57 protein-coding genes and 1 pseudogene (1 of these 58 cut by a window edge) are annotated in these 54,991 nt (G+C 71.4%); 37 read left to right on the forward strand and 21 right to left on the reverse strand.

Annotation, left to right across the window (positions count from 1 at the left end):
- The 5 genes and pseudogenes from BGO15_RS02040 to BGO15_RS02060 form a co-directional block, all read left to right on the forward strand.
- Positions 1-303: pseudogene (locus BGO15_RS02040) on the forward strand (heavy metal translocating P-type ATPase); the annotation flags it as partial.
- A gap of 25 nt (positions 304-328) precedes the next feature.
- Positions 329-451, forward strand: a complete 123-nt coding sequence (locus BGO15_RS02045) for a hypothetical protein (RefSeq protein ID WP_268768652.1) — start codon at positions 329-331, stop codon at positions 449-451.
- Positions 448-606, forward strand: coding sequence for a YHS domain-containing protein (locus BGO15_RS02050; protein WP_327037316.1), 159 nt, complete (start codon positions 448-450; stop codon positions 604-606). Before BGO15_RS02045 ends, BGO15_RS02050 begins: the two co-directional genes overlap by 4 nt.
- A 30-nt stretch (positions 607-636) precedes the next feature.
- Complete coding sequence (locus BGO15_RS02055) at positions 637-1,254, forward strand: hypothetical protein (RefSeq protein WP_036286071.1); 618 nt, start codon at positions 637-639, stop codon at positions 1,252-1,254.
- A gap of 405 nt (positions 1,255-1,659) precedes the next feature.
- Entirely contained in the window at positions 1,660-2,148 is a 489-nt protein-coding gene (locus BGO15_RS02060; protein ID WP_198553659.1) for an alpha/beta hydrolase, read from the forward strand.
- 27 nt (positions 2,149-2,175) lie between these two features.
- On the opposite strand, the gene lnt is transcribed toward BGO15_RS02060, so the two are convergent.
- The 3 genes from lnt to BGO15_RS02075 all read right to left on the reverse strand — a co-directional run bounded on the left by lnt (position 2,176) and on the right by BGO15_RS02075 (position 5,511).
- A complete protein-coding gene (lnt, locus tag BGO15_RS02065; RefSeq protein WP_156454718.1) occupies positions 2,176-3,783 on the reverse strand; it encodes an apolipoprotein N-acyltransferase in 1,608 nt (535 codons plus the stop codon).
- Entirely contained in the window at positions 3,780-4,799 is a 1,020-nt protein-coding gene (locus BGO15_RS02070; protein ID WP_045245675.1) for a flavin-containing monooxygenase, read from the reverse strand. Before BGO15_RS02070 ends, lnt begins: the two co-directional genes overlap by 4 nt.
- A gap of 265 nt (positions 4,800-5,064) precedes the next feature.
- The gene (locus BGO15_RS02075) at positions 5,065-5,511 is read right to left on the reverse strand and encodes a hypothetical protein (protein WP_056518817.1); all 447 of its coding nucleotides are present in this window, start codon (positions 5,509-5,511) and stop codon (positions 5,065-5,067) included.
- A 424-nt stretch (positions 5,512-5,935) separates the two neighbouring features.
- Between BGO15_RS02075 and BGO15_RS02080 the strand changes: the two genes are divergently transcribed.
- Positions 5,936-7,852: a multicopper oxidase domain-containing protein gene (locus BGO15_RS02080; RefSeq protein WP_056518814.1), complete on the forward strand. Its 1,917-nt coding sequence runs from the start codon at positions 5,936-5,938 to the stop codon at positions 7,850-7,852.
- A 183-nt stretch (positions 7,853-8,035) separates the two neighbouring features.
- Here the strand turns inward: BGO15_RS02080 and BGO15_RS02085 are convergent, their stop codons facing one another.
- From BGO15_RS02085 to BGO15_RS02125, 9 genes are all read right to left on the reverse strand, one after another.
- Positions 8,036-9,547, reverse strand: coding sequence for a hypothetical protein (locus tag BGO15_RS02085; RefSeq protein ID WP_056518812.1), 1,512 nt, complete (start codon positions 9,545-9,547; stop codon positions 8,036-8,038).
- 100 nt (positions 9,548-9,647) lie between these two features.
- Complete coding sequence (locus BGO15_RS02090) at positions 9,648-10,376, reverse strand: cytochrome c biogenesis CcdA family protein (RefSeq protein WP_005049586.1); 729 nt, start codon at positions 10,374-10,376, stop codon at positions 9,648-9,650.
- On the reverse strand, positions 10,376-11,005 hold the full coding sequence (locus BGO15_RS02095) for a TlpA family protein disulfide reductase (RefSeq protein WP_005049587.1): 630 nt from the start codon (positions 11,003-11,005) through the stop codon (positions 10,376-10,378). Before BGO15_RS02095 ends, BGO15_RS02090 begins: the two co-directional genes overlap by 1 nt.
- A 19-nt stretch (positions 11,006-11,024) precedes the next feature.
- On the reverse strand, positions 11,025-11,300 hold the full coding sequence (locus BGO15_RS02100) for a hypothetical protein (protein WP_005049588.1): 276 nt from the start codon (positions 11,298-11,300) through the stop codon (positions 11,025-11,027).
- Between the two features lie 25 nt (positions 11,301-11,325).
- Complete coding sequence (gene ccsB, locus BGO15_RS02105) at positions 11,326-12,324, reverse strand: c-type cytochrome biogenesis protein CcsB (RefSeq protein WP_056207393.1); 999 nt, start codon at positions 12,322-12,324, stop codon at positions 11,326-11,328.
- Entirely contained in the window at positions 12,308-13,954 is a 1,647-nt protein-coding gene (gene resB, locus BGO15_RS02110; protein ID WP_056518810.1) for a cytochrome c biogenesis protein ResB, read from the reverse strand. Before resB ends, ccsB begins: the two co-directional genes overlap by 17 nt.
- Positions 13,932-14,822, reverse strand: coding sequence for a prolipoprotein diacylglyceryl transferase (lgt, locus tag BGO15_RS02115; RefSeq protein ID WP_005049593.1), 891 nt, complete (start codon positions 14,820-14,822; stop codon positions 13,932-13,934). The genes resB and lgt overlap by 23 nt, the downstream gene beginning before the upstream one ends.
- Positions 14,822-15,493 carry a M23 family metallopeptidase gene (locus BGO15_RS02120; protein ID WP_286746917.1) on the reverse strand — a complete coding sequence of 224 codons (672 nt, stop codon included), beginning with the start codon at positions 15,491-15,493 and terminating at the stop codon, positions 14,822-14,824. Before BGO15_RS02120 ends, lgt begins: the two co-directional genes overlap by 1 nt.
- Before the next feature lie 394 nt (positions 15,494-15,887).
- Entirely contained in the window at positions 15,888-16,343 is a 456-nt protein-coding gene (locus tag BGO15_RS02125) for a DUF6153 family protein (protein ID WP_056207388.1), read from the reverse strand.
- Between the two features lie 164 nt (positions 16,344-16,507).
- On the opposite strand from BGO15_RS02125, the gene BGO15_RS02130 reads away from it, so the two are divergent.
- From BGO15_RS02130 to BGO15_RS02155, 6 genes are all read left to right on the forward strand, one after another.
- A complete protein-coding gene (locus tag BGO15_RS02130) occupies positions 16,508-16,978 on the forward strand; it encodes a DUF6153 family protein (RefSeq protein WP_056207386.1) in 471 nt (156 codons plus the stop codon).
- Positions 16,979-17,078: 100 nt separating this feature from the next.
- Positions 17,079-17,693, forward strand: coding sequence for a DUF305 domain-containing protein (locus BGO15_RS02135; protein WP_056207384.1), 615 nt, complete (start codon positions 17,079-17,081; stop codon positions 17,691-17,693).
- Between the two features lie 117 nt (positions 17,694-17,810).
- Entirely contained in the window at positions 17,811-18,671 is an 861-nt protein-coding gene (locus BGO15_RS02140; RefSeq protein WP_056207382.1) for a F510_1955 family glycosylhydrolase, read from the forward strand.
- A 58-nt stretch (positions 18,672-18,729) separates the two neighbouring features.
- The gene (locus BGO15_RS02145; RefSeq protein WP_056207380.1) at positions 18,730-21,183 is read left to right on the forward strand and encodes a phosphoketolase family protein; all 2,454 of its coding nucleotides are present in this window, start codon (positions 18,730-18,732) and stop codon (positions 21,181-21,183) included.
- On the forward strand, positions 21,180-23,801 hold the full coding sequence (locus tag BGO15_RS02150; protein ID WP_056518808.1) for a heavy metal translocating P-type ATPase: 2,622 nt from the start codon (positions 21,180-21,182) through the stop codon (positions 23,799-23,801). Before BGO15_RS02145 ends, BGO15_RS02150 begins: the two co-directional genes overlap by 4 nt.
- Positions 23,794-25,323, forward strand: a complete 1,530-nt coding sequence (locus tag BGO15_RS02155; protein WP_082486269.1) for a multicopper oxidase family protein — start codon at positions 23,794-23,796, stop codon at positions 25,321-25,323. Before BGO15_RS02150 ends, BGO15_RS02155 begins: the two co-directional genes overlap by 8 nt.
- A 194-nt stretch (positions 25,324-25,517) precedes the next feature.
- On the opposite strand, the gene BGO15_RS02160 is transcribed toward BGO15_RS02155, so the two are convergent.
- Positions 25,518-26,420 carry a patatin-like phospholipase family protein gene (locus BGO15_RS02160; protein WP_056207378.1) on the reverse strand — a complete coding sequence of 301 codons (903 nt, stop codon included), beginning with the start codon at positions 26,418-26,420 and terminating at the stop codon, positions 25,518-25,520.
- 52 nt (positions 26,421-26,472) lie between these two features.
- A complete protein-coding gene (locus BGO15_RS02165; protein ID WP_056207376.1) occupies positions 26,473-26,811 on the reverse strand; it encodes an ArsR/SmtB family transcription factor in 339 nt (112 codons plus the stop codon).
- A gap of 81 nt (positions 26,812-26,892) precedes the next feature.
- On the opposite strand from BGO15_RS02165, the gene BGO15_RS02170 reads away from it, so the two are divergent.
- Genes BGO15_RS02170 through BGO15_RS02180 form a run of 3 tightly spaced genes read left to right on the forward strand, consistent with a single transcriptional unit; the run spans position 26,893 to position 29,481 of the window.
- Positions 26,893-28,134 (forward strand): MFS transporter, encoded by a 1,242-nt coding sequence (locus tag BGO15_RS02170; RefSeq protein WP_056207374.1) that lies wholly within the window; start codon positions 26,893-26,895, stop codon positions 28,132-28,134.
- A 37-nt stretch (positions 28,135-28,171) separates the two neighbouring features.
- Positions 28,172-28,765 carry a sulfite oxidase-like oxidoreductase gene (locus BGO15_RS02175; RefSeq protein ID WP_056207372.1) on the forward strand — a complete coding sequence of 198 codons (594 nt, stop codon included), beginning with the start codon at positions 28,172-28,174 and terminating at the stop codon, positions 28,763-28,765.
- On the forward strand, positions 28,762-29,481 hold the full coding sequence (locus BGO15_RS02180; RefSeq protein ID WP_056207371.1) for an FAD-binding oxidoreductase: 720 nt from the start codon (positions 28,762-28,764) through the stop codon (positions 29,479-29,481). The genes BGO15_RS02175 and BGO15_RS02180 overlap by 4 nt, the downstream gene beginning before the upstream one ends.
- Before the next feature lie 5 nt (positions 29,482-29,486).
- On the opposite strand, the gene BGO15_RS02185 is transcribed toward BGO15_RS02180, so the two are convergent.
- The gene (locus tag BGO15_RS02185) at positions 29,487-30,047 is read right to left on the reverse strand and encodes a helix-turn-helix domain-containing protein (protein WP_056207369.1); all 561 of its coding nucleotides are present in this window, start codon (positions 30,045-30,047) and stop codon (positions 29,487-29,489) included.
- A gap of 67 nt (positions 30,048-30,114) precedes the next feature.
- Here BGO15_RS02185 and BGO15_RS02190 point away from each other — a divergent pair, with 67 nt between their 5' ends.
- Genes BGO15_RS02190 through BGO15_RS02200 form a run of 3 tightly spaced genes read left to right on the forward strand, consistent with a single transcriptional unit; the run spans position 30,115 to position 33,347 of the window.
- Positions 30,115-31,788 (forward strand): FAD-dependent oxidoreductase, encoded by a 1,674-nt coding sequence (locus tag BGO15_RS02190; RefSeq protein WP_056518807.1) that lies wholly within the window; start codon positions 30,115-30,117, stop codon positions 31,786-31,788.
- A gap of 39 nt (positions 31,789-31,827) precedes the next feature.
- Complete coding sequence (locus BGO15_RS02195) at positions 31,828-32,172, forward strand: nuclear transport factor 2 family protein (protein ID WP_056207367.1); 345 nt, start codon at positions 31,828-31,830, stop codon at positions 32,170-32,172.
- A gap of 29 nt (positions 32,173-32,201) precedes the next feature.
- Positions 32,202-33,347: a glycerate kinase gene (locus BGO15_RS02200; RefSeq protein ID WP_056207365.1), complete on the forward strand. Its 1,146-nt coding sequence runs from the start codon at positions 32,202-32,204 to the stop codon at positions 33,345-33,347.
- 13 nt (positions 33,348-33,360) lie between these two features.
- On the opposite strand, the gene BGO15_RS02205 is transcribed toward BGO15_RS02200, so the two are convergent.
- Positions 33,361-33,783 (reverse strand): VOC family protein, encoded by a 423-nt coding sequence (locus tag BGO15_RS02205; protein WP_056207363.1) that lies wholly within the window; start codon positions 33,781-33,783, stop codon positions 33,361-33,363.
- 42 nt (positions 33,784-33,825) lie between these two features.
- Entirely contained in the window at positions 33,826-34,815 is a 990-nt protein-coding gene (locus BGO15_RS02210) for a hypothetical protein (RefSeq protein ID WP_056207361.1), read from the reverse strand.
- Positions 34,816-34,868: 53 nt separating this feature from the next.
- Between BGO15_RS02210 and BGO15_RS02215 the strand changes: the two genes are divergently transcribed.
- The gene (locus tag BGO15_RS02215; protein ID WP_162237840.1) at positions 34,869-36,029 is read left to right on the forward strand and encodes an AI-2E family transporter; all 1,161 of its coding nucleotides are present in this window, start codon (positions 34,869-34,871) and stop codon (positions 36,027-36,029) included.
- 1 nt (position 36,030) lies between these two features.
- On the forward strand, positions 36,031-36,822 hold the full coding sequence (locus BGO15_RS02220) for a dienelactone hydrolase family protein (protein ID WP_056518839.1): 792 nt from the start codon (positions 36,031-36,033) through the stop codon (positions 36,820-36,822).
- A 2-nt stretch (positions 36,823-36,824) separates the two neighbouring features.
- Here the strand turns inward: BGO15_RS02220 and BGO15_RS02225 are convergent, their stop codons facing one another.
- Positions 36,825-37,190: a VOC family protein gene (locus BGO15_RS02225; protein ID WP_056207356.1), complete on the reverse strand. Its 366-nt coding sequence runs from the start codon at positions 37,188-37,190 to the stop codon at positions 36,825-36,827.
- Between the two features lie 120 nt (positions 37,191-37,310).
- Here BGO15_RS02225 and BGO15_RS02230 point away from each other — a divergent pair, with 120 nt between their 5' ends.
- From BGO15_RS02230 to BGO15_RS02240, 3 genes are all read left to right on the forward strand, one after another.
- The gene (locus BGO15_RS02230; RefSeq protein ID WP_056518801.1) at positions 37,311-38,396 is read left to right on the forward strand and encodes an alkene reductase; all 1,086 of its coding nucleotides are present in this window, start codon (positions 37,311-37,313) and stop codon (positions 38,394-38,396) included.
- A gap of 69 nt (positions 38,397-38,465) precedes the next feature.
- The gene (locus BGO15_RS02235; RefSeq protein ID WP_056518799.1) at positions 38,466-39,128 is read left to right on the forward strand and encodes a hypothetical protein; all 663 of its coding nucleotides are present in this window, start codon (positions 38,466-38,468) and stop codon (positions 39,126-39,128) included.
- Positions 39,125-39,454: a hypothetical protein gene (locus tag BGO15_RS02240; protein ID WP_056207353.1), complete on the forward strand. Its 330-nt coding sequence runs from the start codon at positions 39,125-39,127 to the stop codon at positions 39,452-39,454. Before BGO15_RS02235 ends, BGO15_RS02240 begins: the two co-directional genes overlap by 4 nt.
- A gap of 23 nt (positions 39,455-39,477) precedes the next feature.
- On the opposite strand, the gene purB is transcribed toward BGO15_RS02240, so the two are convergent.
- On the reverse strand, positions 39,478-40,887 hold the full coding sequence (purB, locus tag BGO15_RS02245) for an adenylosuccinate lyase (RefSeq protein WP_056518797.1): 1,410 nt from the start codon (positions 40,885-40,887) through the stop codon (positions 39,478-39,480).
- Positions 40,884-41,387, reverse strand: a complete 504-nt coding sequence (locus BGO15_RS02250) for a low molecular weight protein-tyrosine-phosphatase (RefSeq protein ID WP_045247045.1) — start codon at positions 41,385-41,387, stop codon at positions 40,884-40,886. Before BGO15_RS02250 ends, purB begins: the two co-directional genes overlap by 4 nt.
- Positions 41,388-41,501: 114 nt before the next feature.
- On the opposite strand from BGO15_RS02250, the gene BGO15_RS02255 reads away from it, so the two are divergent.
- Positions 41,502-41,765 (forward strand): hypothetical protein, encoded by a 264-nt coding sequence (locus tag BGO15_RS02255; RefSeq protein WP_056207351.1) that lies wholly within the window; start codon positions 41,502-41,504, stop codon positions 41,763-41,765.
- The gene (locus tag BGO15_RS02260) at positions 41,762-43,153 is read left to right on the forward strand and encodes a hypothetical protein (RefSeq protein ID WP_056518795.1); all 1,392 of its coding nucleotides are present in this window, start codon (positions 41,762-41,764) and stop codon (positions 43,151-43,153) included. The genes BGO15_RS02255 and BGO15_RS02260 overlap by 4 nt, the downstream gene beginning before the upstream one ends.
- On the opposite strand, the gene BGO15_RS02265 is transcribed toward BGO15_RS02260, so the two are convergent.
- Positions 43,131-43,520, reverse strand: a complete 390-nt coding sequence (locus BGO15_RS02265; protein WP_045247042.1) for a phage holin family protein — start codon at positions 43,518-43,520, stop codon at positions 43,131-43,133. The genes BGO15_RS02260 and BGO15_RS02265 overlap by 23 nt on opposite strands.
- Positions 43,521-43,604: 84 nt before the next feature.
- On the opposite strand from BGO15_RS02265, the gene BGO15_RS02270 reads away from it, so the two are divergent.
- From BGO15_RS02270 to BGO15_RS02325, 12 genes are all read left to right on the forward strand, one after another.
- Positions 43,605-44,708 carry a histidinol-phosphate transaminase gene (locus BGO15_RS02270; RefSeq protein ID WP_056518793.1) on the forward strand — a complete coding sequence of 368 codons (1,104 nt, stop codon included), beginning with the start codon at positions 43,605-43,607 and terminating at the stop codon, positions 44,706-44,708.
- A 5-nt stretch (positions 44,709-44,713) separates the two neighbouring features.
- Positions 44,714-45,862 (forward strand): thiamine pyrophosphate-dependent enzyme, encoded by a 1,149-nt coding sequence (locus tag BGO15_RS02275; RefSeq protein ID WP_045247040.1) that lies wholly within the window; start codon positions 44,714-44,716, stop codon positions 45,860-45,862.
- Entirely contained in the window at positions 45,859-46,842 is a 984-nt protein-coding gene (locus tag BGO15_RS02280; protein ID WP_056518790.1) for an alpha-ketoacid dehydrogenase subunit beta, read from the forward strand. Before BGO15_RS02275 ends, BGO15_RS02280 begins: the two co-directional genes overlap by 4 nt.
- Positions 46,843-46,866: 24 nt before the next feature.
- Complete coding sequence (locus BGO15_RS02285; protein WP_056207347.1) at positions 46,867-48,174, forward strand: dihydrolipoamide acetyltransferase family protein; 1,308 nt, start codon at positions 46,867-46,869, stop codon at positions 48,172-48,174.
- An 87-nt stretch (positions 48,175-48,261) separates the two neighbouring features.
- Complete coding sequence (locus tag BGO15_RS02290) at positions 48,262-49,227, forward strand: metal ABC transporter solute-binding protein, Zn/Mn family (protein WP_056207344.1); 966 nt, start codon at positions 48,262-48,264, stop codon at positions 49,225-49,227.
- Complete coding sequence (locus BGO15_RS02295) at positions 49,224-50,039, forward strand: metal ABC transporter ATP-binding protein (RefSeq protein WP_056207342.1); 816 nt, start codon at positions 49,224-49,226, stop codon at positions 50,037-50,039. The genes BGO15_RS02290 and BGO15_RS02295 overlap by 4 nt, the downstream gene beginning before the upstream one ends.
- Entirely contained in the window at positions 50,036-50,896 is an 861-nt protein-coding gene (locus tag BGO15_RS02300; RefSeq protein WP_045247031.1) for a metal ABC transporter permease, read from the forward strand. The genes BGO15_RS02295 and BGO15_RS02300 overlap by 4 nt, the downstream gene beginning before the upstream one ends.
- Before the next feature lie 62 nt (positions 50,897-50,958).
- Positions 50,959-51,372 (forward strand): Fur family transcriptional regulator, encoded by a 414-nt coding sequence (locus BGO15_RS02305; RefSeq protein WP_045247030.1) that lies wholly within the window; start codon positions 50,959-50,961, stop codon positions 51,370-51,372.
- Complete coding sequence (locus BGO15_RS02310) at positions 51,359-52,402, forward strand: permease (RefSeq protein ID WP_048809197.1); 1,044 nt, start codon at positions 51,359-51,361, stop codon at positions 52,400-52,402. Before BGO15_RS02305 ends, BGO15_RS02310 begins: the two co-directional genes overlap by 14 nt.
- A 25-nt stretch (positions 52,403-52,427) precedes the next feature.
- Positions 52,428-53,222 (forward strand): TIGR03943 family putative permease subunit, encoded by a 795-nt coding sequence (locus tag BGO15_RS02315; RefSeq protein WP_056207341.1) that lies wholly within the window; start codon positions 52,428-52,430, stop codon positions 53,220-53,222.
- On the forward strand, positions 53,212-54,630 hold the full coding sequence (locus BGO15_RS02320; RefSeq protein WP_056207339.1) for a hypothetical protein: 1,419 nt from the start codon (positions 53,212-53,214) through the stop codon (positions 54,628-54,630). Before BGO15_RS02315 ends, BGO15_RS02320 begins: the two co-directional genes overlap by 11 nt.
- Positions 54,627-54,991, forward strand: partial view of a DNA-3-methyladenine glycosylase gene (locus BGO15_RS02325; RefSeq protein ID WP_056207336.1) — the 5' portion only. 358 nt of this gene lie beyond the right edge of the window; the window shows 365 of its 723 coding nt (coding positions 1-365); the start codon lies at positions 54,627-54,629; the stop codon falls past the right edge of the window. The genes BGO15_RS02320 and BGO15_RS02325 overlap by 4 nt, the downstream gene beginning before the upstream one ends.

A 54,991-nucleotide genomic window follows, 5' to 3' on the forward strand; every position in this document is an offset into this window, starting at 1 on the left:
ACCGCCGCGGACCTGACCATCGTCTCCGGCGACCTGATGCTGGTCCCGGACGCGATCCGGCTGGCCCGCCGCACCCTGGGCACGATCAAGGGGAACCTTTTCTGGGCGTTCGCGTACAACGTCGCCGCGATCCCGGTCGCGATGCTCGCCCTGCTCAACCCCATCCTCGCCGCCGCGGCAATGGCGTTCAGCAGCGTGTTCGTCGTCACCAACAGCCTCCGCCTGCGCCGCTTCCGCCCCCTGCCCACCCCGACCCGTGCCGGCGCCCCCGCCACCCGAGAGCCCGCGCCCGTCCAGGCCTAACCATCGCTCGAGAAGGAGACACACCATGTCCCACGACCACGACCACTCCGGGCACGACCCACGCACGGGCACGACCGTGGAGGACACGAGCATGGTGCGCACGAGCATCACCATCACGAGCCGCCGGCGGGGGCGACGAACCTGGTGACCTGTCCGGTGATGCCCGGCAACCAGGTCGACCCGGCCTGGGCCGAGCAGCGCGGCCTGTTCCGCGACTACCAGGGCAGCCGGTACTGGTTCTGCTGCGCCGAGTGCGGGCCGCTGTTCGACGCCGACCCGGCCCGCTACGCGCACGCCGCCTGACCGGCCAGATAACCCGGTCGGAGATAGAGGGTGGACACGGCGGTCGGGCTGGTGCAGGCGTACCTGCGGGTCAACGGCTACTTCACCGTCGCCGAATACCCCGTGCTGGACGCCACCGGTCCCGGCGGTCCCCGCACCATCACCGACCTGGACATCCTCGCCGTACGGCTGCACCGCGCACCGGGAGCGTCCGGGACCGTCGACGCACCGCTGGACCCGGCCCTGGGCGCCGGGGGCGGAGCGGACATGATCCTCGGCGAGGTCAAGGAAGGCCGCCCGCACCCCAACCCGGCGATGCGGGACCCGGCCGTGCTGGAAGCCGCGTTCACCCGGTTCGGGTGCTGCGCCCCGACCGATGCCGCCCGGCTGGTCGCCGAACTGCTGGAAACGGGACGGACGGTGGCGCCGGAAGGGCACACGATCCGCACGGTCGTGTTCGGCAACCCCACCTCCCCGCCCGGGGCGGGGGCGCCGTGGCACACCGTCCCGTTCGCCCGGGTGCTGCGCTACCTCGAAGACCACCTGAGCGCGCACTGGGGCATCCTCGGCCGCACCCAGATCAAGGACGACACCCTCGCCCTGCTGGCCTTGCGGGAGAAGGCCCACCGCGCCGCGACCGGCGCCTCCCGCCAGGGCACGGACCGGTAGGGCGGGTCATGGCGGGGGAGCGTGTGCACACGCAGGGGGAGCCGGTGTGGGTGCGCACCCGTGACGAGCGCGCCCTGTATACGATGGTGCTGCCCGCCCCGGCCGGGACCCCCGGGGCGCCGACGGTGGTGTTCGAGGCGGGATGGGCGGCGACCCGCTCCACCTGGGCGTTGCTGCAGACCCGGGTCGCCGCGTTCACGCGGGCCGTGGTGTATGACCGGGCAGGGCTGGGCCGGTCCGCCCCGGATAGTGCAGGGCGCACCCTGGACCGGATGGCCGACGACCTGAACGATTTGCTGGACGGCCTCGAGCCGAGCAGCGGGTTCGTGCAGGTGGGGCATTCCGCGGGCGGCCCGATCGTGCGGCAGGCAGCAGACCGGCCGCCCGGACCGGGAGGCCGGTCTGGTGCTGGTGGATCCGACCGACGAGGCAGCGACCCAGCAGTTCGGTGTGCCGTTCCGGGTCGGGGAGAAGATCGTGATCGCCGTGGAGTGGGTGCTGGCACGGGTGGGGTTGCTGGAGCGGTTCTTCCGGTTCCTCGGGGAGGGGATGCCCGAGGATGTGCGGGCGGATCTTCACCGGGAGGCGTTCCGGCCCGCGGTGGTGGTCACCCAGGGTCGGCAGGCGCGCACGTTCCTCACCGAGCTGCACGCCTGGCGCGGCGACCCGCCGGTGCTGCCCGATGTCCCGGTCACCGTCATCTCCGGCAGTCTCGCGGACGGGATGCCGCGACGGGTCCGGGATGCCGCGACCGCCGCCGGGCGGTATCGGGCCGCACAGTCCCGGCAGGGCCGGCACGTGGTCGCTGCCCGCTCCGGCCACTACATCCCCGCCACAGAATCGGACCTGATCGCTGCGGAGATCCGCCGCCTCGTCCTCCCGCCCGTCGGATAGCCCGGGTTGTCTGGCGGGCATGCCTGGTCAGGCCACGGCAGGGGGGCGTCGCCGCCGGGCGATCGCACCGGTGAGGGCGAGACCACCCAGCCCACCCCATAGGGTGACAGTGGAAACGCCTTGCCCGATGAGGACGGCGGGGGTGAGCCCGGCGCGCAGGTCGGTGTCGGCGATCATCGCCCCGGCCTGTCCGGCGGGCAGACCGGTGAGGGTGCTGCCGTCGGGGCGGATGATCTGGCTGGCGCCGACGGTGGAGACGTTCACCACGGTGCGGCCGGTCTCCACCGCGCGGATTCTGGCGACCGCGAGCTGCTGCAGGTTCTCGTCCGTGCCGCGGAAGTCGGCATTGTTGGTCTGGAACACCAGCAGCTCCGCGCCGGCGGTGACGCTCTCGGCGATGACTTCGTCGTAGATCACGTCGAAGCAGATCGCCAACCCCACCGGCACGTCGCCGACGGTGACCATGGGCAGGTCGGTGCCGTGCGCGTAGTCGCGTTGCAGCAGCCCGACCAGGTCGGGAGCGAGCAGGGTGTAGAACGCCCGATCGGGCACGTACTCGCCGAACGGCACCGGGTGGCGTTTCGCGTGCGTCTGCACCTGCTCCCGCTGCGGCGTGGCACCGGTGGTGGCCGGGTCCCACAGGAACGACGTGTTGTAGATGTTGCCGCCCGCCGTGGTGGCCGCGTTCGCCAGCAGCGGGGCACCTGCCCGGGTGCTGATGCCGGTGAGATGCTCGGCCAGCCACGGGGTCTGGAACGGGTCAGCATCCAGCCCTTCCGGCCACACCACCAGATCCACATCCGCGTCGAGCACCGGGCCGGTCGCGTCCCCCTGCGCCCGGGCGATCGCCCCCACGGTGCGCTGGTCGAAGTACCCGGACGGGCCGTTGCCTTGCACCGCCCCGACCCGCATCGTCCCGGCCGGTGTGGTGGGAAACGCCGGGACCAGGACCAGCATCAGGGTGGTGACGGCGGGTACGGCGGCGGGGAACGGGCGACGCCACCGGCCGGTCCGGATGGTTTCGATCGCGGCGGCGACGGTGAAGACCATCAGGAAGGTGAGCCCGCTCACCCCGACCCAGGACACCGTCTGAACGAGGGGGCTGTCGGCTTGGGTGATCCCGAGCCGCGCCCACGGCAGCCCCCCGTACGGCCAGGCGCCCAGCAGCACCTCCCGGCCCGTCCACAACGCGGCCACCAGGCCCGGCAGCAGGAGCAGGCGTCCGACCGGGCCGGGGGCGGCGCGCGGCACCCACCGGTAGGCGAGTGCCAGCGGGATGATCCCGACCGCGGTCAGGGTCCCTTCCACCACGGTCAGTGCCGCCCACGGCACCGGCCCGAGATACCGGGTCGTCCAGGACACCAGCAGCCCGAAGAACAGCAACCCGAACACCGCCCCGACCGCCACCGCCCCCCACACGCTCCGGCCGATCAGGGCGAGAAGCAGCAGCCCGGTCGCGGCGAACGCGGCCGGCCAGAATCCCACCTCCGGGTAGGCGAGATCCATCAGCACCGCCGCGGCTGCCGCGACCGGCAACGCCATCGCCAACGGCATCACCGCCCGGGCGCGGCGGTTCGGCGGGGTGGGTTGGGGGCGTCCGTGCGGGTCCTGGAGGGTCGTCGGGGTGGCGGTCATGGCCGGTCCGCGATGGTGCGGGCGATTACGGCGGCGTCCCGGGACACCCCGGCGAGGGTGTCCGCTCCGGGGCGGCTGTGGGCGGGGATCCCGGCGACGAACAAGCCCGGCAGCCCGGTCATCGCCGGGCGGGACCGGGCTGCGGTCGCCTCGGCGGGGAGCCAGTCGTCGCCGGGGTCGTACCCGGTGGCGAGGATTACCGAGTCCGGGGCGAGGGTGCTGCCATCGGCGAACGTGACCTGCCCGCCGTCCGCGCCGGTCACCGCCGGGGCGACCGCCACACCCGCGTGACGCAGCGCATGGTAGCTGTCGCCGAACACCGGCTGCACGGCGGGTGGGCGACCCAGCCAGGACGAGCCTGCCCGGGCGTGGACGGGGAAGGTACGGGCGGGTCGGTGCGGCCGTCGGGTGCGGACCGCGAGGGTGACCTCGTGGGAGGCGGACAGCTCTCGCGCCAGCTGCACCCCGCTGTTCCCTCCGCCGACGATCAGCACCCGCCCGGTGGGCACCTGCCGGGGGAACTGGTAGTGGGCACTGTGCAGCACCACCCCGGGCACCCGCAGCTGCTGCGCCCACGCAGGGATGCGGGGGTGGGTGGCGGCGCCGGTCGCGCACACCACGTTGCGGGTCTGCACGTCGCCCTCCGCGGTCTGCAGCTGCAGCACCGACCCGTGACCGCGGCGTTCCACCCCGACCACACGCAACCCCCAGAACGGGTCCACCCCCAGGGTGTGCTGCACCTGGTCCAGGTAGTTCGCGATCTCATCGGCCCGGGGATGCTCGTGCGGGTCCAGCGGCAGCGGCCGGAGCGGAAGCGTGCTGTGGCGGGCGTCGGACAGCAGCCGCATCGAATGCCACCGGGACGCCCAACTGCGTTGCCGGTCCGTGGCGGCGTCGACGACCACGAACTCCTGCTGCGGCCGGAACCCCAACCCGATCAGCGCGGCGGCCACCGCGAGCCCGGCCTGCCCGGCCCCGACGATGATCGCCCGCCGATGCGTCAACCCCGACCGCATCACCACCCCCTCCCCGCACAAGAGGGCCGGGGCGGGAACGGACGGAGGATGATCGCGCCGGCGCCGCGGCGGGACGGGGCCGGACGGGGCCGAGCGGGGCCGGGTGGGCGGTGACCGGCCGCAGCCGTCGGCACTGGACCGGCGACGGGGGCCGCCGTGATACGGGTCGTCAAGACATTCTCCAAACCTAGAAATCGGCATCACACAGCGCCCGCACACGGGCGGGCGGGAAGACGCCGCCCATGGGTGGGCGGCATGCCGGATCTCAGGTTCGGGAAATCGACAACAGCAGCAGTGAGGGCGCGGCCGGACGCCGCGACACGGGCACCGGCACCAGCAGCGGCGCGCGCACCGGACGGGATACCCGCAGTATCCGCAGCCGGCTCTGTAACCGCAACCCCGTCACGGCCGCCAGTACCAGCAGCGTGCACACCACCCCGATCAGGCACCCCCACGCCCCGGACGCATCGACGGACACCCCCGCAGAGGACGACGCCGTCCGGCCCTCCACCGGTGCCCCCGAGTCTGGGGTAGAGCCGGTCGCGACGGGGGAGCCCGCACTGGTGTCGGCGTGCGCGTCAGCCGTGGTGTGGGAGGTGGTCCAGCCGCCGATGATGAGCACAAGTGCCAGGCCCAGGATGGTCAGCAGCCGCCCCGACCACCACCCCGCCGCGATGACCCGGTCGGGCCGGGATCGGGGGTCGCGGGGCATAGTCCCTCACTGTACCAATCCGACCTTTGCGTCTCCCGGATCCCGCCCGGCCGCAGGCCCTCCACGCCTTCGCCGACAGAGCAGCCACATCGCGTCCACCGGCACGTCGTTCTCGATTATCGCCGAACGACGTCCGTCTCCTGAGCGGAAGGATCAGTGCCCTCGGGGTGCGGTGGTGTCGGTGAAGGCGGGCAGCAGGATCGCCGTGATGCCGTCGGGGTCGAGTCTGCCGGTGCGGACTTCTTCGGCGGCGCCGTTGAGGACGGCACGGGTCGCTGAACTCCGCCGCGATCGTCTCGGCTGCGTCAGGTTCGCCCCACCGGGCACGTGCACCCGTCGGCACCCGAGGCGGCGCCGATTGAAAGAATACCTATAGGGGGTATAAGGTGTGGGGGAGTCGTGTGCGAGGGAGAGGCGGGCGAGGTTGATTCAACCGATCGACTATTTCCTGGTCGCCTGGTTCGTGCTGGTCGCGATCAGCACGATCTGGGTCGGGGTGGACCAGTTCCGTCACAACCCGGAGCCGGCGGTGATGAAGTGGGGCTTCATCCTGGTCACCCTTTACCTGGGGCCGATCGGGGCGCTGCTGTATGTGCTCGCGGACAAGGAGCCACGGCCGGGAGAGCATGAGGAGTTCACCCGGCCGCTGTGGAAGCAGGGCATCGGCTCGACCATCCACTGCGTCGCGGGCGATGCCACCGGCATCATCGTCGCCGCCGTCGTCGTCGCGTCGCTGGGCCTGCCGATGTGGCTGGATCTGATCATCGAGTACGCCGCCGGGTTCGCGTTCGGGTTGTTCGTGTTCCAGGCCCTGTTCATGAAAAACATGATGGGCGGCAGCTACTGGCAGAACGTGCGCCGCTCGTTCCTGCCCGAGTTCATCAGCATGAACCTGATGATGGCGGGCATGGCGCCGGTGATGTCGCTGCTGATGATGGGCCGCGACATGCGGGCCATGCTGCCCACCGAGTTGCTGTTCTGGGCGGTGATGAGTTTCGGGATCGCGGTCGGGTTCGTGCTCGCCTACCCCGTGAACGTGTGGATGGTGAAGAAGGGCCTCAAGCACGGTCTGATGACCGTCCGCCCCCAGCCCGCCACCCACCCCCAGGAGCATGACGCGCACGCGCAGCACAACCCGCAGCCGCCGGAGGCGCACGCCGGCCACGACCAGGCGGCGGGCGCTGCGTCGTCGCCGGGGTCGGGGCATGAGGCGCACCAGCCTTCTGGCGCCGGAGCGGTGACCGTGCCGCAGCTGACCGTGGTCGGCGCGTTCTCCGCGATCGCGCTCGTGGTCGGGATGGTCGCCCCCGCGAACGCCGTCAACATGACTCTCAGCGCGCACGACGTCGGTGGGCTGATCATGCCGCCCGGGATGATCATGACCCGTGACACCCCCGCCGAGGCGATGCGGGACATGGCCGCCGTCGACCCGCGGGCCGCGACCGCCGCGTACGACGTGGACACCCGCGGTGATGAGGTGCTGGAACCTGCCCGCGTCGAGGACGGGGTGAGGGTGTTCGAGCTGACCGTGTCGCAGATCCGCTGGGAGATCCTCCCCGGCGTCACCGTCGACGCGTACGCGTACAACGGGCAGATCCCGGGGCCTCGGCTGCAGGTCACCCAGGGCGACCGGATCCGCATCGACGTGACCAACGAGCTCGACGAGTCCACGACCGTGCACTGGCACGGCCTGGACGTGCCCAACGAGATGGACGGGCCCGCCGGGATCACCCAGGATCCCATCCAACCCGGCGACACCTACCGGTACGAGTACACGGTGAAGCAGTGGGGCACGTTCTTCTACCACTCCCACGATCACGCCGACCGGCAGCAGGCCCTCGGCCTGTACGGGGCGCTGATCATCGACCCCGCCGACCCTGGCCTGCAGCCGCCTGCCGATCGCGAGTACACGATTCAGCTGCAGGAGTGGCTGTCTCGGGAGGGGCTGACCTATCCGGCGATGCCGATGGAAGGGGGCATGCCGAACTACTTCACCATCAACGGGAAGGCGTACCCGGCCACCGAGACCATCGACATGAAGGTGGGGGAGACCCTCCGGGTGCGGTTCATCGGCTCGAACACCATCGACATCCATCCGATGCACATCCACGGCGGCCCGTTCACCGTCGTCGCCCGCGACGGTGCGGCCCTCACCACGGCGCAGCAGTTCCAGGCCGACACGATCAACGTCGGGCCGGGACAACGCTACGACGTGCTCTGGAACGCGCTCGAGCCCGGCCAGTGGCTCATCCACTGCCACATCAACCACCACACCACCAACAACAACGTCGAAACCGACGGCGCCGGCGGCCTGACCATGATCATCAACGTCACCGAATAACCCCACGAACCGAAGAACCGCCGCCGTTGTGGTCGCCGTTGCCGCGTCGAGTCACGTCCGCGCCCTCCGGCAGCACAGCAGGCGGATGCAAGAGGTGCTCAGCTCATCGTGCCCGACCGTTTCGGTTGCCGGAGGCCGAGATCGCCCGCCCGCCCGCAACGGGGCGCGGTGACCTCGCCGTGGTCAGGTGGTCGCGGGAGGGAGGACGCGTCGGCGGCGGGCGACGGTGACGGCCGCGGCGACCGTGAGCGCCGCCGAGACGGCGAGGAGCACGGCGCCGAGGAGGATCTGCCCCGGTGGCGGGGTGGCAGCGGTGACGGGCTGGTAGAGGTTGCGCTGCTGGCTTTGCGGGCCGGTGAGTTGCTGATCGACGGGCACCCACACCTCGAGGGTGCGTTCGCCGGTGGCGAACTGGGCGTACATGAACCACAGCCCCGGTGACGGCAGTGCCAGTTCCCCGGTGAAGGTACCGGGAGGCGGGGTGCCGGGTTGTGCGCGCAGCGGCGCGGTGAGGTCCTCTCCGGCGCGGCGGGCGACCAGACGGGACGGGGTGAGGTCGGTGTCGTCGGTGAGGCGGATGCCGGTGATGGTGACGGTCAGCTGCCCGGTGCCGTCGCCGGTGACGGTCATCTGTGCGGTGCCGTAGGCGGTGCCCTGGCCGGGGTCGTGCGCCTGCGCGGGTGGGGGCGGGGCGAGGGCGACCAGCAGAAGGGTGAGGGCCGCGGCCGCGGCCCCGGATCGGAGGCGAGTCCCCGGCCGCACGGTGAGGGCGATCATGCTGACGATGATCACCGTGGTGGTGCCGACGGCGGACCAGGCGACGGGGGTGGGTGGGACGCTGCTGATCCCGGTCCCGGAGGCCAGCAGTTGCAGGGTGGTCACGGCGAGGGCGGCCACCGGCCACCGCCACCGGGGGACGGGCAGGGCCAGCAGGAAGAGCCCGGCCACCGCGACCGGCAGGTCGGGGGCGAGCCACCCAGAGGTGGTGAGCAGCACCCACAGCACCACCCGGAACACCAGGTACACGGCGACGACGAGGACAAGGCGGGTGCGGCCGGGGACCAGGGTGGTGATCACCCATGCCGCGCCGAGCGTGGTCGCCAGCAGCAGCGGCAGGTACAGGGTCTCGGTGAACTGGGGCACGTCGGTGTCGTATTCCATCACGATGATCAGCGCCGCCCCCAGCACGCCTGCGGCCAGGGCGATCCGCGGCGGGGCAGGCACGAGCCGGTCGGTGCCGGTGAGCAGGCCGATCAGCACGCACAGGGTGCCGATCACCGACAGCAGGTGCGGGGGCGACCAGAGCACCGCGTCACGCCCGAACGCGGTGTGCCAGAACGCGTCGGCGGGCGCGGCCGCCGCGGTCGCGACCGCCGCAGCGACCGCGACCGCGAACCCGGGCGTGCGGAACACGGCGGCCACGGATCGTGTCGCGGCCAGCCGCCGCCACCCCCAGCCGGCGATCACGACCCCGACGGTGAGGATCGACGCATACAGCAGCAGGTGCGGAGGGATGAAGGTGCTGTCCCGGCCGAGGGTGGTGTGCCGGGAGTCGTCCCAATACGCCGACCCAACCCCGGCGGCCGCGGCCGCTGCGGCGACCCAGACGCCCCCGGCCCCCAGCGCCGGGGAACCGCGGGCCGGGTCCGGCTCGGACGGGATGGGGGCGCGGTCACGGCTGCCGTGTGGTCGCATGGTCTGTCCTTTCTGTGATGCGGCAGGGAGCCGGTCCGCCCCTGCCAGGCGGCTTACGCCATGGCCCCGCTCCCGGCGGCAGCGGGGTGTTAGAGGTGTGTTAGAGGGGGAGCACGGTGGCTCCGATGAGGTTCTGGATGCTGGAGGTGAGGAGTGTCCAGGCTCCGCTGATCATCGCGATGCCGGTGGCGATCATGAGGACCCCGCCGGTGATGTTGATGGTGCGGATGTGGCGGCGCAGGAACGTGATGCTTCCGGTGGCCCAGTTCAGGCCGGCGGCGGCGGCGATGAAGGGCAACCCCAGGCCCAGGCAGTAGGTGACGGCGAGGAGGGCGCCGCGGGCGGGGTTGCCGGTGGTGAGGCTGAGGGCGGAGATCGCGGCGAGGGTGGGGCCCAGGCACGGGGTCCAGCCGAGCCCGAACGCGATGCCGAGCAGGGGAGCTCCGGCCAGCCCGCTGGGTGGGTGGATGGCGGGTTTCGCGGTGCGTTGGAAGAGCCGGAACACGCCGAGGAACACGAGCCCCATCAGCAGGACCACGATCCCGAGGATGCGGGTGAGGAGATCTTGCCAGCGGATGAGCCAGGCCCCGAGGGCGCCGAACGCGGCCCCGTAGCCGATGAACAGGACGGAGAAGCCGAGGGTGAACAGTCCGGTCCCGGCCAGCGCCCGCCACCGGGAGACCCCCGCGGTGGTGGTGGTGCCGGTGAGGTAGCCGAGGTAGCCGGGCACGAGGGGGAGCACGCAGGGGGAGGCGAAGGACACCAGCCCGGCGAGGAGGGCTAGGGGGAGGGCGGCCCAGATGCTGCCGGCGGTGATGATCTCCCCCATCAGGGGCTCGTCTCGGCGAGGACGGTGTCGATGAGGGCGGCGAGGGTGGTGCGGGTGGGCAGTTGCCCGATGATGCGGGCGGCCATCCGGCCGGTGCGGTCCAGGACGATGGTGGTGGGCACGGCGCCGGGGGCGGCTTTCCCGGCGAACGCGGCTTGCACCGTGCCGGTGGTGGCGTCCAGGATCGACGGGTAGGTGATGCCGAACTGGTTCTCGAACGCGGCGGCGGTGTCGGCGCTGTCGCGCACGTTGACGCCGATGAACACGACACCGTCGGGCTGGTAGGTCTGGGCGAGGGCTTCCAGGTCGGGCGCTTCGGCACGGCAGGGCGGGCAGGCGGCGTACCAGAAGTTCACCACAACGACCGAACCCGCCCACGCGGTGGAATCCGCCTGCTCCCCGGTGTCGGTGGTGCCGGTGAAGGTGACCGGGTCGTCGCGCTGGTCGGCGGGGATCTCCCGCACGGTCTCGTCCGCGGACAGATACCCCGGGGACGGGGAGGAGGACAACAGGCCGGGCGTCTGGGCGGTGCACCCGGCCAGAAGCAGGACGAGCGCGCCGAACACGGCGACCGCGGCGGCGGTGACGGCGCGGCGGGGTGGGCGTGTCAGGGTGGTGGGGGTGCGCATGCGGGATCACTCCGGTCGGTCAGGTGTTCGTGCTCTTGCTGGTGGGGCGGCGGCGGCCGGCGAGGATGGCGCCGGTGATCAGCAGCAGCGCCCCGGTCGGGTACCCGGCGACCAGGTCGAGCCAGCCGGAGGGCTGGCCGGGGCCGAACACTTCCAGGTGCGCGAGCCAGTGGATGATCGCGACGATCGCGCCGGCGGCCATCAGGGCCTGGCCGACCCGGACGAGCAGGCGGTGTCGCCGCCAGGCGCGTTGTGGGTCCTCAGCTGGGGCGGGGCGGGGGGTGGTGCGGGTCATGAGCGGTCCTTTCGCAGGGGGCGGGTCACAGTCCGGAGTAGGAGTGCAGCCCGGTGAAGAAGACGTTGACGACGCCGAAGTTGAACAGCACGGCGGCGAAGCCGACGATGCACAGCCAGGCGGCGCGGGTGCCGGCCCAGCCGCGGGTGGCGGTGGCGTGCAGGTATCCGGCGTAGAGCACCCAGATGATGAACGTCCACACCTCTTTCACGTCCCACCCCCAGAACCTGCCCCAGGCGCGGCCGGCCCAGATCGCCCCGGCGATCAGGGTGAAGGTCCACAGGATGAACCCGACGATCGTCAGCCGGTATGCGAGTCGGTCCAGATCCTCCGGCCCGGGCAGACTGTCCCGCAGCCGGGTGAGCCGGGAGGGGAGGCCGCGGCGGCGGGTGGTGAGCAGGTAGGTGAGGGAGACGAGGAACGCGAGCCCGAAGAACGCGGTCGCCAGCAGCGCGACCAGCACGTGGATGACCAGCCACCCGGACTGCAGGGCGGGCATCAGGGGGGCGACGGGGACGTAGAAGCTAACCGTCGCGACGCCGAGCAGCAGCACGGTCAGCCCGAGCACGGCGCTGCCCAGGTACGCCAGCCGCACCCGCAGCGACACGGCCAGGAAGGTGGCGATGATCAGGGCGGTGCCGGTGAGGGAGAACTCGAACATGTTCGCCCACGGCACCCGGTCCGCGGCGACCCCGCGCAGCACCACCCCGGCAAGATGGAACACCCAGCCCAGCACGGTCAACACGAACCCGACCCGCGCCGCCTTCCCCGCCCCCCGTCCGCCCCCCGGGGCAGCGGCGGCACCGGGTGCGGTGTCGGGGGCGGGGGCGGTGGGTGTGCCTGCCAGGTCCGGGTCGGTGGTGCTGGTGGCGCCGGCGGTGACCGGCACCCGGACGGTGACCGGGACGGCAGGGGTGCTGGCGCGGCGGGCGAGGTGAAGGGTGTAGGCGACGAATGCGGCGGCGTAGATCGCGATCGCCGAGTACACCAGCAGCAGGGACAGGGCGTCAAGGAACGGGGTCATCAGAGCCTCCTCGAAGGGGTGCGGGGGAAGGGGTGAGGCGGGTGGCGAGGGTGTCGACGGTGGGTTGCAGGCGGGGGTCGTCGCCGCGGGCGAGCCCGGCGACCTCAAGCACCGTGCCGCCGTCCCGGCCGGTGGTTGCGCGGACCCAAAGGCGGCGGCGGGGCACGAACAGGGACAGGGCCAACCCGGCCATCGCGACGACCGCGGCGATCAGAGTGGGGGTTTGGGTGGGGTCGGCGGCGATCTCCAGCGACGCGAATCGGGGGATCGGGCCGAGCTCGATCGTGCCCAGCTCGTCCGGCAGCGGAACCGGGGTGCCGGGGACCAACTGCAGGGCGGGGGTGGGGGTGCCCCGCCCGGCGATCTGGGTGAGGGTGCTGGTGTCCAGTGCGTACACCGACACCGGGACCCCGGTGTTCAGGCCCAGGTCGCCGACGTACACGTTGAAGGTGACGACCGGGTCCAGCAGGTCCGGGTAGCTGGACGCGAACGCCCCAGAGGCGGTGGTCGCGCGGGTGGGGTACAGCATCCCGACCAGGCCGACCTGCTCGGCCAGCCCGTCGGGAACCTTCACGATGCCCAAGCTGGTCAAATTCGCGTCCTGCGGCAGGAACGGGACCGTGTCACGGAACACGATCTTCCCGGCCGGGTTTCGGACGGTGAGGGTGGGGGCGTACCCGTTGCCGAGCAGATAGATGTCGGTGCCAGCCACCGGCAGCGGCTCGTTGACCTGGATGCTGGAGGCCTGCCGGGTGCCGCCAGTGGTGGTCGTGACCTGCGCGTCGAACGTCTTCGGCATGCCGAGCGCGTTGACGTTGTCCAGGACGTAGTCGACGCGGAACCGGTCCAGGGTGAGGGAGAACGCCGGGATCTGCGTGTCAGTGATGAACCGGCCGGCGGTGAACGAGTCGTACGCGATCCGGGTGGACGCGAACGTCTGCCCCTCCACCAGCACCCGCTGCCCGGTGAACCGGAACCCGCCGCCGACGCCGACCACGACCAGCACCGCCAGCAGCGCCACGTGGAACAGCAGGTTCCCGGTCTCCCGCAGGTAGCCGCGCTCGGCTGCGACCGAGTCCCGTCCGTCGTCGCCGCGGACCCGGCGGGTGCGGTACCGCTGCCGACGCAGCGCCTTCTCGGCCGCGTCCAAGACCGCACCGGGGGGCGTGTCGGGGAGGACGCGGCGGGTGTGGGCGGGCAGGCGGGACAGGTTGCGGGGGGTGGCCGGGGGCGGGGCGAGCAGCGCGGTCAGGTGGTGGCGGATGCGGGGGATGACGCAGCCGATCAGCGACGCGAACAACAGCAGGTAGATCGCGGAGAACCACACCGACCCGAACACGTCGTGCAGCTGCAGCAGGTCCACCGCCCACATCCAGCCCGGGTTGGTCTTGTCGAACTGGATCACCCCGTTCGGGTCGGAGGAGCGTTGCGGGATCAACGACCCGGGGATCGCGGCCACCGCGAGCAGCAGCAACAACACCAGGGCGGTGCGCATGCTGGTCAGCTGCCGCCACGCCCACCGCGCCCACCCCGACACGCTCAGGCGCGGATTCGTGCGCTCCTCCACCGGCCGGTCGACGTGATCGGCGGGCAGCTGCGGGGCCTGCTCATTGCGGATCGACACGCGCATCCCCCCTCCCCCGGACGGGTGCGCGGCGGCGGGCGCGCCAGGAGGCGTGGGCGAGCAGCCCGACCCCCAGTACGGCGGCCACCAGGGCGGTGAGCACGTTCGCTTTCAGCCCGCCGGCGAGCAGCTCGGTGGGATCCAGCCGGATGGACTCCAGCACCGCCCGCCCCGCCCCGTACCACAGCAGGTACACGCCCAGACTCCGCCCGGCGCCCAGCGTGATCCGGCCGTGCCGGCGGCGGTGCTGCTCGAGCAGCACGATCACGGCGGCACCGGCCAGGTTCCACAGCAGCTCGTACAGGAACAGCGGATGAAACAGGGTCCCCGCCGGGGTCCCCGGCGGGATCGCGGGGGCTGAGGGGTCGATCTGCAGCCCCCACGGTAAGGTGGTGGGCGGGCCGAACAGCTCCTGGTTGAAGTAGTTCCCCAGCCGTCCCACCGCCTGGGCGACCAGCATCCCCGGCGCGAGCGCGTCCAGGAACAGCAGCACCGGGATCCCGGCGCGACGGGTGCCGATCACAATCCCGACCAGCCCGCCCAGGATCGCACCGAAGATTGCGATCCCGCCTTCCCAGATGTAGAGCACCCGCCACAGGTCCGCGCCAGGGAAGAAGTAGTCGCCGGGATGGGTGAGCACATGGTAGATCCGGGCGCCGAGGATCCCGAACGGCACCGCCCACATCGCCACATCCACCACGACCCCGGCCGGGTGCCCGACCGCCCGCAGCCGACGGCCGGTGATCAGCACCGCCAGCACGATCCCGGCCAGGATCGCCAGCGCGTAGAACCGGATCTGGAACGGACCGACCTGAACGAAGCTGATCCCCGGGCTCGGGATCAGCGCCGGAGCCACAATGAGGAGTGCGTCCATCAGGGCCTCACCCTCGCCGGAAGCCACGCCAGCGGGTCCACCGCTTCGCCTCCGGTGCGGATCTCGAAGTGCAGGTGTGCGCCGAAGCTGCGTCCACTGTCCCCGACCCGGCCGACCATCTGCCCCACCCGCACGGTCTGTCCCGGGGTCAGGGCGAGGGACCCTTCCCGCATGTGCGCGTACGCGCTTTCCACGACCTGCCCGTCGATCTCGTGCCGGATCACCACGTACACCCCGTACGCGCCGCCCTGCTCCGTCGCGGTGGTGACCACCCCGTCGGCGATCGCCTGGATCGGGGTGCCGATCCCGGGGGTCATGTCCAGTCCGGCATGGAAATTTGAGCAGGACGGGCATGGCGGGGGGCGGTACCCGAACGTGCTGCTGATCGGCACTCCCACGGTGAACGGCCACTGCACCGCCGATGCCGGGTCGTTGGTGAATGTGTCCGCGGTGTGCGCGTACGACTCGGTCCCGACGGGGGCGGTCACCGCCACCGTGTAGTCCCCGCGCACCATCACCGTCCCGGTGACGGTGTCGGGGGTGGTGAACGACTGGGCGCGCACCGGGGTGCGGGTCGCCTCGACGGCGAACACCGGCTCCGGCGTCAACGGGATCAGCAACGGCAGTCCGGCGATCGACGCGACCGGGAGCATCACCGCGCCGGCGAGCATCCGGGATCGGGTGAGCGTGCGGCGCGGCGCGTGTCGAGGTGTCCGGGCGGCACGGGTGGGCCGACGGCGTCGATCGCGTCGCGTCTGGACGGGTGGGGAAGACAGGGCGGCTCTCGCCGCACGGCGCGTTCCGGTACCGGGAGTCGGGGTGGAGGGGGCGGGTTCGGGCATACAAGACTTTCCTGGATGAGGGGGACGATGAAGGTGCGCACGGTCGCCGTCACACGGTCCAACCGGGAGCCGCGGCCCGGAGTGCACGGCGAGAATCCGGGATCGGATCACCCATGGCGCTGCCGCAGACGGGTCGCGCTCGCCTGCGGGCCGCACATCGTGGACCGTCGGCGACATCACGCGCCGGCGGCGGCTCAGGCGGCGGGCGCGGGCGGGGTGCTGATCAGGTGCGGCTGATCGACAGCACGATCAGGGAGGGCCGCAGAAGAGGCGACCCGGACGTGAACGAGCTCGACCTGCCGGGGAGGGATCGCAGCCACGCCAGCAGCGACATCCACCCGTCCCGGGCCGGGAGCACCAGGATGAGCAGGGTCAGCAACGCGAGCAGACACGTCACGGCAGCGAAAGCATGAGACGTCCCGCAGACCGTCTCATCGCACGAGGGCGTCACCACCCCGCTGACCAGGACATCAGCGGCGGCATCGGGGGCCGCAACGACTGCGGAGGCGGACACGACAGTGCCCGCCTGGTCCTCTTCCAGACTCAGCGAATGCATCGCAAGCAGCCCCGCGATGATCGCGGTCACCGCGGCCAGGTAGAACCACAGGGCACGCCGGGACCCGAGTGCCCGCCGTCGCGCCACCACCTGGTTCACCGTCGACGCCCCTTCCTCGATCACGCCCAGCATACCCCGGGCGGGTAGCCATCCCCGAAGCGATACCCATCCTGGATACCCCGGATGGGTATATGCTGAGTGGTAGGGGGCACCCGCTCCCGTGCGTGGTGTTCTGACCGTGTCGCGGAGGCAAGGCACCGCTACCCTGGACGGGAAGGAGGTCGGTCGTGAACGTGATTCGCTCGCACGCGCGTCTGACCCCCGGGGTGCGACGGCTCCTGCTGGCCGGTCCGATCGCCCTGGCGATCATCACCGGGCTGCTGTCCATGCACGTCCTGACCGGTTCCCACCAGCCCGCCCTGGCATCAGAGACCAGCGCGATGAGCACGCACAGCCAGGTCGGCTCCGCACCAGCCGCCGCCGACGATACGCCGATGACCGCAGCTGCGGTGGAGGGCGCTGGAGGGCATTGCCAGGACGGGTGCGGCAGCCCTGCGGGGATGCCGGATCACTCGATGCTGATGATGGTGTGCGTGCTGGCGCTGCTGGCCGCGGTGATCGTCCTGCTCGCCCCGACGTCCCGTGCCCTTCTCACATACGCCGTAGCCCGCTCGCGCTCCCATACCCGGACTCTGCTGGTCGGATTGCCGCATCCCCGCCCGCCTTCACTGCTTGTCCTGTCCATCAGTCGCACCTGATTCCGCCTGAACCCCGGCGACCCTTGCCGGGGATGCTGCACCCTGCCCTCCCGGGCACTGAATCAGACCCTCACCGACTGAATAGACAAGGACACCCCTGATGCGTTTTCGTACTCTCACGCTGACCGCCGGCGCCCTGGCCACCGTGCTCGTGCTCGCCGGCTGCGCCCCCACCGACGGCACCATGCCCGGCATGGACCACGGACCCGGGGGGATGACCAGCACCGCCCCCTCCCAGTCCGCCGCCGCGTTCAACGCCGCGGACGAGATGTTCGTGACCATGATGATCCCGCACCACCAGCAGGCCATCGAGATGGCCGATCAGATCCTCGCGAAAGACGGCATCGACGAGCGAGTCGTCTCCCTCGCCGAGCAGATCAAGGCCGCACAGGACCCGGAGATCCAGACCATGAAGGGCTGGCTGGAGGAGTGGGGCGTCCCGTACGACGACTCCATGTCCGGGATGGACGGCATGGACATGGGCGGCGGGATGATGTCGGAGGACGACATGGCCGCTCTGGATGCCGCGACCGGGGTCGAGGCGACCCGCCTGTTCCTGAACGGCATGATCGCTCACCACCAGGGCGCCGTGACGATGGCGCAGTCGGTGCTCACCGACGGACAGAACCCGGACGTGGCCGCCCTCGCGCAGCAGATCATCGACGGGCAGACCGCCGAGATCACCACGATGCAGGACATCCTCGCCAGCCTCTGACCCGGTACCCCTCGGACGGGACCCGCGCTCCCGATGCCGGTCCCGTCCGAGGCCCCACCCTCGACCCCTGTGCGGTCACCGGTATCCGGCGTACCCGCACGGAAAGGACCTCCGTTCATGATCTCTCCCACCACCCGCAGACTGGCGATCACGGCCACCGTCACCGTCGCGCTGCTGCTCACGGGCTGCAGCACCACCCCTGCGGAGCCCGATGCCCCCGCGGGCACCGCGGCCGGGTTCGGGCATGTGCACGGCATCGTCGACGCCGGTGACAGCACCGTGCTGCTGGGCACCCACACCGGCCTGTACACGCTGGGCGAGGACGGCACCGTCACCGGCCCGGTCGGTGGCATCGACCTGGACGCGATGGGACTGACCGCTACCGGTGACACCCTCTACGCGTCCGGGCACCCCGGCCCGTCCACCCCGGCGGAGCTCGGCGCCCCCAACCTCGGCATCATCCGCAGCCTCGACGCCGGCGCCTCGTGGGAACCGGTCGCGTTCACCGGGGAAGAGGACTTCCACGTCCTCACCGTCACCGGCGACGGCACCCTGTACGGGATCGGATCCTCCCGGCTGCTGCTGCGCACCAGCAGCGACGGCGGGCAGAGTTGGGCGGACGGTGCCGAGCTGCCCGCCGTCGACCTGGCCGCCGCGACCGACGGCACCCTGTACGCCGCCACCCAGGACGGGCTGCAGCACAGCACCGACGGTGGCGCCACCTTCACCCCGGCGCCGGACGCGCCAGTGCTGTACCTGGTGGAGACCGACCCAACCGGTGGGGTGGTCGGAGTGGACACCGACGGGACGTTGCGACGCCTAGTCGGCACCGGCTGGGAGAACGTCGGCACCACCACGGGAACCGTCCAAGCCCTCGGGGTCACCGGGGACGGTGCGATCGTCCTGGTCGATGACCGCGGCGTGGTCTGGATCCGCGACAACACCGCCACCGTTCTCATCCCGGCGGCAACACCATGACCACCGTCATTCGCACCTGGCGCGACCCGAGCGGTCGCGGATCGGAAGGAGACCGACCATGACCCCCACACCGGCACCCCCCGCGTGGGCGCACCGCACCACTGATGCCACCGCCGAGCAGTTGGCGGCGGTGGATGCGTGGTGGCGGGCGGCGAACTATCTGAGCATCGGGCAGATCTACCTGCAGGGTAACCCGCTGCTGCGCCACCGCCTCAGCCGGGACGACATCAAGCCGCGGCTGCTGGGGCATTGGGGCACCACCCCGGGCCTGAACTTCCTCTACGCCCACCTGAACCGCGCCATCCGCGACCGCGACCTGAACACCCTGTACGTGACCGGGCCCGGGCACGGCGGACCCGGCATGGTCGCCAACGCCTACCTCGACGGCACCTACACCGAACGCTACCCGGGCATCGACCGCACCGAAGAGGGGCTGCGGGCGCTGTTCCGGCAGTTCTCCTTCCCGGGCGGGATCCCCTCGCACGCGTCCCCGGAAACGCCCGGGTCGATCAACGAGGGCGGGGAGCTGGGCTACTCCCTCGTGCACGCCTACGGGGCCGCGTTCGACAACCCCGACCTGCTGGTCGCCTGCGTGATCGGTGACGGGGAGGCGGAGACCGGGCCGCTGGCGACCGCGTGGCACGGCAACAAGTTCCTCAACCCCGCCCATGACGGGGTGGTGCTGCCGATCCTGCATCTGAACGGGTACAAGATCGCCAACCCGACCGTGCTGTCCCGCATCCCCGAGGAAGAGCTGGTCGCGCTGCTGAGCGGCTACGGCCATCACCCCCACGTCGTCACGGTCGGCTTCGATGGCGAGACCCCGCAGGAGTCCCACGCGACGTTCGCGGCGGTCCTGGATGCGGTGCTGGATGAGATCGCGGACATCAAGGCCGCCGCGGCGGCCGGGACGCTGGAGGGGCGGCCGGCGTGGCCGGCGATCGTGCTGCGCAGCCCGAAGGGGTGGACCTGCCCGAAGATCATCGACGGTCTGCCGGTGGAGGGCACCTGGCGGGCACACCAGGTGCCGCTCGCCGAGGTCCGCGACAATCCCGAGCACCTGCGGATCCTCGAGGACTGGCTGGCGTCCTACCGCCCGCACGAGCTGTTCGACGTGACCGGCGCCCCCCGCCCGGCCACGGTCGCGATCGCCCCGGACGGGGATCGGCGGATGAGCGCGAACCCGGCCGGCAACGGCGGACAACTCACCGTCCCGCTGCGGCTCCCGGACTTCCACAAGCACGCGCAGCCGGTCGACCCGGCCGAGCGGGGTGCGGGAACCGGGGAAGCGACCCGCGTGCTGGGCGAGTGGCTGGCGGGGGTGATCCGGGACAACCCGGACAACTTCCGCATCTTCGGCCCGGACGAGACCGCCTCCAACCGGCTCGCCCCACCCGTCTACCAGGCCACCGGCAAGCAGTGGAACGCGGCCGTGGAGCCCGTCGACGAGCACCTGGCCCCGACTGGGCGGGTGATGGAGGTGCTCAGCGAGCACCAGTGCCAGGGCTGGCTCGAGGGCTACGTCCTTACCGGCCGGCATGGGCTGTTCAACTGCTACGAGGCGTTCACCCACATCGTCGACTCGATGTTCAACCAGCACGCCAAATGGCTCGAAGCGGCCCGGGAGGTGTCGTGGCGGGACCCGATCCCGAGCTTCAACTACCTGCTCTCCAGCCACGTCTGGCGGCAGGACCACAACGGGTTCTCTCACCAGGACCCCGGGTTCATCGACCTCGCCCTGAACAAGAGCCCCGACATCGTCCGCGTCTACCTGCCGTTCGACGCGAACACGCTGCTGTCCACCTACGACCACTGCCTGCGCTCGGCCGGGTACATCAACGTCGTCGTCGCCGGGAAGCAGCCCGCCCCGCAGTGGCTGACGATGGACGAGGCGATCGAGCACTGCACCCGCGGGCTCGGGATCCTGCCGTGGGCGGGCACCGAAACCGAAGGCACCGAGCCGGATGTGGTGCTCGCCGCCGCCGGCGACGTCCCCACCCTCGAGACCCTCGCCGCGGCGGCGCTGCTGCGCGAGCACATCCCCGACCTGAGAGTGCGGGTGGTGAACGTGGTCGACCTGACCCGGCTGCAATCCGAGGACCAGCACCCGCACGGTCTCCCGGACCGGGAGTTCGATGCGATCTTCACTCCCGACAAGCCGGTGATCTTCGCCTACCACGGCTACCCGTGGCTGATCCACCGACTCACCTACAAGCGCGCCGGGCACCAGAACCTGCACGTGCACGGCTTCCAGGAGCGCGGCACCACCACGACCCCGTTCGACATGGTCATGCTCAACGACCTCGACCGGTACCGGCTCGCGATCGACGTCCTCGACCACGTCCCGGGCCTCGCCGCCCGCCACGCCGGCCTGCGGCAGGAGCTGCAGGACGCCCGCCTGCACGCCCGCGCCCACACCCGCGAGCACGGCACCGACATCCCCGCCGTCGCCGACTGGCAATGGCCCCACCCCGACACCACCGACCCCACCCTCGGGAAGGAACCGAAATGAGCGACACCAGAACCGTGACCCTGCAGGTCAGCGGCATGATCCGCGCGACCTCCAAGAACGTCACCGAAGCCCACCTGAGCCGACAACCCGGAGTGATCGCCGTGGACGCGAACCCGGTCTCACAGACCGCGACCGTCACCTACGACCCCGAGACCACCTCGGTCGCCCACCTCCAGCAATGGGTCATCGACTGCGGGTATCACTGCGCCGGCCAGTCCGTCCCCGACCATATCTGCGACCCCGCGCACGACCCGCACGACGAGGGTGCGCACGACCACAGCGCCCACCACGGCCCCGCAGCTGAGGGCGCACAAGAACCGCACGCGAGTCACGACGCGCACGAGGGCCACACGGATGCCACGGGTCACGCCAGCCACGCGGGCCATAAGGGTCCTGCGGGCTATCACGACGACCCCGTCCACGACCACGCCGCTGGCCACGACCACACGCACGCCCCGTCGGCGACGGCGGATGACGGTGAGCATGCCGGTCACCACGTCGAGCACGCCGGTCACACCGCGGCCGCGGGTGGGCACGATCATGGTGCAGCGTCGGGTCACAGTGCGCAGGAGATGATGGGCCACGGTGGGCATCACGGCGGGATGTCGATGGACGCGATGATCCGCGACATGCGCAACCGGTTCCTGGTCGCGCTGATCCTGTCGATCCCGATCACCCTGTGGTCTCCGATCGGGCGGGAGGTGATCGGATTCGAGGTGCCGGCACCGTTCGGGCTGCGCGATGACGTGTTCATGCTGATCCTGTCGCTGCCGGTGATCTTCTACTCGGCGTGGATCTTCTTCGACGGCGCCTACCGGGCGCTGCGCGCGAAGACCCTCGACATGATGGTGCTCGTCGCAGTCGGTGTCGGCGCCGGCTGGCTGTACTCCCTCGCGGTCACCCTCACCGGCGGCGGTGAAGTGTTCTACGAAGCCGCCACGGTGCTTGCCACCTTCGTGCTGCTGGGGCATTGGGTGGAGATGCGCGCCCGCGGCGGCGCGAACGACGCCATCCGCACCCTCCTGGAGCTCGCACCCTCGCAGGCGGTCGTGATCCGTGACGGGCAGGAGGTCGAGATCCCCACCAGCGAGGTCGTCCCGGGGGATCTGATGCTGGTGCGGCCGGGGGCCAAGATCCCCACCGACGGTGTCGTGGAATCCGGAGAGTCCGAGGTGGACGAGTCGATGGTCACCGGCGAGTCCATGCCGGTGGACAAAGCGCCCGGGTCGGAGGTGATCGGAGCGACCGTGAACACCGTCGGCACCCTCCGCGTCACAGCCACCAAAGTCGGCTCGGACACGGCGTTGGCGCAGATCGTGAAGCTCGTGCAGGAGGCGCAGAACTCCAAAGCCCCCGGGCAGCGCCTCGCCGACCGGGCAGCGTTCTGGCTCGTCCTGGTCGCCCTGATCGGCGGCACCCTCACCTTCCTGGTGTGGCTGCTCGCCGGCGCTGCAATCCCGATGGCGATCCTGTTCGCTATCACCGTCGTCGTCATCACCTGCCCCGACGCGCTCGGCCTCGCCACCCCGACGGCGATCATGGTCGGCACCGGGCTCGGCGCGAAACGGGGCGTGTTGTTCAAGAACGCCTCCGGGATCGAAACCGCCGCCCACATCGACACGGTCGTGTTCGACAAGACCGGCACCCTCACCAAGGGGGAGCCGGAGGTCACCGACTACATCCCCGTCGGCGGCGACGAGCTCGAGACTCTCTCCCTCGCGGTCGCGTTGGAGCGGGAATCCGAGCATCCTCTGGCGAAAGCGATCGTGAATTACGCCGACGCCCGCGACATCCCCCGTCGCACCGCGACCGCGTTCCGAAACGTCACCGGGCAGGGCGCGATCGCCACCGTCGACGGTCGACAGGTCGTCCTCGGCAACCCGCGCCTTCTCACCGGGGAGGGGATCGACATCAGCGGGGTGCAGGCCGCTCAGCAGGACCTGGCTGGGTCCGGCCGCACCGCGATCCTGTTCGCCGTGGACGGGCAAGTCGCCGGGATCATCGGTCTCGCCGACGCACCCCGGGACACCGCAAAGACCGCGATCGACGCTCTCCACGAGCAGGGCGTCGAGGTCGCAATGCTCACCGGGGACAACAAGCCCACCGCCGACCGGATCGCCGCTCTCCTCGGCATCGACACCGTGATCGCGGATGTGCTCCCCGAGGACAAGTCCGCGAAGGTCGCCGAGCTGCAGAAGACGGGCAAGAAGGTCGCGATGGTCGGCGACGGCGTCAACGACGCCCCCGCCCTCGCCCAGGCCGACCTCGGCATCGCGATCGGCGCCGGCACCGACGTCGCCATCGAGACCGCCGACGTGGTCCTGATGCGCTCGGACCCGCTCGATGTTGCGATCGCACTCAAGATCGGCAAGGGCACACTGCGAAAGATGCGGCAGAACCTGGGCTGGGCCATCGGATACAACGCCGCCGCCCTCCCCATCGCCGCTGGCGTGTTCTATCCGGCGTTCGGGATCATGCTGTCCCCGGAGATCGCCGCCCTGTCGATGTCCGGTTCCTCCGTGATCGTCGCCGTCAACGCCCTCCTCCTCAAGCGGCTCCGCCTGCCCGCCCAGGCGCCCGCTGCGACGACCATGCAGAAGGAGCCCGAACATGCCTGACCGTCCGCTCTCTCCCACACCGTCCTCCCCGATGCTGCTGACCCGACGAGGTGTGCTCGGACTCGGACTGGGCGCCGTCGCGGCAGCCGTGCTCGCCTCCTGCACCCCCGCGCCGCAATGGGTGACACCCACCGGCGCAGCGGTGTCCGGCACGGAGAAGAACCGCGGCGGCACCGGCCGAGTCACCACCGTCGACCTCACCGCCGCCCCCACCACGCTCGACCTGGCCGGTACCGCCGCCGCCACCTGGGCGTTCGGAGGTATCCCCGCCCCGGTAATCCGGCTCACCGCAGGCGACACGCTGAAAGCGACCGTCCGCAACCAGCTCGACGCGGACACCTCCGTGCACTGGCACGGACTCGCCCTCCGCAACGACATGGATGGGGTCCCTCCGGTAACCCAAGCCCCCATCGCCCCGGGCGGACAGTTCGCATACGAGTTCGTCACCCCGCATCCGGGCACCTACTGGTTCCACCCCCACGTCGGCCCGCAACTGGACCACGGCCTCTACGGTGCGCTCATCATCGACGACCCGGACGAGAAGGTGACGTGGGACGACGAATGGGTGCTGATCCTCGACGACTGGCTCGACGGCGTCACCGCCACCCCGGACCAGGTCCTCACCGACCTCTCGAAGGGCATGGGAGACATGGGCGGGATGGGCGACATGTTCATGCGGATGGGGAACCTGCTGATGGGCGCCACCTCCGACCTGCTCGGCGGCGACGCCGGCGACGTCTACTACCCGCACTACCTCATCAACGGCAAACCCAAAGCCGACCCCGCCCAATTCACCGGCACTCCTGGTGCCCGGGTGCGGATCCGTGTCATCAACGCCGGCAGCGACACCGCGTTCCGGTTCGCGATCGGCGGCCACACCCTGACGATCACCCACACCGACGGGTTCCCGGTGGATCCTGTCGAGGTCGACAGTGTCCTGATCGGGATGGGCGAACGCTACGACCTGCAGGTCACCCTGGACGATGGGGTGTTCCCTGTCGTCGCCGACGCGGAAGGCAAGCAGGATCGCGCGTTCGCGCTCGTTCGCACCGCCGCTGGCACGGCTCCGGCCAGCGACGTCCCCGTCGCCGAGCTCGGCACCGGCAGGGTCGGCACCGCTGCCGGACTGAGCGCGACCGCCTCCGTCACCCTGCACCAGGCATCCCCCGACCGGGTCGTGCACCTCGCGCTGACCGGGGGGATGGAGGCGTACGACTGGGGGATCAATGGGCGCCGGTTCGACATGAACGACCCGTTGCGGGACGCGCACGCGATCAGTATGGGGGAGCGGGTGCAGTTGCGGATCCGCAATGACACCGAGATGTGGCATCCGTTCCACCTGCACGGCCACACCTACCAGCACGCGAACGGCGGCCCCCGGAAGGACACCTCCATCATCCTCCCGGGCCAGACCCTGACAGTCGACTTCGATGCCGACAACCCCGGCCAGTGGGTCGCGCACTGCCACAACATCTACCACGCCGAGACCGGCATGACCACGGTGCTCGGATACCAGTCATGAACCGCGCGTTCACCCCCAGCACGGGAGGATGATCGCGCGGGCGATCGGACGGCGGCGGCGGACGTCAAGTCTAAGTGGACTTCCTACTCTTATGTAGGGATCTGCCATTTCGCGCGGAATCCTGCTGACGAAACTGCTGCCAATTAGCGTGGAATCCCCGAGTTCTCCGCCACCTTGACCGGGAACCTACAGGGCTACCCCCAGAACGCCCGGAGCTCGTCGATGCGGCGTTCGACCGTCGCGAACCCCGATCGTGCGGCCGCAGGGCGGGAGGCGGCATCCATCGCATTCGCACCGAACAGGTGCTCGACGTCGGAGTCCGGCAGGAGCGTCTCGACGATGCTGCCGGACTCCCGCAGTTCGTCGACCTGGTGGGCGAGGCCCTGTCGCCATGCCGTCGGCGTACGCACTCGGCCGCCGAAGGGCGAGAGCACGAGCACGCGGTCATATCCGGCGGCGAGGTCGGCGTTCTCCGAGCTGCGCCGGTATCCGCCGTCGATGTAGCGACGGTCGCCGATGCGGTATGCGCGGCCGCTGGCGCAGCTGGCGGCGACGGCGTCGACGAGGGAGATTCCACTGTGCGGGTCGAAGACCACGGGTTCGCCGCTGTCAGCGTCGACCGCCGTCACGCGCAGCTCGCGATCGGGCCAGGACGCGTCTCCCACTCGCTCCCTCACGGTGGCGCGCCACGCGTCGCGCCAGTCGGCCGGCCCGGTGACGTCGAGCTCGATCGCGGCGAGTCCGAGGCGGCGTCGCAGGTCGGTCGGATCGGCCGCCTCCGCGATCAGGCGCGCCGTGCGATCCAGTTGCGCTGACACCGCTCCGGGCGGCCGTCGAGCGGGAGGCGACGGCGCCCGATTCGTCGGGAGGGGCGCGAGGGCGCGCGCGAAGAGCTCGGCGGCGGAGGCGGCGCACAGCTGCGCCGCGACAGTGGCGCCCGCCGAGGTGCCGATCGTGAGGTGCGCCGACGTCACATCGACCCGGTGCGCTGCCAGCGCGTGCACGACGCCGATCGACCACGCGTTGCCCGTCGACCCACCCCCACCGAACACGACTGCGCGCGTGGAGGGGCGAGTGCCGGGGCTGGGGGAGGTCACCCGCTCAGTATCCCTTCCGCGGCGGGTCGATCCGAGCTCGATGAGGCGTTCGCTAGACCCGAGCCTCGGGCGCGACCCGCGCGGCACCGAGCACGGCGTCGAGCACACCGGGGAAGAGCGCGTTGAGGTCGTCGTCGCGCAGGGTGAGCCGGCGACCACGGCCCTGCGGGTCGTTGCGGATGACACCGGCTTCGCGCAGCACCTTCATGAGGTGCGACTTCGTCGACTTCGGGATCGTCGGGTCGCTGAGATGGCAGGCGGCCATGTCGAGCGGTCCATCGACGAGCTGGCGGGCGATGTCGAGCCGGTCAGGGTCGCTGAGGGCGAAGAGCACGCCGGTCAGAGTGATCTCGGAGCGATCAGGGTGCGGGAGGTCCGCGGAGCCGGTCATGGTTCGACAATAGTTGGACGATCCTGAAAACGGGAGTAGCCTCCTACTATTCGAAATCTTTCGAACCCTGAAGGAGCAAGGATGTCGACATCCCCGACGCCGATCGCTCGGGCGAGCCGCCGGTTCACCTACGGCTTCGCGCTCGCGATCCTGAGCGTGACCGCGATGATGGCGGGCGCCAGCGCACCCTCGCCCTTCTACTCGGTGCTCGCCGTGCGCATCGGATTCGACGCCGCCACGACCACGGTCGTGTTCGCGGTCTACGCCCTCGCCCTCCTCGCGACCCTGCTGCTCGCCGGATCGATCTCGGACTACGTCGGCCGCCGCCCCGCGATCAGTGCGGGCCTGGTGCTCCTCGCCGCCAGCGTCTTCCTCTTCTGGAACGCGCACTCGATCGCGCTCCTCATCGCGGCGCGCATCGTGCAGGGGATCGCGAGCGGACTCCTCCTCTCCGCGCTCTCGGCCGCGGTCATCGACCTCGAACCGGCGTCGCGCTCGGGGTCGGCCGCCGTGTGGAACGCCGTCGCGCCGATGGCGGGACTCGCGGTCGGCGCGGTCATCCCCGGCATCCTGCTGGATGTCACACCCGACGCCTTCACCGCGATGTTCGCGCCGCTCACGGCGCTCTACCTCGTGCTCGCCGCCCTCGTCTGGCTCGCCCCCGAGACCGCCCCGCGCCTGCCGGGAGTGCTCGCGTCGTTCCGCATCCGCATCGGCGTGCCCCGCTCGATGCGTGCACTCTTCCTCAACAGCGTTCCGGCGATCTTCGCGGGCTGGGCCACGGGCGGCCTGTTCCTCTCCCTCGGCCCCAGCATCGTGCACGCAGAGCTCGGGGTCTCGGCTCACCTGTGGCAGGGATTCGCCGTCTCGCTGCTGGCCGGCTCCGGCGCGCTCTCCGCCTTCCTCATCCGGCGCCGCAGCGCGCGGGTCGTCACGATCTACGGCACGTCGGCGCTCGCCGTCGGAACCCTGCTCACCCTCGTGGCCCTCTCGACCTCATCGCTGGTCGGCTACTTCGTCGCGGTCGCCGTCGCCGGCTCGGGCTTCGGCACCGCGTTCTTCGGGGTCATCCGCTCGCTCGCGCCGCACATCCCCGCGACCGCACGCGCCGACGTGTTCGCCGTGATCTTCATGGTGTCCTATCTCGCGATGGCGCTCCCCGTCGTCGCGGCAGGGTTCCTGGTGCAGGTGCTCGGACTCAGCGCCGTCACCTACGGCTACGGCGTCGGGGTCGCCGTGTTCGCCGCGCTCGCCGCCGTGCTGCGGCTGCGTCGCCCCGATGCGCGCGTCGAGCCCGCGGCATCCCCCGCTCTGGGAGGATAGAGCTCACCGAGCTCCGCACCCCCGACGGAGGGCCGTCATGGCGAACATCACCCGAGGTTTCACCGGCCGCCGCCGCGCCCCCGATCCGGCGGTGCCGCCCGGCCAGTACCTCACCGACGACTTCCCGGTGCTCTCGGCCGGGCCCACGCCCCGCGTCGACCCCGATGAGTGGCGCTTCAGTGTGCGCACCGAGAAGGGCTTCACGACCACCTGGACCTGGAGCGACCTCCTCGCGCTGCCGCAGGAGGAGGTGCACACCGACATCCACTGCGTCACTCGCTGGTCGAAGCTCGGCACCAGCTGGCGCGGTGTGTCGCTCGACACGATCATGGCCGCCGTCGACAGCGACTTCGCGTACGCCATGGTGCACTGCTACGGCGGGTACACGACGAACGTGCCGATGGCCGACCTTCTCGGCGGACAGGCCTGGATCGCGCATGAGTTCGACGGTCGTGCCCTCGAACCGGTGCACGGCGGCCCGGCGCGACTGCTGGTGCCGCACCTCTACTTCTGGAAGAGCGCCAAGTGGGTGCGCGGGCTCGTGATGCAGAAGAAGGATGCCCCGGGCTTCTGGGAGCAGAACGGCTACCACCGTCACGGCGATCCGTGGCGTGAAGAGCGCTACGCGTGACCTCGGACTGGTTGCCCGCCACGATCACGTCGGTGCGGCCGACCGCCTCGCACGCGGTGGTGCTCACCCTCGACGTGCCGGGGTGGGCGGGGAGCCTGCCGGGTCAGCATCTCGACGTGCGGCTTACGGCCGAGGACGGCTATCGGGCCGAGCGCTCGTACTCGCTCGCGGACAGCGGCTCGTCGACCACGATCGAGCTCGCGATCGACGAGATCCCGGACGGAGAGGTCTCGCCCTACTTCGTGCGCGACGCCCGCCCGGGTGACACCGTCGAGGTGAAGGGTCCGCTCGGCGGCTACTTCGTCTGGCACGACACCGACCCCTCACCGGTGCAGCTCATCGCCGGGGGATCGGGTGTGGTGCCCCTGCTGTCGATGGCGCGCGCCCGCGCCGCGTCGTCGTCGGCCGCGCCGATGCGTCTGCTCACCTCGGTGCGGTCGCCCGCCGACGCGCTCTACCGCGACGAGATCGCGGCGCTCGCCGCCCGGGGCATCGACGTCGACTGGATCTACACCCGCTCGGGTCCCGAGTCCTGGGCGGGTCGGGTCGGTCGGGTGGATGCCGCGGGGCTGGCCGCATCCACCCTCTCGCCGTCCGTCCGGCCGCTCGTGTTCGTGTGCGGTCCGACCCCGTTCGTCGAGGCCGTGGCCGGCATGCTCGTCGATCTCGGCCACCCGCCGCTGAGGGTGCGCACCGAGCGCTTCGGCGGCGCCTGACCGGCTCAGCCGGAGGTGCGCACGCGGGTGTGCATGCGCTCGCCGTCGCCGTTGAAGATGCTCAGCACCTCAGCGGGCGCGCCGCCTGCCGCACCCATCGCGTGCGGGGTGCGGGTGTCGAACTCGGCCGCCTCGCCCGGAGCGAGCTCGAGATCCTGGTCGCCGAGCCGCAGCCGCAGCCGCCCCGAGAGCACATAGAGCCACTCGAACCCGTCGTGCACGCGAGGGTCGGGCAGGGGCCTGTCGGCCGGGTACGTGATGCGCAGGGTCTGCACCGGCGCGCTCTCGTGCGTGAGCGGCGCGATGATCAGACCGTCGCGGCGGATCACGGGTCGCCGCACCCGCGGATCCCGATCGTGCGGCGGCAGCAGGTCGTCGATGCGGATGCCGAGGGCCCGCGTCACCGGCAGCAGCAGCTCGAGACTCGCCCCGCGCTTGCCGGATTCGAGGCGCGAGAGAGTGCTGACCGACAGCCCCGCGCGGCGGGCGAGGTCGTCGAGCGTCCAGTCGCGCGCGTGCCGTGCGGCGCGCACCCGCGGGCCGATCTGGGCGATCGCGGCATCCATCGACGCTCCTTGCTGATCTCGCAAACGAACTTGCACGATTGTCCCGCGGTGTCGTCGACTTGTCGACATGCATCCCGATCTCGACGTGATCATCCTCGGCGGCGGCATCGCCGGGCTCAGCGCCGCGCAGCTGCTCGGCCGCGCCCGTCGCCGCACCCTCGTGATCGACGCCGGCGAGCCCCGCAATCGCACCGCCGCCCACGTGCACGGCGTGCTCGGGCACGACGGGACGCCCCCGGCCGACCTGCTCGCGAGAGGGCGGGATGAGGCATCCGGCTACGGCGTCGGCGTCATCGAGGCGCGCGCGGTCGCGGTCGAGGCGACCGACGACGACATCACGGTCGTCACCGACGACGGGGCGCGCCGCACGGCGCGCGCGCTCCTCGTCGCCACCGGAGCGAGCGATGTGCTGCCCGCCGTGGCGGGGCTCGCCGAACGGTGGGGCGCCGGCGTGCTGCACTGCCCCTACTGCCACGGCTGGGAGGTGCGCTCCCGCCGCCTCGGCGTGCTCGCGACCTCGCCGCTCTCCCTGCATCAGGCGCAGCTCGTGCGGCAGTGGAGCGCCGACGTCACCCTGTTCACCGCAGACCTCGGACCGCTCTCGATCGACGACGATCTGCGACTGCGCGCGCGTGGCATCCGTCTCGTGCCCCAGCGCGTCGTCGAGATCGTGGGCGACGGGCCGGATGTCACGGGTGCGCGCCTCGCCGACGGCACGATGCTCGCTCTCGACGCCGTCTTCACGGGCGGCGACCTGACCCCCCACGACGACGTGCTCGCCGGTCTCGACCTGCCGCGTGTCGACAGCCCCACAGGCTCGGTGATCGAGGTCGATGCGACGGGCCGCACCGCGCATCCGCGTATCTGGGCCGCCGGCAACGTCGTCACCCCCATGGCGAACGTGCCGATGAGCATGGCCGCGGGGGCGACGGCGGGAGCCGCGGTGAACGCCGCACTCGTCGACGAGGATGTCGCGCGGGTGCACGCCGACCGCGACGGGTGGCCCGAGATCGCCCCCGCCGACTTCTGGGAGCCCCGCTACGCCGCGAGCACGCAGGTCTGGTCGGGCCGCGTGAACGCCGTGCTGGCCGACATCGCGGCCACGCTCCCCGCGGGCTCCGCCCTCGACCTCGGCTGCGGGGAGGGCGGCGACGTGCTCTGGCTCGCCGCGCACGGGTGGCGCGCCACGGGCATCGACATCTCGGTCACGGCGATCGAGCGCGCTCGCGCCGCCGCGGCGGACGCGGGGGCGGATGCGGCATCCGCTCGTTTCGTCGCCGGCGATCTCGCGGCGCTCGACGTCGACGAGACCTTCGACCTCGTGACGGCGAGCTTTCTGCACTCGCCCGTCGACCTGCCACGGGAGGAGATCCTGCGGGCCGCGGCTGAGCGGGTCGCGCCCGGCGGACACCTGCTGATCACCTCCCATGCCGCGCCGCCGCCGGGGAGCCCGGGTGCCGGGCACGGTCACGACCACGGCCATGACGGCAACCACCCCGCACCCGGCCACGATCGCGAGGGCGGTGCCCCGCACGACCACGGCCACGGCGGCGGCCACTCTGACCCCACCGCGCCCGCGCCGCGCTGGTTCCCCACTCCGGCCGAAGATGTCGCGGCCCTCGCGCTCGACCCGGCCGAATGGACCGTGCTCATCGCGGAGGAGCGGCAGCGCGAATCGCTCGCCCGCGACGGCGAGCTGCGCACCTTCCACGACAGCATCGTGCTCGCTCGTCGCCACTGAGACCGGGCGCACCCGACGCGCCGGTGGCACACTGACCCCATGACGGATGCCGCGACCCTCCGGGCGCTCGAACTGTCGCTTCTCGACCCGCTCGTGCGCCGCGACCCGATCGCCCTGGCCGCGCTGCTGCATCCGTCGTTCACCGAGATCGGTGCGTCCGGCGCGCTGTGGACGCGCGACGAGATCGTCGCAGCGCTCGCCGCCGAACCGGACGCTCGGGAGATCCCGCCGACCGACGAGTGGCAGGTCGCGGCGCTCGGCGATACCCACGTGCTCGTGACGTACCGCATCGGCGGGGAGCGCCCCAGCCGGCGGTCGTCGATCTGGGACGTCTCGACGGGCAGACCCGCGCTGCGCTTCCACCAGGGAACACTTCTCGGCTGACGCCGAACCTGGTGTGCGACGGTGCTCTCATGTCCGTTCACGACGAGGTGACCGCGACCGCGCTCACCGTGGTCGTCGCCCCCGACAGCTTCAAAGAGACCCTGTCGGCCCCCGCTGTCGCCGACGCGTTCATCGCCGGGTGGCGCTCGGCGCGGCCCGGTGACCATCTCATCTCCCGACCGATGGCCGACGGCGGCGAGGGAACCCTCGACGCGATCGCGCGCGCCGTGCCCGGATCGGTGCGCGAGCCGGTCGCGGTGACCGGGCCCGACGGTGCGCGGGTCGAGTCCGCGTGGCTGCGGCTCCCGCCCACGCCCGACGCTCCGCACGGCATCGCCGTGGTCGAGCTCGCCGCCACCTCCGGGCTCGAACTGCTCGGATCGCGCCGCCTCCCGTGGGATGCGCAGTCGGTCGGCTTCGGCGAGGCGATCGCCGCCGCGCTCGACGCGGGGGTGTCGCGCCTGCTGCTCGCGGTGGGCGGCAGCGCATCCACCGACGGCGGCACCGGCATGCTGACCGCGCTCGGCGCCCGGTTCACGGATGCCGCGGGCTCCCCGATCGCGCACGGCGCACGAGGGCTGCTCGATCTGGCGCATCTCGACCTGTCGGGCCTGCGCCCGCTGCCGACCTGCGGGGCGGTCGTGCTGTCGGATGTGAGCAACCCGCTGCTCGGAGAGCGCGGCGCGGCATCCGTCTTCGGACCCCAGAAGGGGCTCGACGGCGAGGCCATCGCCCGTGTCGACGCCGCACTCGCCCGGCTCGGCGGGCTGCTGCCCGGCGACCCCGACGCGGCGGGCGCGGGAGCCGCGGGCGGGGTGGGGTTCGCGCTGCGCGCCTGGGGCGCCACGGCCGCCTCCGGTGCCGGACAGGTCGCCCGCACGATCGGACTCCCCGCCGACCTCGACCGCGCCGACGTCGTGGTGACGGGCGAGGGCTCGTTCGACGGACAGACGGCCGCGGGAAAGGCCCCCGCGATTGTCGCCGGGATGGCGGCCGATCGCGGGGTCTCCGCGTTGCTCGTCGCCGGGCGACTCGTCGCCGACCCGACCACCGCGGGCTTTCGCGCCGCCTACTCGCTCACCGACCTCGCCGGGTCGGGAGAGGCCGCGCGCGCCGAGGCGGCGTTGTGGGTGCGCGAGGCCGGGAGGCGCGCCGCCGCGACTCTCGTGCTCTGAGCCGTGGGCGACGTCAGGCGAGCGGGGCGTCGTCGCCAGGGAGGGCGACGTTGAACATCCAGCGCACGCCGAACCGGTCGGTCACCTCGCCGTACATGTCGCCCCACACCTGCTTCTCGAGCGGCTGGCGCACCGTGCCGCCGTCGCTGAACCGCGCGAACCAGCCGAGCACGCGCTCGACCTCGTCGCTCATGAACGCGGCCGAGATGCGGGTCTCACCCACGACCTGGTCGGGCTCGAGACCGTCGGCGCCCATCAGATCGAAGCCGTCGGCCTTGAGCTCCGAGTGCATCACGTGAGAAGGGTCGGCTCCGGGCATGCCGAAATCGCCGAACGTCGAGATGGTCAGCTCTCCGCCGAACACCTCCTGATAGAAGGTCATCGCCTCGCGGGCGGCGCCGGCGAACTGGATGTAGGGGATGAGACGCGTGGTCATGTGAGCCTCCGAACGGGGTGACGGTCGTGGACGGTTCCGACGCTAGGCGCCCGCTCCTCGAGGGGCAAGGGCGGATGCGGCATCCCACCACTCGAGCACCCGCAGCGACAGGAACGTGAGCCACGGCGACGCCTCGCCCTCGGGCACGTCGACGTCGAACCAGACGGCGCCGGGGTGTCGATGCTCCTGCACCCAGCGCCCGTCGTCGCCCCGCTTCGACCGGATCGACGCGATCGCGTCGGCGAGCCGCGGGTCGGGGGCGACCCCGTCGAACAGGGCGGCTGCACGGAAGTAGTCGGCCGCGTGCAGTGCGCTGTAGACATGCCGGAACGGGTACGCCAGATGGTGCACATACGGCACCACCGGCTCGCCGCTGCGCAGACCGTAGAGCGCCCGCCGCTCGAGCAGGTACTGCTCGGCACCGTGGCGGGCGGCAGTCAGTTCGGGGAAGCCGAGCCCGGCCCGCTCGTAGGCGAGCACACCCTCGAGTGCATTGAGGGTCGAGGGGAACGAGGACCGCGTCGATCCCTCGACCCACTCGCAGTTCCAGCCGCCGTCGGGCTGACGGTGCTCGACGAACCACCGGGCGATGCCCGAGACGTCCACCCCGAGCCACGCCCCGGCGGCGAGGGTGTAGCCGTTGATGCAGCAGTCGACCTCGCCGTCCCAGTACGGCAGATCGTCGTACTCCCACCGCGCGTGCGTGCGCAGCTTCTCCGCCGTGCCGTCGAGGACGGATGCCGCCACCCCCCACTCGCGCAGCTGCTTCAGGCTCCAGGTGGTCGCCGTCCAGGGCTGCCCGTCGGCGCGCTGCTCCTCGGTGAAGTCGGCGGGGAAGAACGCACCGCCCGCCCACTGGCCGTCGGCGTCCTGCCGGGCGAGGAGCGCGGCACCCATGCCCTCGCGGGGCACCCGCGCGCGCGTCGCCTGCCACACCGCCTCGGGCGCGCCGACGAGGTCGCGCTCGACCTGCCAGCGCAAGGCCGGGTCGGAATCGAGCAGCCAGGACATCACGTCGTCGCGGGGGGACATGTGGTCACGGTAGCGGGAGGCCGCGACATCCCGACAGGCGTATGTTCGACCCCATGACGCTCTTCTCGCGGCGTGCCTCCCCGCCGGCCTCCCCGGCCCCCGCCGCACCCGACCCGGTGCCGGCAGGCCTGAAGATCGGGGCGGCGTTCGCCTGGCGCCTGCTGGTGATCATCGCGGCGCTCGCGGTGGTGCTCCTGGTGGCGGTGCATCTGTCCGAGGTGGTCATCCCGTTCCTCATCGGTCTCGTGCTCTCGGCGTTGCTCGTCCCCTTCTCGAGCTTCCTGCAGCGGCATCACTGGCCCAAGTGGCTCGCGATCATCACCTCGTGGATCGCGGTCTTCGCCGCGCTGGGGCTGCTCTCCTTCATCGTGGCCATCCAGATCCGCTACGAGCTGCCGAAGATCGAGCACCAGATCACCACCGTCGTGGCCTCCGCGAAGGACTTCCTCGCCACCCAGCCGTTCGGCATCACCGATCAGCAGCTCGACACGTGGATCTCGGACATCGTCACCTACATCCAGACCCACGCCAGCGACATCGGCACCGGCTTCGCCGCCGCAGGGCTCGGCATCGTGCACGCGATCGAGGGCATCTTCATCGTGATCTTCGTGACGCTGTTCGCCTTGATCGACGGACCCCGCATGTGGCGCTGGTTCGTCCGCGTGTGGCCGCGTGCGGCGCGCCCCCGCCTCACCGCCGCCGGTCACGCCGGGTGGCGCACCCTCACGAGCTTCATCCGCGTGCAGCTGGTCGTCGCGGGCACCGATGCGATCGGCATCGGCGTGGGAGCCGCGATCCTCGGGGTGCCGCTGGCGATCCCGATCGCGGTGATCGTGTTCCTCGGCGCGTTCGTGCCGGTCGTCGGAGCGATCGTCGGCGGCATCGTCGCCGTCGGCATCGCACTGCTGTTCAACGGCTGGGTGCACGCGGTGATCATGCTCGGCATCGTGATCCTCGTGCAGCAGGTCGAGAGCCACGTGCTGCACCCCTTGCTCACCGGAAGCGCGGTCAAGGTGCATCCGCTGGGCGTCGTGCTCGGCGTCGCGACGGGCGCCGCCCTCGCGGGCATCGCAGGCGCCTTCTTCGCGGTGCCGTTCATCGCGACCGCGAACGCCATGATCGTGGCCGCCTACCGCACCGACCCGGATGAGCTCACCGGAGCGGGACACGATCCCGGCGCGGCGCGCGAGCGACGGCGACGACCGAGGGAGTGATGTGAGCGACGGCTTCGACGAGAGATGGGATGCCGCAGACTTCACCGCCGCGGGCCTCACCCACCGGGTGTTCCGACGCGGCACCGGTCCCGGCGTCGTTCTGGTCCCCGAGATCCCCGGTGCGACCCCCGAGGTGATCGGCCTCGCCGACCTGCTCGTCGAGGCGGGGTTCCGCGTCGCGGTGCCCTCGATCATCGGCACTCCGGGTCGTCCCGCGACCGGCGGCTACCTCGCGGCCTCCGCCCTGCGCATGTGCGTGTCGCGCGAGTTCGCGGCGTTCGCCCGCCGGGCCGATCGGCCGGTCACGTCCTACCTCCGCGCGCTCGCGCGCGACCTGCACACCGAGTCGGGCGGTGCCGGCGTCGGCATGATCGGCATGTGCTTCTCGGGCGGCTTCGCGCTCGCCGCCGCCGTCGAGCCGGCCGTCATCGCGCCGGTGCTGTCGCAGCCCGCCCTGCCGCCCGCCTTCGGCGCCGGCGCGCACGCCACCGGACTCACCGAGGCCGCCGAGGCGACCCTTGCCACCCGCGTGCGCGATGAGGGACTGTGCGCCCTGGGTCTGCGCTTCACCGCCGACCGCAGCGTGCCGGCGTCCCGCTTCGCCGCGTTCGAGCGGGCGCTCGGCGAGGGCTGGCGCGCGTTCGAGATCGACTCCTCAGCGGGCAACCCCGATGGCATCCCGACCTCGGCCCACTCGGTGCTCACCGATCCGCACGCGGGCGAGGCGGGGCATCCGACCCATGCGGCCCGGGCCGCGGTCGTCGACTTCCTGCGGCAGCGGCTCGCCGCGTGAGCTCAGCCGAGTCGCTGCTCGACGAGCCCGACGAGGTTCCCCTCCGAGTCGCGCACGAACGCCTGCCACTCGTCGGAGCCTGCGGGACCGAGGCTGTCGTCGTGGTGGGAGAAGATCGGATGCGGCGGCGTGACCACCTCGGTGCCGGCATCGCGCGCCCGCGCCACGGCCTCGTCGATGTCGTCGACACGCAGGTAGATCAGCGCTGACGGCGCCGCGCGGTCGACGAGCAGTCGCACCCCGTCGAGGTCGAAGAACACGAGCCCCGGCGGATCGAACGCCGCGACGGGCTCGCGCGCGAGCAGCGTCGAGTACCAGGCGGTGGCGCGCGCCAGATCTTCGGCATGCTGGGCGACCTGCACGAGCATCGGGACCCCTCTCGTGAACGTGCGGTGCACACCAGGATGCCGCGCCGCGCCGCCCGACGGAATAGGCAACCTCCGCGACGGGTTGTGTCCGGCGGCATCCCCGATCGATTGGACCCGCCCGTGCAGCTGCTCACCCCCGTCACCGTCGGCCTCCTGGAACTCCCGAACCGGCTGGTGATGGCGCCGATGACCCGCCTGCGCGCCGGGACGGACGCCGTCGCCACGCCGCTCATCGCCGAGTACTACGCCCAGCGTGCGACGGCGGGTCTGCTCATCACCGAGGGCACCTTCCCGAGTGCCGAGTCGAAGGCGTACCCCGGGCAGCCCGGCATCGCCTCCGAGGAGCAGGCGGCCGGCTGGGCGCTCGTCGCCGACGCGGTGCACGCCGCCGGCGGACACGTGTTCGCCCAGCTCATGAACGGCGGCCGCGTCTCGCACCCGGAGATCACCGGAACGGCGCGCATCGTGGCGCCGTCGGCGATCGCCATCGAGGGCGAGGTGCGGGTGCCCGGCGGATCCAAGAAGCCCTATCCCGTGCCGCACGCCCTCGACGGCGCGGAGCTGGAGATCGTGCGCGACGAGTTCGTGCTCGCCGCCCGCCGTGCGATCGCCGCCGGACTCGACGGGGTCGAGGTGCATTCCGCCAACGGCTACCTGCTGCACCAGTTCCTTTCGCCGGCGTCCAACGTGCGCACCGACGGCTATGGCGGCAGCCCCGCCGCCCGCGCCCGCTTCGTGATCGAGGTCACCCGCGCCGTGGCCGCCGAGGTCGGTGCGGCTCGGGTGGGCCTGCGCATCTCGCCGGAGCGCAACATCCAGGACGTCTGGGAGAAGGATGCCGCGGACGTCCGCGCGACCTATGAGGCCCTCGTCGACGGGGTCGCCCCGCTCGGTCTCGCGTACCTCAGCGTGCTGCACCCCGACCTCGACGGATCGCTCGTGCAGGATCTGCGTCGACGGTTCGGCGGCGTGGTGGTCGCCAACTCCGGAGTCGCGAGCCCGACGACCCGGGACGAGGCCGAAACCCTCGTCTCCTCCGGAGTCGCGGACGCCGTCGCCGTCGGACGCGCGCTGATCGCGAACCCCGACCTCGTTGCCCGCTGGCGGGAGGGTGCCGACGAGAACGCGGTCGACCAGGCGAGCGTCTATGGGCCGGACGCCCGCGGCTACACCGACTACCCCGCCCTCACGACCGTCGGGGGCTGACCGGACCCCTCGGTTCACAGCCGGCGAGACGTAGACTTGATCGACTCTGCCGCTTTCCGAGGTTTCCCCGTGCCCGACGCTCCCACCGCCCGCGCCTTCGAGGTGCGCCACCTGCAGTTGGCGCGCGCCGTGTTCGCGGCGATCGCGGCGGCGATGATCACGTTCTCTGCCGACCACTCCGCCTCGGTCGGACTGTCGGTGTTCAGCGGATTCGCGATCACGACCGCCCTCGTGTTCCTGCTCTCGGCCTGGCTCGTGTACCCCCGCGGCCAGCGCACACTTCCCCTCGTGCTCGGCGTCCTCACCCTCGTCGCCGGCATGGTCGCGGGTGTCGCCGTGATCCGCTCGACCGTGCTGCTGTTCGTCCTCGTCATCGTCTGGGCGCTCGTCACCGGGCTCATCGAGGGCATCGCGGGCTGGCGCGCGGTGCGCCGCAGCGCACGAGGCACAGCGGCGGCATCCGATGCCCGTGACGGCCTGATCGTCGGGGCCATCACGGTGCTGCTGGCGGTGGGGATGCTGTTCATCAGCCCGCAGTACGTGCTGCCGTACTACATCGCCGAGGCGAACCAGTCGTTCACCCTCACGGGTACCGCCATCGGCGTCGGCGTGTTCGGCGGATACGCCGCCATCATCGCCGTCTACCTCGCGATCGCCGGCCTCTCGCCGCGACGCCCCACCGCGCCCGCCGATGCGCTCGCGACCGCAGACCCGTCGAAGGACCGCGCATGACCGACAAGCCCACCCGCCGCGACCTGTTCAAGCCCGTCCAGCTGCTCGGGCTCGCCCTCGCCGCCGCCGTGTTCGCGGGCGTCGTCGTGCTGATCTCGATGGGCTTCTTCCAGGACCGCTTCTCGGGTCAGGGCCAGCACGCCCTGGTGATCGGACTCATCGCCGCAGGCATCACGTTCGTCGTGACGCTCGTCGTCATCGCGCTGCTCGTGCTCGTGGTCGATCCCGCGCAGGTCACGAAGGCCATCGACGGCCCGGTGCTGCTCACCAAGGACGCCCAGAAGGCCGAGAAGAACGACGCGGACTCGGGCGCCGACGCTCCGTAGCCGCCGCTGCTCGCCCGTCGCCGTCAGATCAGGTCGACGAGCTCCGACGCGATGCCCGTGTACGTCGCCGGCGTCAGCGTCAGCAGGCGCTGCTTCGCGGCATCCGAGATGTCGAGCTGCGAGACGAAGTCGGCGAGATCGGATGCCCCGACCCGCCGCCCGCGCGTGAGGTCCTTCAGCAGCGCGTAGGGGTCGGTGATCGTCGAATTGCCTGCGGTGACCTCCGCCCGCACGACGGTCTGGATGGCCTCGGCGAGCACCTCCCAGTTGCCGTCGAGGTCGGCCAGCAGCACGTCGTCGCGCAGCGAGATCTCGCCGAGACCGCGCAGCAGGTTGTCGAGCGCGAGCAGCGAGTGGCCGAACGCGACGCCGATGTTGCGCTGCGTGGTCGAGTCGGTCAGGTCGCGCTGCAGGCGGCTCGTGACGAGCGTCTGTCCGAGCGTCTGCAGGATGCCCGCGGAGATCTCGAGGTTGGCCTCGGCGTTCTCGAAGCGGATCGGGTTGATCTTGTGCGGCATCGTCGACGATCCCGTCGCGCCCGCGACGGGGATCTGCGCGAAGTAGCCGAGCGAGATGTAGGTCCAGATGTCGGTCGCGAGATTGTGAAGGATGCCCCCGGCATGGCGCACGCGGTCGTACAGCTCGACCTGCCAGTCGTGCGACTCGATCTGGGTGGTGAGCGGGTTGAACCCGAGCCCGAGGTGCTCGATGAAGCGGCTCGCGACCAGACGCCAGTTGACGTCGGGGGCGGCGGCCAGGTGCGCCGACCAGGTGCCGGTCGCGCCCGAGAACTTCGCGAGGAACTCGGATGCCGCGATCTGCCGTTCGACCCGCTGGAGACGCCAGACGAACACCGCGAGCTCTTTGCCCATGGTGGTGGGGGTCGCGGGCTGCCCATGGGTGCGGGCGAGCATCGCGGCATCCCGATGCTTCTCGGCGAGGGCCGACAGGGCGCCGATCACCGCGCGCAGCTTCGGCAGCCACACGTCGTGCACGGCACGCTTGACCGTGAGTGCGTACGCAGTGGAGTTGATGTCCTCGCTCGTGCAGGCGAAGTGGGTGAGCTCGGCGAGCCGGTCGAGACCGAGCTGCGCGAGCCGGTCGCGCACGAGGTACTCGACGGCCTTCACGTCATGGCGGGTGACGGCCTCGCGCTCGGCGAGCCAGTCGATCTCGGCCTGGCCGTAGTCGAGGTACAGCAGGCGCAGTCGGTCCTGGGCGACCTCGTCGAGCGGGGAGGTGCCGAACGCGCTCTCGTTGGTCAGGGCGATCAGCCACTCGACCTCCACCTCGACGCGGGCGCGGTTGAGGCCCGCCTCGGAGAGGTACTCGCCGAGCTCGGCGACCGCGGCGCGGTACCGGCCGTCGAGGGGGCTGAGGGGCTGCACGGGGAACGACGACGACACGGAGGACTCCTGTCGGGAGAAGGTCAGCCCGCGGAACGGAGGGCGGGCTCGAGCTGCCGGAAGAGCGCCCGGCAGGCCTTCTCAATCATAGTGAGCACGCCGTCGAACTTGTCGGGGCCGGCGTAGTACGGGTCGGGCACGTCCAGATGGTCGCCCGCCTCCGCGTCGAACGAGCGCAGCAGCGCGATCTTGTCTGCGTCGTTGTCGTCCCGCGACCAGCCCCGCAGGATGCGCTCGTGGGCGCGGTCGAGCACGACGACGAGGTCGCTCGAGTCGAAGTCGGCGAACGAGAACTGGCGCGCGCGGTGCCGGCTGCCGTCGTACCCGCGGCGCTCGAGGGCGTCGAGCGTGCGGGGGTCGGCGCGCTCGCCGACGTGCCAGTCGCCGGTGCCCGAGCTCGACGAGGCGACGCGGTCGCCGAGGCCGGCCTGCTGGGCGAGCGTGCGGAACACGACCTCGGCCATCGGGGAACGGCAGATGTTGCCGGTGCACACGAACACGACGCGGAACGGTGCGGACGAGGGCATTGCTCCATTCTGGCCCCGTGCACGGCCTCCTGCCCAGGGGCGGGACCGCCCGGTTTGTCCCCCGGTCGTGCTCTCACCTGCCTCGTGCGGGATGTCGTGCGCGAGCGTGGCCGTATGCCAGCCGCTGCCACCCCCGTCGAGGTCGCCGCCCTGATCGCCGCGTTCGACCACCTCGCCGAACTGGTGGGCGACCTGTCGGTCGCCGCCGCCCGCATCGCCCCCGAACTGCAGTGGCAGTCCGAGGCGATGCTCGCCTTCGCGACCCGATGGGATGCCACGTGCTCCCTCGCCGACCGCACGCGCCGCCGCGCACGGGTCGCGGCCGATGATGCGCGCTGGGTGCAGGCGACGCTGCTGGCGGGCGTGGGGGCGCCGTGAGCGACGTCGACATCCGCTCCGGCGGCGCCGTCGCCGTCGACACCGCGACCCTGCGCGCCGCGGCCGAGCGGGTGCGCGCCCTCGCCCCGCTCGCGTCGGCCGCGGGAGAGGCGGCTCGGCGGGTGCGTGAACTGAGCTTCGCGGTGTTCCCTCACGGCGGCCGATTCGAGGTGGCGACATCGACGCTCGTGAGCGGAACCGGTGTGCTGGTGGCCGATGTCGCCTACCTCGCCGACGCGCTCGAGAACACAGCGGCCGCGTACGAGCTCGTCGAGCTGCGCGCCGAGCGGGCCCTCGCCGAGACCTCGGGCGACCACGGTCGTGTGGCCGAGATCGACGTGTCGATCGACGGACTCAGGGCGCGATGGCCGGCAGCGTCAGACATCGCCGATGCCTCCGAGCTGGCCGCGACCGGCCACTCCGACGAGGTGTGGCGCCAGCTCTCCGCGTGGGGTGTGCCGATCGTCGGCCTCACCGGCGCCCTCGGCATCGGCGCTCTCGCGCTCGTGCTCGGTGCGCGCGGCGCACTGCGGGGTGCCGATGCGCCCGGCCGCGTCGCGCGCGGCGCGCGTCTGGGCGGCTCCGTGCCCGCTGTCACCCTCCTGCCCCAGCCCGTGGGCGCTGCGACCGGCCGCCCCGCCGGGCTGGCCGACCTCTACGCGCGCGTGCCCACGGGAGAGGCGCGGGTGCGTATCGAGCGCTACACGATGTCCGACGGCAGCCGGGCGTACGCCGCGTACATCGCCGGCACCGACGGGTCATCGACGTGGGACAACACCGCGAACCTCGCGCTGTATCGGGGTGACGCGTCGACCTCGTCGGCCGCCGTCGCACAGGCGCTCGAAGCCGCGGGTGCGCAGCGCGGCGACACAGTGCAGGTCACGGGTTACTCGCAGGGCGCGATGGTCGCCGCCCACCTCGCGGCATCCGGGGAGTACGACGTGCCCGTGCTCGCGACGTTCGGGTCCCCCGTCGCCGTCGACGTCGATCCGGCCACCCTCGTCGTCGATGTGCGGCACGACGACGACCCGATCGCCGCCCTCGCCGCTCCGCCGAGCGCGGCCGCTCTCGGCGCGGACGGTGGCGTCACGATCGGTCGGGTCGTCGACCCCGCCACCGGCCCGCACGACGTCACGATGCCGGCCCACGACGGCGGCGCGTATCTCGAGACGGCACGGCGGGCGGATGCCTCGGGTGATCCGCGGCTCGCCGCCCTCGAGCAGCGGCTCGCCGTCTACGACGCGGCTGTCAGCGTCGAGACCTTCGCCTACTCGGCCGAGGCGGTACCCACACCCGCGCCGACGCCCACGCCGGGTCTCGACCCGTCGCTCCAGAGGCCGCTGGGCAGCCGAACGGGCGGGGACGTCAGCGGCGGCGGGGCCGGATGATGATGCCGGCGATCCAGTTGATGAGCGAGATCACGATCGCCGCCACCACTCCCCACCAGAAGCCGTCGATGCGAAGGCCCCAGTTCCACAGCCCCGTGATCCACGCGGTGAGCCACAGCAGGAAGCCGTTCACGATGAGCGAGAAGAGGCCGAGCGTGAGCACGTAGAGGGGGAAGGTCAGGATCTTCACGATCGTGCCGACGATCGAGTTCACGATCGCGAAGATCGCCGCGACCGCCAGCAGTGTGATCACCAGCTGCAGCGTCTCGCCGGGTGCGAACGGGATCACGACGACACCCAACACGGGAATCAGGGTCACGACCCAGATGGCGAAGGCGTTCACGACGGCGCGGATGAGGAATCCCATGCGCGCAGTCTCCCACGCGGCATCCTCGGGCCGGAAGCGCTCCGGACGCGGATGCCGCGGTGCGCCCGCTCCTAGACTCGGCACGTGACCGATTCGCTCCCGATCCGCGCCCGCGCCGACATCGCGGCGCTCCCCCCGTACCGCCAGGGACGCCAGGCCGGCGCCGATGCGTTCAAGCTCTCGAGCAACGAGAATCCGTTCGAGCCGCTGCCGAGCGTCGTCGCCGCACTGCAGGGTGCCACGGGAGTGAACCGCTACCCGGATGCCTCGGCCGCCCTCCTGCGCGCACGTCTCGCCGAGCGTTTCGGGGTCACCGCCGAGGAGGTGCACATCGCTGCCGGCAGTGTGTCGATCCTGCTGCAGCTGGTGCTAGCGACATCCGGTCCCGGCGACGAGATCATCTACGCGTGGCGCTCGTTCGAGGCCTATCCCGGGCACGTGAAGATCGCCGGCGCGACCGCCGTCGAGGTGCCCCTGCTCGCCGACGGTCGCCACGACCTCGGCGCGATGGCGGCTGCGGTTACCGATCGCACGCGACTGATCATCGTCTGCAGCCCGAACAACCCCACCGGGCCGATCGTCACGCAGACCGAGTTCGAGCAGTTCCTCGCGCGGATCCCCGCCGATGTGCTCGTCATCCTCGACGAGGCGTACGCCGAGTTCGTCACCGACCCCGAGGCCGTCGACGGGCTGCGCGAGCTCGGTGTCATCCGTCCCAACGTCGTCGCCCTGCGCACCTTCTCCAAGGCGTACGGCCTCGCGGGTCTGCGTGTCGGCTACGCCGTCGGCCACCAGCGCGTGCTCGACCTCGCCCGCTCCACCGCCATCCCGCTGTCGGTGACGGCTGCGGCCGAGTCGGCGGCGCTCGTCAGCCTGGACGCCGAAGCCGAGCTGCTCGACCGCGTGCGCGAGCTCACCGACCGGCGCGCGGCCCTCGTCGACGGCTTGCGTGCCCAGGGCTGGCGGGTGCCCGAGACGCAGGGCAACTTCGTCTGGCTCGACACCCGCGCCGACAGCCAGCGCATCGCCGCGACCTTCGACGAGGGCGGCATCATCGTGCGTCCCTACGGGGACGACGGCCTGCGCATCTCGATCGGCGAGGCCGAGACTGTCGAGAAGGTCCTGCAGATCGCGGCATCCGTTGTAGATACTCTCGCGAAGGGGCATCCGGCGCTCGCGTTAGCGTAGACACCGTGACTCCGCTCGACGACGTGGCCCCGCCCGCCGACCCCGAGATCATCAGCGTGCTGGCCGCCGACGGCTCGTACGCCCCGACGCCGTCGGCAGAACCCTTCCTGCCACTCGTCGAGGCGCTCACCGAGACCGACCTCGAGACCTTCTACCGCGACATGGTGACCTCGCGCGCGTTCGACCGGCAGGCGACCAACCTGCAGCGGCAGGGCCAGCTCGCCCTCTGGCCGCCGAGCTTCGGCCAGGAGGCCGCACAGGTCGGCTCGATCCGCGCGGCACGACCGCAGGACCACATCTTCCCCTCCTACCGCGAGCACATCGTCGCCACGATCCGCGGTGTGGACCCGGTCGGCATCATCCGCCTCATGCGCGGCGTCTCCCACGGCGGCTGGAACCCCCTCGACCCGGCCAACGGAAACACGCGCCTCTACACGCTCGTGCTCGGTTCGCAGACCCTGCACGCCACCGGCTACGGCATGGGCCTCGTGTTCGACGGCCGCACCGGCACCGGCGACCCCGAGCGCGACGAGGCAGTCATCGTCTACTACGGCGACGGCGCGTCCAGCCAGGGCGACGTGCACGAGGCGATGGTCTTCGCTGCGAGCTACCGCACCCCGCAGGTCTTCTTCCTGCAGAACAACCAGTGGGCGATCTCGGTGCCGGTCGCGGTGCAGTCGCGCACGGCGCTCTCGCGCCGCGGCTACGGCTACGGCATGCCGAGCCACCGCATCGACGGCAACGACGTGCTCATCAGCTACGCCGTCACCCGCCACGCGCTCGAGGCCGCCCGGGCGGGCGAGGGCCCGTCGGCCATCGAGGCGGTGACCTACCGTCGCGGTGCGCACACCACGAGCGACGACCCCACGAAGTACCGCACCGGTTCGGAGGAGGAGGGCTGGGCGCTGCGCGACCCGATCGCGCGCCTGCGCACCTACCTCGAGGGCCGCGGGGCATCCGCCGCCTTCTTCGACGAGGTCGACGAGGGCGCCGCCGCGCACGCCGATGACGTGCGCACGCGCGCCGTCACCCTGACCGCACCCGAGGCGCCCAGCATGTTCGCCCACGTCTACACCGATGATCACCCGCTGATGGCCGAGCAGGCGCGCTGGCTCGCCGACTACGAGGCATCCCTCGACGGAGGCGACGCATGAGCGACACGACCACGCTGCCGTTCGGCAAGGCGCTGAACGCGGGCCTGCGCAAGGCTCTCGCGGATGACCCGCGGGTACTGCTGATGGGTGAGGACATCGGACCGCTCGGCGGAGTGTTCCGGGTGACCGAGGGCCTGCAGGCCGAGTTCGGCGACCGCCGGGTGATCGACACGCCGCTGGCCGAGTCTGGCATCCTCGGCACCGCGATCGGCCTCGCCATGGCCGGCTTCCGGCCCGTGTGCGAGATCCAGTTCGACGGGTTCGTGTTCCCCGCGTTCGACCAGATCACGTCGCAGCTCGCCAAGATGACCAACCGCCACGAGGGCGTGCTCTCGATGCCGATCGTGATCCGCATCCCCTACGGCGGCCACATCGGCGCGGTCGAGCACCATCAGGAGAGCCCGGAGACCTACTTCACGCACACGCCGGGTCTGCGGGTCGTGAGCCCGTCGACCGCGAACGACGCGTACTGGATGATCCAGGAGGCCATCGCCTCCAACGACCCGGTCGTCTTCCTCGAGCCGAAGAGCCGCTACTGGCACAAGGGCGAGGTCGACCTCGAGGCATCCGCTCTGCCGCTGCACGCGTCGCGCATCGTGCGCCGCGGCACCGACGTCACGCTTGTCGGTCACGGCGCCATGGTCTCGGTGCTGCTGCAGGCCGCAGCGCTCGCAGAGAGCGAGGGCACGAGCTGCGAGGTCGTCGACGTGCGGTCGCTGTCGCCGATCGACTACGGACCCGTGCTCGAATCCGTGCGCCGCACCGGTCGCATGGTCTACGCGCAGGAGGCTCCCGGCTTCGTGAGCGTCGGCAGCGAGGTGGCGGCCACGGTCGCGGAGAAGGCGTTCTACGCGCTGGAGGCGCCGGTGATCCGGGTGTCGGGCTTCGACACCCCCTTCCCGCCCGCGAAGCTCGAGGGCGTGTACCTGCCCGACCCCGACCGCATCCTCGAGGCCGTCGACCGCAGCCTCGCCTACTGAGACCGCACCGCGAAAGGAACCCGGATGAGCGACCAGACCTTCCACCTCCCGGACGTCGGCGAAGGCCTCACCGAGGCCGAGATCGTCTCGTGGCGCGTGGCCCCCGGCGACACCGTCGACGTCAACGACGTGCTCGTCGAGATCGAGACGGCCAAGTCGCTCGTCGAGCTGCCGTCGCCCTTCGCGGGCACCGTCGGCGAGCTGCTCGTGGCCGAGGGTGCGACCGTCGACGTCGGCGCGGCGATCATCACGATCTCGGGCGGGCAGGATGCCGCGGCCCCCGCGTCACCCGCCGCGCCGGCCGCCGATCCGGGCGAGGGCTCCGGGTCGGTGCTCGTCGGCTACGGCTCGGCGGAGCAGGTGCACTCGCGTCGGCGCAAGCCCGCCGAGAAGCCCGTCGCCGCATCGGTCGGTGTGGTCGCGAAGCCCCCGATCCGCAAGCTCGCGCGTGACCTCGGTGTCGACCTCGCCTCGGTCGTGCCGAGCGGCCCGGCGGGCGAGGTCACCCGTGAGGACGTCGTCGCGCATGCCTCGCAGGCGAGCGTGTTCCGCAACATCGAGACGCCGGAGTGGCCGGAGGTGCGCGAGGAGACGATCGCCGTCGCGGCCGCGGCATCCGAGGTCGACGACGTGCGCGTCGAGTCGATCCCCGTGCGCGGCGTGCGCAAGGCGACCGCGAGTGCGATGACGTCGAGCGCCTACTCGGCGCCGCACGTGTCGGTGTGGACGGATGTCGACGCCACCCGCACGATGGAGCTCGTCAAGCGCCTGAAGGCCTCGCCCGACTTCGCCGACATCAAGGTCTCGCCGCTGCTGATCATGGCGCGCGCGGTGATCTGGGCGGTGCGCCGCACGCCGATGGTGAACGCCGCGTGGGTCGAGGGCGACGACGGCGCCCAGATCTCGGTGCGCCACTACGTGAACCTCGGCATCGCCGCGGCGACTCCGCGGGGCCTCCTCGTGCCGAACATCAAGGACGCGCAGGACCTCAGCATGCGCGATCTCGCCCGCGCGCTCGAGAAGCTCACGCTGACCGCCCGTGAGGGTCGTACCGCACCGGCCGACCAGCAGGGCGGCACCATCACGATCACGAACATCGGCGTGTTCGGGATGGACGCCGGCACCCCGATCATCAATCCGGGCGAGTCCGGCATCGTCGCGCTCGGCACGATCCGGCAGAAGCCGTGGGTCGTCGACGGCGAGGTGCGCCCCCGCTGGGTGACCACCGTCGCCGGGTCGTTCGACCACCGGGTAATCGACGGGGACGGCATGAGCCGGTTCATCGCCGACGTCGCCGCCGTGCTCGAGGAGCCCGCGCTGCTGGTCGAGTAGCCGTGGCAGCACGGCCGGGGGCCGGTGCTGCAGCGTCCCCCGCGGCGCGATTTTGAGAACGATTATCACTAAGCATAAGCTGTCCGCATGCGATCCCCCCGGACCCTCCTCGCCCTGCCCCTGCTCGCCGCCGCGGCAGCCCTGACACTGTCGGGCTGCACGGGGGCGGCGGCATCCTCACCGTCGTCGTCGGGCGGCACCATCCAGGTCGTCGCCTCGACGAACGTCTACGGCGACATCGCGCAGACCGTCGGCGGGTCGGCCGTGCAGGTGACCTCGATCATCGCCAACGAGTCGCAGGACCCGCACGACTTCGAGGCGAGCGCCGCCGACCAGCTCACCGTCAAGAACGCGCAGCTGCTCATCGAGAACGGCGGCGGCTACGACCCCTTCCTCGACCAGCTCGTGCAGGCCACCGGCTCCACGGCGCCGATGATCACCGCCGCGACCCTCTCGCCCGAGTACCCGGCCGACGGCAACACCGCCGAGCACAAGGACGACGCCGATCACGCCCACGACCACCTCGAGGGCTTCAACGAGCACGTCTTCTACGACCCCGCCGTCATGAAGACGGTGGCCGCCAAGATCGCGACCGAGCTCGGCGCGCTCGACCCTTCCCAGGCGGCGACGTTCACCGCGAACGCGCAGGCGTTCGGCACCCAGATGGACACGATCGAGCAGAGCATCGCCACCATTGCCGCCGCTCACGCGGGGGTGGGAGTGTTCGTCACCGAGCCCCTGCCGCTCTACCTCACCGACACCGCCGGCTTGGACAACGTCACTCCGGTCGCGTTCAGTGAGGCCGTCGAGGGCGGCCAGGATGTCCCGCCGGCGACCCTGCTGCAGGCGCTCGCCCTCATCTCCGACGGCAGCGCGAAGGTCGTCATCGTCAACGCGCAGGCCGCCGGAGCAGAGACGACCCAGGTCGAGGACGCGGCGAAGGCTGCGAACGTCCCCGTGCTGAAGTTCTCCGAGATCCTCCCGGCAGGCCAGACTTATGCACAGTGGATGCAGCAGAACGTGACCCAGCTGGCCGACGCGCTGGGCAAGTGACCCCGGCCCCCTCGCCGCTTCGCATCTCGGGTGCCGCGCTCCGCCGCGGCACCCGAGAGCTGTGGAGCGGCCTCGACCTCGAGCTCGCCCCCGGTGAGCTCGTCGCCGTGCTCGGGCCGAGCGGTTCCGGGAAGACCACACTGCTGCGCGCGATCCTCGGCCTCGAGCGGCTGAGCGAGGGATCGGTCACCGCGCTCGGCCGGCGCGTGACGCGCCCGGGCAACCGGCGCGTCGGCTACATCCCCCAGCAGCGGCCGCTCCCGCGTGAGACGTCGCTGCGCGCGCGCGACCTCGTCGGACTCGGCGTCGACGGCCACCGCTTCGGCCTGCCGATCCCGCGGCGCGGCGACCGCGCCCGCATCGACGCGCTTCTCGGCGAGGTCGGCGCCGCCGCCTTCGCCGACCGCCCGGTGGGACTCCTGTCGGGCGGCGAGCAGCAGCGCCTGCGCGTCGGCCAGGCGCTCGCCGACGACCCGAAGCTGCTGCTGTGCGACGAGCCCCTCACGAGCCTCGATCTCGCCAACCAGCAGGCGATCGTCTCCCTCATCGACCGGCATCGTCGCGAGAAGGATGCCGCGGTGCTCTTCGTCACCCACGACATCAACCCGGTGCTCGACTCGGTCGATCGCATCCTCTACCTCGCCGGCGGCCGTTTCACGCTCGGGCGACCCGCGGACGTCCTCGACTCGGCGGTGCTCTCGGAGCTCTACGGCGCCCCGGTCTACGTGCTGCGCGCCGGCGACCGGCTGGTCGTCGTGGGCGCGCCGGATGCCGAGGCATCCCCTCACCATCACGGCGAGGAGCACGGATGAACGGCGACGCGATCGGCAACGCCCTCTTCGGCGGCATCTCGCAGTACGGCGCGATCCTCGCCCTGGTGCAGAACTCCGTCTGGGCGGGAGCGCTCCTCGGCCTCGTGGGGGGCCTCATCGGTGTGTTCGTCATGCAGCGCGACATGGCCTTCGCGGTGCACGGCATCTCGGAGCTCTCGTTCGCCGGAGCGGCGGCGGCCCTGCTGTTCGGCTTCGACATCGTCACCGGATCGATCATCGGCTCGCTCATCGCCGCGGGCCTGATCGGATGGCTCGGGGTGCGCGCCCGCGACCGCAACTCGATCATCGGGGTGCTCATGCCGTTCGGCCTGGGCCTCGGGATCCTGTTCCTGTCGCTCTACAACGGCCGCAGCGCCAACCGCTTCAGCCTTCTCACCGGACAGATCGTCTCCGTGCAGTCGGCGCAGCTGACGGCCCTCGCCGTCATCAGCACCGTCGTGCTCGTGGCGCTGCTGCTCATGTGGCGGCCGCTGCGCTTCGACTCCCTCGACCCCCAGTCGGCAGCAGCCCGCGGTGTGCCGTCGACGTGGGTGTCGTTCGGCTTCATGCTGCTGCTGGGCCTCGTCGTCGCTGTCGCGGTGCACATCATCGGCGCGCTGCTCGTGCTCGCGCTGCTGGTCACCCCGGCCGCGGCGGCGATGCGGGTGGCCACGGGTCCGCTCGCGGTGCCGGTGCTCGCCGCCGCGTTCGGCGTGGCCTCGGCGGTGGGCGGCATCCTGCTCGCCGTGATGGGCACTCTGCCGGTGAGCCCCTACATCACGACCATCTCGTTCCTCATCTACCTCGTCTGCCGCATCGTCGGTGCGGCGAGGGAGCGTCAGACCCGCGCCCTCTGAGGACGCCGGGAAAGCCGGATGCCCCGGCTGACCCCGCGTTCCTCGTGGGTAGACTCGCCGCCATGGTGCAGCGGAACACGTGGCAGCGCGATCGCGTGCGCGAAGAGCTGTCCGACGCTCCCGGGTTCATCAGCGCACAGGATCTGCACGCGCGCCTGCGTGAGCAGAACACCGGCATCGGTCTCGCCACCGTCTACCGCGCCCTCTCCACCCTCGCCGCCCACGGCGAGGCCGATTCGCTGCAGAGCCCCGAGGGCGAGAGCCTCTACCGCGCGTGCGCGACGACGGGACACCACCACCACCTGATCTGCCGCCGCTGCGGCAAGGCCGTCGAGATCGCGGCGACCGACGTCGAGGAGTGGGCCCGTCGCACCGCCGCGGCCCACGGCTTCACCGAGGCCGAGCACGTCGTCGACATCTTCGGTCTCTGCGCCGACTGCACCGCCCTCCGGGCCCACGAGCGTGACAACGGCTGAACGCGCCCGGGTGCGCCGGTCGACCCCGGCACCGGAGCCCCGTCGCGCGCCCGGACGCATCGCCGGCGCCCTGCTCATCGGCGCGATCGTGGTCGGTGTCGTCTTCGCCGTCAACCTGCTGGTTCCGGGCGCGCTCGACATCTCCCTCCCGACCCGCGCGCAGGACGGCCTGACCCTCGCGATCAGCGTGCTGATCGAGTCGCTGCCCTTCGTGGCGCTCGGTGTGCTGCTGTCGATCGTCGTGCAGGTGTGGGTGCCGCCCGGAGCGATCGAGAGATGGATGCCGCGCCGCGCCTGGGCCCGCCGGGCGGTGCTGTCGCTGCTCGGCATGCTGATCCCCGTGTGCGAGTGCGGCAACGTGCCGTTCGCGCGGGGGCTGCTGATGCGCGGGTTCGCGGTGTCGGAGACGCTCACCTTCCTCGTCGCCGCCCCGATCGTGAACCCGATCGTCATCATCACCACGAACCAGGCATTCGGGTTCGACGACGGCATCCTCGTAGCTCGCCTGCTCGGCGGATTCGTCGTCGCGAACCTCATCGGCTGGCTCTACAGCCGCCACCCCGACCCCGACGCGCTGCTGACCGATCGGTTCCGGGCGACCTGCGAGATCGTCGAGACCGAGTCGGGCGGGCGCTGGCGCCGCTCGCTGGCGCAGTTCCTCGTGGAGCTGCGCGCGGTCATGCCGGCTTTGGTGATCGGCTCGGCGCTCGCCGGGGCGGTGCAGGTTCTGGTGCCGCGCGAGGCGCTTCTCGCCATCGGCTCGAACCCGGTGCTCTCGATCGTGGCGATGATGATCCTCGCGATGATCGTCTCGATCTGCTCGAACGTGGACGCGTTCTTCGCCCTGTCCTTCGCGTCGACGTTCACCCCGGGCGCGATCGTCGCCTTCCTGCTGGTCGGTCCGCTCGTCGACGTCAAGATGATCGCCCTCATGCGCACGACGTTCACGGCACGCGTACTCGCGGGCACGGTCGTCGTCGTCGTGCTGTTCGCGTTCGTGCTGGGTCTGGTGGTGAACCTCGTTGCGTAGGTCGTCGGCTCTCTTCTCCCGGTGGATGGGCGCGGGCATCGCCTCCCTCCTCGCGGTCGCGACGATCGTGCTCTGGCTCACCGGCCAGCTCGCCCTCTACATCAACCCGTCGTCGTACTGGTTCGCGGTGCCCATGGCGTTCGTCGTGCTCATCGGCGCAGTGCTCAGCTTCGCGCTGCCCCTCGGGGCCGAGGCCGACCACGGTCACGACCACGGTGCGGTGGCGGATGCCGCGCATCACGACCACGACCACGCGTACGACCACGACCACCCGCACGACCACGAGCACGCGCCCCGCCGCGGGGTGCGCGCGTGGGTGGGGCTCGGCGCGACCGCGATCGGCGGGGCCATCGCGACTGCGGTGGCGGTCGCGATCGTCGTCGTGCCCCCGGCATCCCTCAGCGCCGAGCTCGCGCAGTCGCGCAACGTGGGCGCTGCGCCCCTGTTCGCGGGATCCGACACGATCACCCTCGCCAGCACGGGCGACACGGCAACCTTCGGGGTCGGCGACTGGGCCAGCGTGTTCGCGACCGCGACGAGCACCGAGGTGTTCGAGGGTCGCACCGTGTCGCTGATCGGCTTCGTGACCCCCGCGCAGAACGGCGGGGCGTTCGATCTGACACGGCTGGTCATCACACACTGCGTCATCGATGCGCAGACCGCGAGCCTGACGATCGCGGGGGCGGACTCGACACCGAACACCGGCCAGTGGGTCGATGTGAAGGGCACGGTACGCGCGGCGTCCGACACCGGAAAGCTCGAGATCGTCGCCTCGAGCGTCACACCGATCGCCCAGCCGCAGGATCCGTATGAGTACTGACCCGGCACTCCGCACCCGTTCGGGTCGCAGTCGCCGTCGCCGGCGTGCGTTCGGCATCGGATTCGCCGCCGTGATCGCGGTGCTCGGCGTCGTCGCGCTCGCGGGCGCGGCGGTGTCGAGCGTGCAGGGTCCGCGTGTGACGGCGGTGTCGGTCGATCCGCAGGCGGCTGTCGAGGCCGGCGGTGCCCGCGTCATCCTCACCACCTCGCAGTCGCTGCAGAAGGTGGAGACCTCGCAGGTCACCGTCACGCCTGCCGCGTCGTTCACCGTGCAGACGTCGGGGCGCGACATCGGCGTGCGCTTCTCGAACGCCCTCTACGACGACACGCAGTACACCGTCACCGTCCACGGGGTGGTCGGCATCGGCGGAGGTCCGGTGACGACGCTCAGCGAGAGCTTCCACACGCCCGCGCTGTCGGTCTTCATGCTCAAGCGCGGCAGCGGCACCGACACGATCTTCCGCACCGGGCTCGACGGTGCCCAGGCGGTCCCCGTCTTCGAGAACCCTCACATCGAGGACTTCCGGGCGACGAGCCAGCACCTCGTGATGTCGGTGCGCACCGCCGACGACAAGCCCGAGCTCATCGTCACCGACCTCGACGGCGCGAACGCGCGCACCCTTCCGCTGCCGGGCGCGGGTGACATCCGCGATCTAGGCGTCGCCGACCGCGGCGAGGTCATCGGATACACCTTCACCGACGCGAACGTCTCGAAGACCTCGGGGGACGCGAGCGTGCTGTACACCGATTCGCTGGCGCTGCAGGACGCCGCCGCCCCGCCCACGCGGATCGCGCTGAGCGGGGTGTCTCCGAGCGTCGCGCAGTGGCGGTTCGTGCCCGGCACCGACAACATCCTGGTGCTCACCTTCGACGGCCGGCTGTTGCTCGCCTCCTCGGCGGGCAAGGACCCCGTCGACCTGGGCAGCGCGGCGAGCATCGACGGCATCGCCCGCGGCAGCACGTCGGCGATCATCGAGCGACCCGACGGCACATACTCGATCGACCTCACGAGCGGGGCGCAGACCCTGCTCACCGACCCGCCCAACGTCGCCGGCTTCGCCGGCACCGTGACGCCGCTCACCGCCACGACGACGCTCCGGCAGTACGCGCAGGTCACGAACGGCGCCACCACCGGCACCGAGATCTACCGGGTGCTCGCCAACGGCACGTCATCTGTGGTGTACACCTCCGCGGCCACCGACGCGGTGCTGCAGGTCTGCACGTCGCCGAGCGCTCGCTACGCCGCGGTGCTCATCGCACCCAACGTCGCACAGAACCCGTACGTGACCACCTACGAGTACCCGGTGCCCGGCACGGTCGAGACGCACATCATCGACCTCGACACCGGCAAGGAGGTGTCGAAGCTGTCGGCGTTCGACATCTCGTGGTGTCAGGTGCCGATCGAGTGAGCGACGGGCTGCGCCCGGCGACGCCCTCGGACCTCGCCGGCCTCCCGCTCGAGGTCGCGCCCCGACTGCTCGGTGCGGTTCTCCACGTCGGTGTCGGGGGTGAGACGGTCGCCGTGCGCATCACCGAGGTCGAGGCCTACCACGGCCTCGGCACCGGTGACGTTCCCGATCCGGCGTCCCACGCCCGCAGCGGACCGACCGCGCGCAACGCGACGATGTGGGGACGCGCTGGACTCCTCTACGTCTACCTCAGCCACGGCATCCACTCGTGCGTCAACGTGGTGTGCGGCCCCGAGGGGGTCGCAGGTGCGGTGCTGCTGCGTGCGGGCGAGGTGGTCAGCGGGGCGGATGCCGCCTCCCG

Origin of the sequence: Microbacterium sp. 71-23 (assembly GCF_001897265.1) — a bacterium.
Lineage (GTDB): Bacteria > Actinomycetota > Actinomycetes > Actinomycetales > Microbacteriaceae > Microbacterium > Microbacterium ginsengisoli.

Excerpts from the sequence above, each read along its gene's own strand:
- BGO15_RS02045 (WP_268768652.1), top strand. The coding sequence starts at position 329 with ATGTCCCACGACCACGACCACTCCGGGCACGACCCACGCACGGGCACG.
- lnt (WP_156454718.1), bottom strand. The coding sequence starts at position 3,783 with ATGACCGCCACCCCGACGACCCTCCAGGACCCGCACGGACGCCCCCAA.
- BGO15_RS02070 (WP_045245675.1), bottom strand. The coding sequence starts at position 4,799 with ATGCGGTCGGGGTTGACGCATCGGCGGGCGATCATCGTCGGGGCCGGG.
- BGO15_RS02075 (WP_056518817.1), bottom strand. The coding sequence starts at position 5,511 with ATGCCCCGCGACCCCCGATCCCGGCCCGACCGGGTCATCGCGGCGGGG.
- BGO15_RS02085 (WP_056518812.1), bottom strand. The coding sequence starts at position 9,547 with ATGCGACCACACGGCAGCCGTGACCGCGCCCCCATCCCGTCCGAGCCG.
- BGO15_RS02090 (WP_005049586.1), bottom strand. The coding sequence starts at position 10,376 with ATGGGGGAGATCATCACCGCCGGCAGCATCTGGGCCGCCCTCCCCCTA.
- BGO15_RS02095 (WP_005049587.1), bottom strand. The coding sequence starts at position 11,005 with ATGCGCACCCCCACCACCCTGACACGCCCACCCCGCCGCGCCGTCACC.
- BGO15_RS02100 (WP_005049588.1), bottom strand. The coding sequence starts at position 11,300 with ATGACCCGCACCACCCCCCGCCCCGCCCCAGCTGAGGACCCACAACGC.
- ccsB (WP_056207393.1), bottom strand. The coding sequence starts at position 12,324 with ATGACCCCGTTCCTTGACGCCCTGTCCCTGCTGCTGGTGTACTCGGCG.
- resB (WP_056518810.1), bottom strand. The coding sequence starts at position 13,954 with ATGCGCGTGTCGATCCGCAATGAGCAGGCCCCGCAGCTGCCCGCCGAT.
- lgt (WP_005049593.1), bottom strand. The coding sequence starts at position 14,822 with ATGGACGCACTCCTCATTGTGGCTCCGGCGCTGATCCCGAGCCCGGGG.
- BGO15_RS02120 (WP_286746917.1), bottom strand. The coding sequence starts at position 15,493 with ATGCTCGCCGGCGCGGTGATGCTCCCGGTCGCGTCGATCGCCGGACTG.
- BGO15_RS02135 (WP_056207384.1), top strand. The coding sequence starts at position 17,079 with ATGCGTTTTCGTACTCTCACGCTGACCGCCGGCGCCCTGGCCACCGTG.
- BGO15_RS02140 (WP_056207382.1), top strand. The coding sequence starts at position 17,811 with ATGATCTCTCCCACCACCCGCAGACTGGCGATCACGGCCACCGTCACC.
- BGO15_RS02145 (WP_056207380.1), top strand. The coding sequence starts at position 18,730 with ATGACCCCCACACCGGCACCCCCCGCGTGGGCGCACCGCACCACTGAT.
- BGO15_RS02150 (WP_056518808.1), top strand. The coding sequence starts at position 21,180 with ATGAGCGACACCAGAACCGTGACCCTGCAGGTCAGCGGCATGATCCGC.
- BGO15_RS02155 (WP_082486269.1), top strand. The coding sequence starts at position 23,794 with ATGCCTGACCGTCCGCTCTCTCCCACACCGTCCTCCCCGATGCTGCTG.
- BGO15_RS02165 (WP_056207376.1), bottom strand. The coding sequence starts at position 26,811 with ATGACCGGCTCCGCGGACCTCCCGCACCCTGATCGCTCCGAGATCACT.
- BGO15_RS02170 (WP_056207374.1), top strand. The coding sequence starts at position 26,893 with ATGTCGACATCCCCGACGCCGATCGCTCGGGCGAGCCGCCGGTTCACC.
- BGO15_RS02175 (WP_056207372.1), top strand. The coding sequence starts at position 28,172 with ATGGCGAACATCACCCGAGGTTTCACCGGCCGCCGCCGCGCCCCCGAT.
- BGO15_RS02185 (WP_056207369.1), bottom strand. The coding sequence starts at position 30,047 with ATGGATGCCGCGATCGCCCAGATCGGCCCGCGGGTGCGCGCCGCACGG.
- BGO15_RS02190 (WP_056518807.1), top strand. The coding sequence starts at position 30,115 with ATGCATCCCGATCTCGACGTGATCATCCTCGGCGGCGGCATCGCCGGG.
- BGO15_RS02195 (WP_056207367.1), top strand. The coding sequence starts at position 31,828 with ATGACGGATGCCGCGACCCTCCGGGCGCTCGAACTGTCGCTTCTCGAC.
- BGO15_RS02200 (WP_056207365.1), top strand. The coding sequence starts at position 32,202 with ATGTCCGTTCACGACGAGGTGACCGCGACCGCGCTCACCGTGGTCGTC.
- BGO15_RS02205 (WP_056207363.1), bottom strand. The coding sequence starts at position 33,783 with ATGACCACGCGTCTCATCCCCTACATCCAGTTCGCCGGCGCCGCCCGC.
- BGO15_RS02210 (WP_056207361.1), bottom strand. The coding sequence starts at position 34,815 with ATGTCCCCCCGCGACGACGTGATGTCCTGGCTGCTCGATTCCGACCCG.
- BGO15_RS02215 (WP_162237840.1), top strand. The coding sequence starts at position 34,869 with ATGACGCTCTTCTCGCGGCGTGCCTCCCCGCCGGCCTCCCCGGCCCCC.
- BGO15_RS02225 (WP_056207356.1), bottom strand. The coding sequence starts at position 37,190 with ATGCTCGTGCAGGTCGCCCAGCATGCCGAAGATCTGGCGCGCGCCACC.
- BGO15_RS02240 (WP_056207353.1), top strand. The coding sequence starts at position 39,125 with ATGACCGACAAGCCCACCCGCCGCGACCTGTTCAAGCCCGTCCAGCTG.
- BGO15_RS02250 (WP_045247045.1), bottom strand. The coding sequence starts at position 41,387 with ATGCCCTCGTCCGCACCGTTCCGCGTCGTGTTCGTGTGCACCGGCAAC.
- BGO15_RS02255 (WP_056207351.1), top strand. The coding sequence starts at position 41,502 with ATGCCAGCCGCTGCCACCCCCGTCGAGGTCGCCGCCCTGATCGCCGCG.
- BGO15_RS02265 (WP_045247042.1), bottom strand. The coding sequence starts at position 43,520 with ATGGGATTCCTCATCCGCGCCGTCGTGAACGCCTTCGCCATCTGGGTC.
- BGO15_RS02280 (WP_056518790.1), top strand. The coding sequence starts at position 45,859 with ATGAGCGACACGACCACGCTGCCGTTCGGCAAGGCGCTGAACGCGGGC.
- BGO15_RS02285 (WP_056207347.1), top strand. The coding sequence starts at position 46,867 with ATGAGCGACCAGACCTTCCACCTCCCGGACGTCGGCGAAGGCCTCACC.
- BGO15_RS02290 (WP_056207344.1), top strand. The coding sequence starts at position 48,262 with ATGCGATCCCCCCGGACCCTCCTCGCCCTGCCCCTGCTCGCCGCCGCG.
- BGO15_RS02300 (WP_045247031.1), top strand. The coding sequence starts at position 50,036 with ATGAACGGCGACGCGATCGGCAACGCCCTCTTCGGCGGCATCTCGCAG.
- BGO15_RS02305 (WP_045247030.1), top strand. The coding sequence starts at position 50,959 with ATGGTGCAGCGGAACACGTGGCAGCGCGATCGCGTGCGCGAAGAGCTG.
- BGO15_RS02315 (WP_056207341.1), top strand. The coding sequence starts at position 52,428 with ATGGGCGCGGGCATCGCCTCCCTCCTCGCGGTCGCGACGATCGTGCTC.
- BGO15_RS02320 (WP_056207339.1), top strand. The coding sequence starts at position 53,212 with ATGAGTACTGACCCGGCACTCCGCACCCGTTCGGGTCGCAGTCGCCGT.